Genomic DNA, 56,452 nt, shown 5'->3' with positions numbered 1-56,452 from the left:
GGCAGAGCACCACTGGTTCCGCCGACCTCGATCTCTGGACACCGAAAACTTCACGCACCTCCCGGTGCGCAGGCTGCGGTTACTTCTTTTGCAAAGAGAATCCACGACCGCCGCCGACCTGATCTCGGGAGGCGCAGCACATGGTGGGTGTCCGGTGCGCAGGCAGCGGTTACTTCGGGACACGGTATGTTGCGGGTTCGAATCCCGTCATCGACCCCAGGTTCGATGTGGCGGAACTGGAAGACGCGCCGGGTTATGTACCGTCGCCGATCCTGACCTCGGCCACCTTCCTTTTGCTGCGCCTCCCTCCGAAAGAGCAACGAATTCGGGGGAATTCACCATGGCGCGATTCAACACGCGTGCCGCCAAGGCTCAGCTGAAGTCGGCGGTCACGTCGACCGGCCGGGTGCTGCGGACCCACGAGGGCGGCCGGGGCCAGGAGCGCGATCCGCGCTCCGAGCTGTTCCTGCTCGCCGTCGCCAACTTCGTCTCGCAGCACACCTTCTACGAGAAGGCCCAGGACCGAGACGACCGCTTCACCCGCCTCGTCCGCGACCTCGCGGTCAGCGACCCGGAGTGGACGGCCGGACTGCTCGGCTGGTTGCGCGGCGAGGGCAACATGCGCACGGCCTCGATCGTCGGCGCCGCCGAGTACGTGCACGCGCGGCTGGCAGCCGGGGCGACCGACGGCCCGTCGAACCGGCAGGTCGTGGCCTCCGTGCTGCGGCGCCCGGACGAGCCCGGCGAACTGCTCGCGTACTGGACGTCCACGTACGGCCGCGCCCTGCCCAAGCCCGTCAAGCGCGGTGTCGCCGACGCCGTGCGCCGGCTCTACCACGTCCGGTCGCTGCTCAAGTACGACACCGCCTCCAAGGGCTATCGCTTCGGCGACATCCTCAACCTGGTGCACGCCTCGCCGGACCCGGACAAGCCGTGGCAGGGCGACCTGTTCCGGTACGCGCTCGACCGGCGCCACCACCCGGACGCCGCGGTACCGCCCACGTCGCTTCCGGAGCTCGCCCTGCACCGTGAGCTGATGGCGCTGCCCGTCGAGCAGCGGCGGGCGGTCGTCACCTCCGCCGACGGCGCCGAGCGGCTGGCGGCGGCCGGCATCACCTGGGAGGCGCTGGCCGGCTGGCTCCAGGGGCCGATGGACAAGGCGGCCTGGGAGGCCGTGATCCCGTCCATGGGCGCGATGGCACTGGTCCGCAACCTGCGGAACTTCGACGAGGCCGGGGTCTCGGACGAGGTCGCCGCCCGGGTCGCGGCGAAGATCAGCGCCCCGGAGGAGGTGCGCCGCTCGCGGCAGTTCCCCTTCCGCTACCTGGCCGCGTACCAGCACGCGCCCTCGCTGCGCTGGTCCTATCCGCTGGAGCAGGCGCTCGGCCACTCGCTGGCCAACGTGCCCGCGCTGCCGGGCCGCACGCTCGTGCTGGTGGACCGTTCGGGCTCCATGTTCTGGTCGCAGGTGTCCGAGCGCTCGCAGCTCAACCGGGCCGACGCGGCGGCGGTCTTCGGCACCGCCCTCGCGCTGCGGGCGGCGAAGGCCGATCTCGTGCAGTTCGGCTCGACCAGCGACAAGGTCCCGTTCCGCAGGGGCGAGTCGGTGCTGAAGATCCTGGAGCGCTTCGGCGACCTGGGCGGCACCGACACCACCGAGGCGGTGCGCCGGCACTACAAGGGGCACGACCGGGTGCTGATCGTCACCGACGAGCAGTACACCCCGCACCGGCACGGCGACCCGACCGCCCAGATCCCCGACCGGGTCCCGGTCTACACCTGGAACCTGGAGGGCTACCGGGCGGGTCACGGCCCGTCGGGCACGGGCAACCGCCACACCTTCGGCGGCCTCTCCGACGCGGCCTTCCGGATGGTCTCGCTGCTGGAGAGCGGCGGGGAGGGCCGCTGGCCCTGGCTCGCCTGAGCACCCGCGCCCGTCCGGGCGGCAGCCCGGCCGGCCGACGCCGAGCGGCACCGGCCGGCCCGCGCTAGGCGGCTTCGCGCCTGCCGGTCAGGACCGTCGCCGCCACCAGCAGGCCGGCCAGGGTGAGCAGGGCGCCGGCGGCGAAGGCGTGGGCGGCGCCGTGGGTGAGGACGGCGTCCGGGGACCCGGTGGTGTGCCGGGTCGCCGTGCCGTACACCGTCACCAGGACGGACAGGCCGACCGTGCCGCCCAGCCACTGCAGGGTCTGCAGCAGTCCGGAGGCCGCGCCCGCCTCCTTCGGGGTGACGGCGGCCAGGATCGTCGCGTTGAGCGGCATGAAGCTCATGCCCAGGCCGAGGCCCACCAGGACCAGCGGTCCGAGGAGCCCGGCCGCGTAGCCGTCCCCGGGCTCCAGCCGGGCCAGCAGGCCGGTGCCGAGCGCGGCGAGGGCCATGCCGGTCAGCAGCACCGGCTTGGTGCCGAACCGGGCCAGCAGCCGGGGCACCAGCCGTACGGTCGTGAACATCACCAGGGTCATCGGCAGGAAGGCGAAGCCCGCGCGCAACGGGCTGTAGCGCAGCACCTGCTGGCCGAACAGGGTGAGGAAGTAGAAGGCGCCGAACATGCCAGCGGGCAGCAGCAGGATGCTCACGTATCCGCCGGCCCGGTTCCGGTCCGCGAACAGGCGCAGCGGCAGCACCGGTTGGTCCGCCCGCGACTCGACCAGCAGGAAGCCGGCGAGCAGGACGGCCGCCGCGGCGAAGCCGAGCAGGGCCCGGGTGTCGCTCCAGCCGCCCTCCGAGACCCGGATGAAGGCGTACACCAGCGAGGTCGTGCCGGCCGTCCCGGTCAGCGCGCCCGGCAGGTCGAAGCGGCCCGTGTGGCGCGGGGTCTCGGCGACGAAGCGGGGCAGGGCGAGGACCAGCGCCAGGCCGATGGGGACGTTGACGAGCAGGGCCCAGCGCCAGGACGCCCAGGAGGTGAGCATGCCGCCGAGGACCAGGCCGACGGAGCCGCCGATGCCGGCCATGGAGGAGTAGACGCTCAGCGCGCGGTGCCGGGGCGGGCCGTCGGGGAAGCTGGTGGTGATCAGGGCGAGGGTGCTCGGGGCGATCAGGGCCCCGCCGAGACCCTGGAGCGCGCGGGCGGCGAGCAGCCAGCCCCCGTCGGTGGCGAGCCCGCCGAGCAGCGAGGACACGGCGAACAGCAGGACGCCGCCGGTCAGGGCGCGGCGGCGGCCCAGGATGTCGCCGACCCGGCCGCCGAGCAGCAGCAGACCGCCGAAGGCGAGGGTGTAGGCGTTGAGGACCCAGGACAGGCCGGTGCGGCTGAAGTGCAGACCCCGCTGGATGTCCGGCAGCGCTACGTTGACGACGGTGGAGTCGACGCCGACCATCAGGTAGGCGGTGACGATGACGAGGAGGGTGGTGCCGAGCCGCGCGGGTGGCGCGGGTGTAGCTGCGGACGCGGATGCGGTGGCGGACGGTGCGGACGGGGTGGACAAGGCGGTCTCCCGGTCTGTGTGTCCCCGGGCGCACGGCGTCCGCGGGCAGGGGCGAGCTGCCCACGGAGCACTGCGGCGGTAAGCGGGGACTGTCTCCGTTTAGTGCTCGATAAGATACGGAGAGAGTCCCCGGTTTGCAAGGAGTGAGTGGATGACGCAGGGCAGGCCCATGCGCGCGGACGCTCGGCGCAACTACGAGCGATTGCTGAAGGTGGCGGTGGAGGCCTTCGCCGAGCATGGGGAGAACGCGTCACTCGACGACATCGCCAAGCGGGCGGGCGTCGGCTCGGGCACGCTCTACCGGCACTTCCCGAGCCGGCAGGCCCTCCTGGAGGCGGCGTACTTGGACCGGATCGAGGCGCTGGGGGTGCGCGCCGACGAGCTGGCGAAGGAGCTGCCGCCGGGCGAGGCGCTCACGGAGTGGCTGTACGAGCTGGCTGTCGGCACCCTTCAGGTGCGGGGCATGAAGGCCCTGCTCAGCTCGGCGGTGACGGACGGCGCCGCGGCGACACTGACGGCCTGCGGGACCGTGGTGAAGGGCGCGATGGCCCGGCTGGCGCAGGCGGCGCAGGCGGACGGCGCGCTGCGGAGGGACGTGGAGCCGATCGAGGTGCTGCGGCTGGCGCACGGAGTGGCGATGGCCACGGAGCTGGCGCACGGGGAGCCGAAGGAGATCCGCCGGTATCTGTCCCTGCTCACGGAGGGACTGCGGCCGGGCGGGGAGCACGGACAACCGGGCGCCCCCTGACCGACGGGGGCGCCGATGGCTGTCGTACGACCGCTTACAGGGCCCGCGCCCCCGGATCCACCATGTTCCGCACCGTGCGGGCCTTCACGAAGTCGCCCATGGCCGTCATGTCCCACTCGCCGGAGAACTGGCGGATGAGCTTGGCCATCATGACGCCCGTCTGGGGCTCGGCACCGGTGAGGTCGAAGCGGACCAGCTCCTCGCCCGTGGCCGCGTCGACCAGGCGGCAGTACGCCTTGGCGACCTCCGTGAACTTCTGGCCGGAGAAGGAGTTGACCGTGAAGACCAGGCCGGTGACCTCCTGGGGGAGGCGGCCGAGGTCGACCATGATGACCTCGTCGTCACCACCGCCCTCACCGGTGAGGTTGTCGCCGGAATGCTTCACTGCGCCGTTCAGGATCGTGAGCTTGCCGAAGTAGCAGCTGTCGATGTGGTTGCGCTGCGGGCCGTAGGCGATGACCGAGGCGTCCAGGTCGATGTCCTTGCCGCGGAACGCCGGCTCCCAGCCGAGGCCCATCTGCACCTGGGAGAGCAGTGGCCGGCCGCCCTTGACCAGGGACACGGTCTGGTTCTTCTGGAGGCTGACGCGGCCCTTGTCGAGGTTGATCTTCCCGGCGCCCGGCGCCGGAGCGGGCGGCGGGGCCACCGGCTGCGGCGGGGCGGCGGGAGCGGCCGGGACGGTGGGCGCGGCGGCCGGCTGCGGCGGGGCCGCTGGGGCCGCGGCCGGTTCCTCCACCGTCACGCCGAAGTCCGTCGCGATGCCGGCCAGTCCGTTGGCGTACCCCTGGCCGACGGCGCGGGCCTTCCACTGGCCGTTGCGCCGGTAGATCTCCACGATCACCAGCGCCGTCTCCGTGCCGAGCTGCGGCGGTGTGAACGTGGCCAGGGCCGAGCCGCCGTCCGCGTCCCGGATCGTGGCCGTCGGCTCGATGCCCTGGAAGGTCTGGCCGGCCGCGTCCGGGCTGGCCGTGACCACGATCTTCTCGATGTCCGGCGGCACCGCGGCGGTGTCGACCGTGATCGCGTCGGGCGCCGCACCGCCGCCGGACGTGTACGTCACGCCCGGTCCGGCGGGCTGGTTGTAGAAGATGAAGTCGTCGTCGGAGCGCACCTTGCCGTCGGCGGTGAGCAGCAGGCCCGACACGTCGAGCCGCACCGGAGCGGAGACGTCCACCGTCACGCGCGCGGCCGGAAGAGGGATGTTCGAGCCAGGGGTCATAGCTGTCATGCCGGGTGAACGAACGACACCGCTTTACCGTTCCCTTACCGACGGCGAGCGGACCCCCGATCGGCTCAGGGCACCACGACGATCTTGCGGCCGACCCCCGCCGCGAACTGCTCCAGCGCCTCGGGGTACCGGTCCAGCGGGATCCGGTCGCTGATGAAGACGTCGGGATCCAGGACGCCGTTCGCGAACAGCTCCGCCGCCCGTTCGAAGCTGTGCAGCACCGCCATGGAGCCGGTGATGGTGATCTCCTGGTTGTAGATGCGGTACGGGTCGATCGTCACCCGGGTCGCGTAGTCGGCCACGCCGAACTGCAGGAACGTGCCTGCCTTGGCCACCCGCTCCAGGCCGTCCTGGATCGCCTTGGCGTTGCCGGTGGCGTCCACCACCACGTCCCAGCCCTGCGGCCGGTCCAGCTCGTCCGCGCTGCCGGCCGCGCCCGAGACCCCGAGCCCGCGGGCCGTCTCCAGGCGGGCCGGGTTGATGTCCACCACGTCCACGCGGGCCGCGCCGGTCCGCTTGGCCAGCTCCAGCATCATCAGGCCCATGGTTCCGGAGCCGTAGATCAGCACGTGGGCGCCCAGGCGGGACCGGAGCACGTCGTAGCCGCGCACCGCGCAGGACAGGGGTTCGATCAGGGCCGCGTCCTCGGTGCGCACATGCTCGGGCAGCTTCACGCAGTTCGCCACGGGGGCCACGGCGTACCGGGCCGCCCCGCCCGCCGTCGTCACGCCGATCGCGCCCCACCGCTCGCACATGTTGTTGTGGCCGTCGCGGCAGTACCGGCACTCGTAGCAGTACAGCGAGGGGTCCACGGCCACCCGGTCGCCGACCGCGACCTCGGTGACCCGGGTGCCGACGCCGACGACCTCGCCGGCGAACTCGTGCCCCGGCACGATCGGCAGCTCGGGCGCGAACTCGCCCTGGAGGATGTGCAGGTCGGTGCCGCACAGGCCGCAGGCGGCGACCTCGACGACGACCTCGCGGGGTCCCGGCGTCGGGTCGGGGACCTCGGTGACGACGGCCCGGCCCACGGACTCGATGACGGCGGCCTTCATTTCACGGCTCCAAGCGACAGGCCCTGGACCAGCTTGTCCTGGGCGGCGAACCCCGCGGCGAGCACCGGCAGGGAGACGACGAGCGACGCGGCGCACACCTTGGCCAGGAACAGGCCCTGGCTGGTGATGAAGCCGGTCAGGAAGACGGGGGCGGTCTGGGCGACCACGCCCGTCAGGACCCGGGCGAACAGCAGCTCGTTCCAGCTGAAGATGAAGCAGATCAGGCCGGTGGCGGCGATGCCGGGCAGGGCGATGGGGGCCACCACGCGGGCGAGGATCGTCGGCAGCCGGGCGCCGTCGATCTGCGCCGCCTCGATCACCGCGACCGGTACCTCGGCGAGGAACGACTGCATCATCCACACCGCGATCGGCAGGTTCATGGAGGTGTAGAGGATGACCAGGAACCAGATGTTGTCGAGCATCCCGGTGTTCTTCGCGAACAGGTAGACCGGCAGCAGTCCGGCCACGACCGGCAGCATCTTCGTGGACAGGAAGAAGAACAGGACGTCCGTCCACTTCCTCACCCGGCGGATCGACAGCGCGTACGCCGCCGGCAGGGCGAGGAGCAGCACGCAGACCGTGGAGACCACCGACGCGACCGTCGAGTTGACCAGCGCCGGCCAGGGACTGGCCCCGCCGCCCGCGCCGAAGAACTCGCGGTAGCCGTCCAGGGTGAGGGCGGCGCCGAAGGAGGGCGGGTTGGTCGCCGCGTCCGCCTCGGAGTGGAGGGACGTCAGCGCCATCCAGGCGATGGGCAGGAAGAACACGATGCCGGCCAGCCAGGCCACCAGGCCGAGGCCCAGACCCCGGTGCTTCCTGATGCTCACGGCGATGTCGCTCATGCGCGGGACACCTCCTCGCGGAACAGGGACGACACCACGCGCAGGGCGAAGGTCGCGATGACGATCGAGCCGATGACCACCAGGACACCGGCGGCCGAGGCCAGGCCGTTCTCGTGGGCCTGGTAGAAGCTCTGGTAGACGGTGTAGGGGAGGTTGGCGGTGCCCAGGCCGCCGGACGTGATCGTGAAGACCGCGTCGAAGTTCTGGACGATGTAGATCGAGCCCAGCAGGGCGCCGAGTTCGAGGTAGCGGCGCAGGTGCGGGAGCGTGATGTGCCGGAAGACCTGCCAGTCGTTCGCGCCGTCCACCCGCGCGGCCTCGATCTGCTCGGGGTCACGGCTCTGCAGTCCGGCGAGCAGGATCAGCATCATGAACGGCGTCCACTGCCACACCAGGGAGGCCTCGACCGCCAGCAGCGGGGTGCCCGAGATCCAGTCGGGCTGTGGCCCGCCGACGTAGTGCAACAGGCCGTTGAGCAGGCCGTACTCGGGGTTGTAGAGAACGTGCTTCCAGAGCAGGGCCGCGGCCACCGGGACCACCAGGAACGGGGCGATCAGCAGGGTGCGGACGAGGCCCCGGCCGCGGAACCTGTGGTTCAGGAGCAGGGCGAGGACCAGGCCGAGGACCAGGCTGACCAGGACCACCGCCACCGTGAGCAGCACGGTCGTCCATACCGAGTGGCGCAGGTCCGCGTCGGTGAGGACCTGGCGGTAGTTGTCGAGGCCGGCGAAGTGACGGGCCTGCGGATAGAGGGAGTTCCAGTCGAAGAAGGAGATCACCAGCGTGGCCACGAACGGCAGCTGGGTCACGACGATCATGAAGACGAGGGCGGGCAGGAGGGGGGCCCGGGTGGCCCAGGCGCGCAGCCGGGCGGAGGGCTGCCGGGTGGCGCGTACCGGTGTCGCTGCGTACGGGGCTGTCGTCGCGGTCATCGTCCCTCGTACTCCTTGGAGATCTTCTCGGCGAGCGCTTGCGACTTCTTCAGGGCCGAGTCGACGGACTGGCGCCCGGCGATGGCCGAACTGATCTCCTGGGAGACCTTGGTGCCGAGATCGGTGAACTCGGGGATGCCGACGAACTGGATGCCGGGCGCGGGGCGCGGCTGTACGCCGGGGTCGTTCGGGCGGCTGTTCTCGATGGCCTCCTTGGTCATCTCCTGGAAGGAGGCGGCCGACCTGCGGTAGTCGGCGTTCGTGTAGGTCGAGGCCCGCTTGCCCGCCGGGACGTTCGACCAGCCGCTGGTCTCGCCGACCAGCTGCTCGTAGCCCTTGCCGGACGCCCAGGACACGAACTTCCAGGCCTTGTCCGGGTTGCGGGAGGCCTTCTGGATGCCCCAGGCCCAGGTGTAGAGCCAGCCGGAGGACTTCGTGCGCTCCACGGGCGCGGGGGCGTAGCCGAGCTTGCCCTTGACCGGGGAGTCGTTCGCCTCCAGCAGGCCGGCCGCGGAGGTGGCGTCGTACCACATGGCGACCTTGCCCTGGGTCATGTTGTTGAGGCACTCGGCGAAGCCGGACTGGGCGGCGCCGGACTCGCCGTGCTCGCGTACGAGGCCGACATAGAACTTCGTCGCCTTCTCGAAGGCCGGGGAGTCGAGTTCCGCCTTCCAGTCCTTGTCGAACCAGGTGCCGCCGAAGGTGTTCACGACCGTCGTGAGCGGTGCCATCAGCTCGCCCCAGCCGGGCAGGCCGCGCAGGCAGATGCCGCGCATGCCGGAGCGGGCGCCGTCCGCCTCGGCGGCGAGCCGGGCGACCTGCTGCCAGGTCGGGTGGGCCGGCATGGTCAGGCCCTTCGCCGCGAACACGTCCTTGCGGTACATGAGGAAGGACGACTCGCCGTAGAAGGGCTGGCCGTAGAGCTTGCCGTCGTTGCCGGTCAGGGACTCGCGCATCGGCTTGAGGACGTCCTGCTCGTCGTACGACGGGTCCTTCGCGACGTACGGGTCCATCTCGTGCAGCCAGCCGTTGCGGGCGTAGATCGGTATCTCGTAGTTGGACAGCGTGGCCACGTCGTACTGGCCGGCCTGGTTGGCGAAGTCCTGGCTGATCTTGTCGCGGACGTCGTTCTCGGGCAGGACCGTGAAGTTGACCTTGATGCCCGTCTCCCTGGTGAAGTGGGCGGCGGTCAGCTTCTGCAACTCGGTCATCTGCGGGTTGTTGACCATCAGTACGTTGATGGAGTCGCCGCCTGAACCGGACCCGCCCGCACCGACCCAGCAGCCGGAGAGCAGCGGGGCGAGCAGCGTCCCTGCGGCGGCCATGGCGAGCGTGGCTCGCGGCCTCCGTCGGCTCTGGGTTCGCATGGATCGCTCCTGGATATATCGGGATATATAGGGCGGTGATCGATACACGTGCGCCCCATGGGTGGGTGAGTGTCTTGTCAGACCCGGATGACCTGGGGTCCCAGCAGGGCGTACCGGTGGGCCTCCGCCGTCGGGAGCTGCGTGCTCGTCACGATCGCCTCCAGCTCGGCGACCTCGGCGAACCGGCAGAAGCTGACCGCCCCGAACTTGGTGTGCACGCCCGCGAAGACCGTCCTCCGCGCCGCCCGCACGGCCTGGGCCTTGACCTCGCTGACCGCGGGATCGGGGGTGGTCAGGCCGTGCTCGCGGGAGATGCCGTTGGAACCGATGTAGGCGAGGTCGATCACGAAGCCGGCCAGCATCTTCGTCGTCCAGTGGTCGACGGTGGCCAGCGTGCCGGCCCGGACCCGTCCGCCGAGCAGCAGGACCGAGATGCTCCCGGCCTCCGCGAGGGCGCCCGCGACCGGCAGGGACGCGGTGACCACGGTCAGCGGCCGGTCCCTGGGCAGCGCCTCGGCGATGAGCTGGGGGGTGAAGCCCTCGTCGACGAAGACCGACTCGGCGTCCCCGAGCAACTCGGCCGCCGCGGTGGCGATCCGGCGCTTCTCGGGCACATGGCTGGTGGCGCGGAAGGCGAGCGTGGTCTCGAAGCCGGCGCTCTCCACCGGGTAGGCGCCGCCATGGGTGCGGCGGACCAGGCCGTGGTCCTCCAGCGCGCGCAGGTCGCGCCGGATGGTCTCCTTGGCCACGCCCAGCTCGGCGGCGAGGGCGGTGACGTCCACGGAGCCCGTGGCGCGAGCGGCCCGCACGATCTCGCGCCGGCGCTCGTCCGTGGTCCACATGCTCATGTCGTCACCCACTTCCCTGTGGAACTGCCCGTTCGGGCTCCTGGGGGAAGTTCTACCCTCGGTGCGCGCGGCTGACCAGGTCTGTTGCGGGCCCGTTCCTGCCCGCTTGGGCCCGCTTCGCACCGGCCGTGACCGCCTCGGACCTGCGCGGCTGTCCGGGGCGCGGGGGAAACGGGCGCGCCGGATGCCCGGACACGGCGACGGGCGGGCCCGTTCGGTGCCCGCCCGCGCGTGTGGACGATCGTTTCCGGCCGTTCCGGGCCGCGGAATGGCTCAGTACGGCCAGATCGGCGGGTCGTTCACGAAGTGCCCGCCCAGGTGGCTGTGGGCCGGGTTCTCCGGGTCCAGCTCGCCCTGCTCGGCGATCAGCTTCCCGGCGTACGGCTCGGAGTCGTCCCGCGGCTCGTAGCCGAGCGCCCGCGCGGTGGTCAGGTCCCACCACAGGCGGGTGTTGGCGGAGGAGCCGTAGACGACCGTGTGGCCGACCTCCTCGGCGGTCAGGGCCGCGTGGAAGAGTCGGGCGCCGTCGGCCGGGCTCATCCACACCGAGAGCATGCGGACGCTGGTGGGCTCCGGGAAGCAGGAGCCGATGCGCACGGACACGGTCTCCAGGCCGTGCTTGTCCCAGTACAGCTGGGCGAGGTCCTCGCCGAAGGACTTCGACAGGCCGTAGAAGGTGTCCGGGCGGCGCGGGGTGTCGACGGGGATCAGCGGCTCGCCCGCGCGCGGGGCCGGCGTGAAGCCGACGGCGTGGTTGGAGGAGGCGAAGACGATCCGCGGCACACCCTCCTGGCGGGCGGCCTCGTACAGGTTGTAGGTGCCCTCGATGTTCGACCGCAGGATCTTCTCGAAGGGCGCCTCCAGGGAGATGCCCGCGAGGTGCAGGACCGCGTCCACGCCCCGCACCGCCTCGCGCAGCGCGCCGGTGTCGGTGAGGTCGGCGGTGATGGCGTCCGGCTCGCCGTCGACGGGGCGCACATCGAACAGCCGCAGCGCGTAGCCGTACTCCGGCAGCAGGGACCGCATCAGGGTGCCGAGCCCGCCGGCGGCGCCGGTGAGCAGGATCGTACGGGGAGCGGGCATCCTTCGGTCTCCTTGACGTCAATGGCCGCATGCGTGGACAAGGTTCATATTCATGGACACGCTAAGGAGCGGTGATCCGCCCCGTCAAGTGTGCCGCGACAGGGGAGAATCCGCTTGTGGATTGCCCGTTCGCGCGCTTGACCCGCTCCAATGCGGACTCGTAGCGTGAGCGTGTTCAGAAATATAGACGCTGATCAGAAACATGCACCGACAGGGAGCGCCTGTGACGCCAGCCCCTCTCGCTGACCGGCTCCGCGATCCGAGCGGGCCGCTCTTCTTCCCCGTCACGGCCTACGGCCCCGGCGGCTCACTCGACCTGGACGTCTACCGCACCCATGTGCGCCGGGGTGTCGCGGCCGGTGCCGCCGCCGTCTTCGCCTGCTGCGGCACCGGGGAGTTCCACGCGCTGCTGCCGGAGGAGTTCGAGGCCTGCGTCCGCGCGGCCGTCGAGGCGGCCGACGGGCGCGTCCCCGTCGTCGCGGGCGCCGGCTACGGTACGGCCCTCGCCGTCCGCTACGCCCGGCTCGCCGCGGACGCGGGCGCCGACGGCCTCCTCGCCATGCCGCCCTACCTCGTGCTCGCCGGCCAGGAGGGCCTGCTGCGGCACTACCGGGAGATCGCCGCGGCCACCGCCCTGCCGGTCGTCGTCTACCAGCGCGACAACGCCGTGTTCACCCCGCGGACCGTGGTCGAACTGGCCCGCACGGACGGTGTCATCGGCCTCAAGGACGGCCTCGGCGACCTCGACCTGATGCAGCGCGTCGTCAGCGCCGTCCGCACCGAGGCCCCCGGCGACTTCCTGTACTTCAACGGCCTGCCCACCGCCGAGCAGACCCAGCTCGCCTACCGCGCGCTCGGCATCACCCTGTACTCCTCCGCCGTGTTCTGCTTCGCGCCGGAGATCGCCCTCGCCTTCCACCGCGCCCTGGAGACGGGCGACCTGCCCACCGCGCACCGCCTGCTGGACGGCTTCTACCGCCCGTTCGTCGAGCTGCGCGCCCAGGGCCGCGGATACGCCGTCTCCCTCGTCAAGGCCGGGGTGCGGCTGCGCGGCCTGGACGTCGGCGAGGTCCGGCCCCCGCTGCACGAGCCGGCCGAGGACCATGTCAAACAGCTCGCCCAGCTGATCGAACGCGGCTACGCCCTGCTGGAGGAGGACGCGTGAGCGACAACGGCCCCGCACGGGAGGAGGACGCGTGAAGGCATCGGCGTTCGTCTACCCCTGGGACGTCAACGGGGACCCCGAGGCCCCCGCACGCATCGCCGGACTCGGCGTCGAGCAGGTCACCCTCGCCGCGGCCTACCACTCCACCCGCGCGCTGACCCCGCGCCACCCCCGCCACCGCATCGTCACCGCCGAGTACGCGGCCGTCCTCTACCCGCCGGGCGACCGCTGGGCGGGCCGCGGTCTGCGCCCCTACCCCGCCGGCCGCTGGGCCCCCGGCAACGCCTACGGCGAGGCCGCCGAGGCCCTCGACGCGGCCGGACTGGAGGTGCACACCTGGGTCGTCCTCGCCCACAACTCCCGGCTGGGCGCCGAACACCCCGACACCGCGGTCGTCAACGCCTACGGCGACCGCTACCCGTGGGCGCCCTGCATCGCCCAGCCCGCCACGCGCGCCTACCTGGCCGACCTGGCCGCCGAGGCCGCCGTACGCCCCGGCGCGCACGGCACCGAACTGGAGTCCCTCGGCTGGTACGGGCTGCAGCACCTGCACGCCCACGACAAGACCGCCGGCGTCGGCCTCGGGGACGCCGGGCAGTACCTGATGTCCCTGTGCTTCTGCCCGTCCTGCCGGGCCGGCTACGGCGAGCGGGGCCTGGCCGCCGACGCGCTCGCCGCGGCCGTACGCGAGGCGCTCGAACCGCTGTGGCGGGGCGCGGCCGACGACGAGGGCTGGCCCTCGGTGGAGAAGCTGCTCGGTGAGGACACGGCAGCCGCCACGCGCGCGTGGCGCGACACCACCGCCCGCACCCTCCAGGAGGAAGCGGTCACCGCCGTACGCGCCGCCGCGCCCCGGGGCTTCCAGGTCCTGCTGCACGCCGACCCGGTCCCCTACCACTGCGGCGCCAACGCGGGCGTCGACCCCGCCCACATCCTCTCCGTGGCCGACGGCGTGGTGGTGCCCTGCACGGGCGGTACGGGCCTGCTCGCGCCCTTCGCCGGGCAGGCGCGGGAGGGGACGGTGCTGGCCGCCAACCTCACCGTCGTCTCCGGGATGGGCGGCAGCCCCGGCACGCTCGCGGCGGACGCGGCACGCGCGCGCGGCGACGGCGCGACGGAGCTGCGGCTGTATCACGCCGGGTTGGCGTCGGACGGGGACCTGGCCTCGGTCCGGGAGGCGCTCTCGGCGCGCTGAGCCAGGGGCACCGCCGTCAGGAGCAGCGCCAGGCCGAGGGCCGGCAGCAGCAGCCCGGGGCCGGCCAGTTCCACCAGGCCGGCGCCGACGGCGAGTCCGAGCACGTTGGGGGTGAACAACAGCGTGTTGGCGGTCGCCGTCGCCCGGCCGAGCAGCGGGCCGGGAGTCTCCCGCTGGACCGCGGTGAGCGCGGCGATCAGCACACAGGGCAGTCCCAGGCCGCTCGCCACGCCGGCCGCCAGCGCCACCGGGTCCCACGGCACGGCCCGGGCCACCACCCCCACCCCCGTCAGCGCGATGCCCGCCGCCGCGAACCGCCGCGCGCCCAGCCGCCGCAGCGCCGGCCCGGCGAGCAGCCCGGCGGCCACCGAGCCGGCGCCCTGGAAGGCGTACAGCACGCCCGTGTAGGCAGGGGAGTGGCCGAGGCGGTCGACCACCGCGTACACCGTCGTACTGCACACCGCGGTCAGCAGCATCGTCGTACCGCCCGCCGTGACCAGCGGGCGCAGCCCGGGGTGCCCCCACAGGTGCCGGACGCCCTCGGCGGTCTCCCGCCACCAGCCGGCGCCGGATGCCACGGGCCGCTCCTCGCGCACGCGCAGCAGGCCGCACACCCCGGCGGCGAGCACGAAGCTGACCGCGTCCAGGCAGGCCACGGCCGGGCCGCCGCAGGCCGCGTAGAGGCCCGCGCCGGTCAGCGGGGCGACGAGCTTCATGCCCTCGCTGACCGTCATCCGCAGCCCGTTGAAGTCGCCCAGGAGGTCCGGGCCGACCGCGGCGGTCACCAGCGCCGACTCGGCGGCGTCGTGGACGACACCGGCGGCGCCGTACACCAGCAGGACGGCGAACAGCAGCCACAGCCGGTCGGGGGAGTCGACGGCGAAGAGGGTGAGGAGCAGGGCGGCGAGGCCCAGGTTCAGGGTGATGAGCAGGGGCACCCGCCGGACCCGGTCGGCGAGCGTGCCGAGCGCCGGCCCGGCCAGGGTGGGCGCCCACATGGCGAGCATGCACAGGGCGGCCAGACCGTCGGAGCCGGTCAGGTCCTTCACCCATACGCCCGAGGCCAGCCACAGCGAGGAGGTGCCGAAGCCGGACACCACCACCGCCGTCAGGTACAGCCCCGCGGTGCGGTCCCGCAGCACGCGGAACACGGTCAGGGAAGTCGTCATGCCTGGTCATCGTGCGGCTAAGGCGGGGGTGCGGGGATCGGGAAGATGCCCAGGTTCGCGGGCCGGCCGGGGCGGCGGCGCTGAGGAGGTGCCGCGGCGAGGCCCACGGGCGGGCGGGTGCTTCGCGGGCGGGCGCCGCCGTGGGCGACGGTGCGGCGCGGCACCGATGAGTTCCGGGAAGCCGGGCGGTCTGCCCTTCGTACCGGAAGCACCCCCTGAAGGAGTAGCCATGACCGTCGTGGACCTCGGCCCGCAGACCAGGATCGTGGCCCGGCTCGCCGGGGCCGTGACCGACGCGCAGCTGACGGCCCCCACACCGTGCCAGGACTGTGCCGTGCGCCGGCTGCTGGGCCACCTGCTGATGCTGTCCGTGGCCTTCCGGGACGCCGCCCGCAAGGACCTCGGCCCGACGACCGACACCGACCCGGACGCCGCCGTCCCGGACATCGGCCCCCTCTGGCGCGAGGAGCTGCCCGCCGCGCTGGACGAGCTGGCCGCCGCCTGGCGCGACCCGGCCGCCTGGACCGGTGACACCCGCGCCGGCGGGGTGGACCTGCCGGGCGCGGTGGCCGGTGCGGTCGTCGCCGACGAGCTGGTGATCCACGGCTGGGACCTGGCCCGCGCCACCGGGCAGGACTACAGCCCCGACCCGGCCGCCCTGGAGTGCGCCCATGGCTTCCTGCTGGCCGCGGCCGACGACCCCGACCGGGGCAACGGCCTCTTCGGCCCGGTCGTCCCGGTGCCGGCCGAGGCGCCGCTGCTGGACCGGGCGGTGGGCCTGAGCGGCCGGGACCCGGGGTGGCGGCCGTAGCGGGCCCGCCGGCACCGGCATGTAACCGCGGTCACTGCGGTCACCGCGGTCTCTGAACGAGCGCCCTCGCGGATTCGCGGGCATGATCGGATCACCGGATCCTCGTCATCCCCGACGCGTCCGCCAAGCGCACAGCCACGGAGGAAGCCGCCATGGACGAGCACTACGTGTGGGTAACGACGCGCCGCCTGCAGCCGGGCACGCTGGACGACTTCGAGCGGAGCTGGCGCCCGGAGCCCTCTCCGCAGGGCCTGCGCCGCGCCTTCGCGTACTGGTCCGAGGACGGACAGGAGATCACCGGGGTGTCGTTCTGGGACTCCCGGGACGCCTGCGACGCCTGGCGGACCTCCGAACCGGAGGCGCAGCGCCGGGCGGCCATGGCCCCGTACGTCGTCGACGAACGCGAGGGCTTCTACCGCGGCCGTGAACTCGGCCTCCCGGGCACCGGCCACGGGTGAGCACGGCTGCCATGAGCGAGATCGTCGTCGTGTACGAGCTGGAGCATCCGGCGGCCGACGCGGAACGGCACCCCCGCCGGGTGCACGCGGCCCCCGCCGCCCCCGGCCGGCCCGACGCCGCGGGCCCCCGGACACTCTGCGGCAAGGACACCTTCGCCATGGAGAAGGCCCACTCGGCACCCCCCGGCTCCCCGCCCACATCCTGGTACCCCGCGGAGTACGCCTCCCTGGTCTGCCCCGACTGCGACGCCGTGATGGAGGTCTGACTCGGCCGAGTGAGCCGGAGCGGGGCGCCCGGCGTCGTACGCTCCCTGCTATGCCGCTCACGCTCACCGTCCTCGGAACCGCCTCCCCGCACCCCGGCCCCGACCGGCCCTGCTCGGGGTATCTGGTGTCCGGCGGCGGTGCCGAGGTGTGGGTGGACGCGGGGCCCGGTACGTTCGCCGCGTTGCAGCGGCACACGGATCCGTCCCGGCTCACCGCGATCTGGATCTCGCATCTGCACGCCGACCACAGCGCCGACCTGCTCTCCGCCGCGTACGCCTTCGCCTTCGGCGGCATGACGCCGCACGCGCCGATCCCGGTGTACGCGCCGAAGGACTGCGCCCGCCGGCTGGCCGGCTTCTTCGGGCGGCCGGACGTCGGCTTCCTCAAGGGCGTCCTCGACTTCCGCGACCTGTACGACGGCCACGACGTCCGGCACTGGAACCTCCGCCTGACCGCCCGTGCCGTCGCCCACGACACCGAGGCGTACGGGCTGCGGGCGGAGTGCCAGGGCAGTGTGCTCGCGTACTCGGGGGACACCGGCCCCTGCCCCGCGCTCGCCGAACTCGCCGCCCACGCCGATCTGTTCCTGTGCGAGGCCGACATCAGCGAGCATCGCGATGGCGAACAGGTCCATATGACACCGGAGGACGCGGGCCGGGTCGCCCGTGCGGCGCGCGTACGAGAGCTGCTCGTCACCCATGCCGGCCCCACGCTCACCCGCGAGGCGGCCACCGCCCGGGCCGCCTCCGCCTCCGGCCGGCCCACCTTCGCGGCCGTCGAGGGACACATCCACAGCGCCTGAACCCTCCTCAACTTCCTTTGTCACAGGCATTGACGAAGCCCGGGCTCCCTCCTACCTTCAACGCGTCGTACTTCGTACGTCATATATGAGACGCGATATGTGAGATCCGAGAGGGCCGCATGACCTCTGTGCCCACCCCGATCCCGTCCCGCACGCAGTACGTGCTCGACGCGATCAAGCACCGCATCCTCACCGGGCAGCTCACCCCCGGCCGGCCCCTGGTCGAGACCGAGCTGGCCGCGCAGTTCGGGGTGTCCAAGACGCCGGTGCGGGAGGCGCTGAAGACCCTCGCCGGGACCGGGCTGGTCGTGATGAGCCAGTACAAGGGCGTCACGGTGCGCATGGTGGACGCGGACATGGCGCGCGAGGTCTACGACGTGCGGCTGCTGCTGGAGCCGGAAGCGCTGCGCCGGGCCGTCGGGCGGGGCGCCTCCCTCGACGCCGCCCGCGACGCCCTGACCCGCGCCGACGACGCCACCGACACCGCCGAACGCTCCCTGGCCAACCGGGAGTTCCACCGCGCCCTCTACCTGCCGTGCGGCAACCCGCTGCTCGGCCGGATGCTGGACGAGGTCCGCGACCAGGCCGCCCTCGTCTCCGCCGTCGCCTGGGCCGCCGACCCCTCCTGGGAGCGGGAGGCCGCCGAGCACCGGGAGATCCTGCGGCTCGCCCTGGACGGCGACGCGGACGGCGCCGCGAGCGCCCTGCACGCCCACATCGCGTCCTTCGTGCGCCGTGCGTTCCCCGAGCCCCTCCCAGAGGAAGGTCAGCAATGAGCAGCGTGACGTTCGAGGCCCAACGGGCGGCCCTGGCCGACGTGGTGGCGATCCCGGTGACTCCCTTCGCCGCGGACGGCTCCGTCGACACCGGCACCCACCGGGCCCTGCTGCGTCGCCTGCTCGACGGCGGGATCAGGACCCTCACCCCGAACGGCAACACCGGCGAGTTCTACGCCCTCACCCCCGAGGAGCGCCGTCTGGTCGCCGAGGTGACCGTCGAGGAGGCCGGGGAGCGGGCCGCCGTCCTCGTCGGGGTCGGGCACGACGTGCCCACCGCTGTCGCCTCGGCCCGGCACGCCCGCGACCTCGGCGCCGCCATGGTCATGGTCCACCAGCCGGTCCACCCGTACGTCTCGATGGCCGGCTGGGTCGACTACCACCGCGCCATCGCCGAGGCCGTCCCCGGGCTGGGCGTGGTGCCGTACATCCGCAACGACCGGCTGCCCGGCGCCCGGCTCGCCGAACTCGCCGACCACTGCCCGAACGTCATCGGCGTCAAGTACGCCGTCCCGGACGCGGCCCGGTTCGCGGCCTTCGCCCGGGACGCGGGCCTGGACCGCTTCGTCTGGGTCGCCGGCCTCGCCGAACCGTACGCCCCCTCCTACTTCTCCGCGGGCGCCACCGGCTTCACCTCCGGACTCGTGAACGTCGCCCCGGCCGTCTCGCTGAACATGATCGAAGCGCTTCGATCCGGCGACTACCCGGCCGCCATGAAGATCTGGGAACAGATCCGCCGCTTCGAGGAACTGCGCGCCGCGCAGGGCAGCGCCAACAACGTCACCGTGGTCAAGGAGGCCCTCGCCGCGCTCGGCCTGTGCCGCCGGGACGTCCGCCCGCCGAGCAGGCCGCTGCCCGAGGACGAGCGCGCCGAGGTCGCCGCCATCGCCGCCGGGTGGTCCCTGTGAAGAGCCCGGAGCAGCTCCGCAGCCATCAGTGGTACGGCACCGACGGGCTGCGCTCCTTCAGCCACCGCGCCCGCACCCGCCAGCTCGGCTACCTCCCCGAGGAGCACCTCGGCAAGCCGGTCATCGCCGTCCTCAACACCTGGTCCGACATCAACCCCTGCCACGTCCACCTCCGCGACCGCGCCCAGGCGGTCAAGCGCGGGGTGTGGCAGGCGGGCGGCTTCCCGCTCGAGTTCCCGGTCTCCACCCTCAGCGAGACCTTCCAGAAGCCGACCCCCATGCTCTACCGCAACCTGCTCGCCCTGGAGACCGAGGAACTGCTGCGCTCCTACCCGGTGGACGGCGCGGTGCTCATGGGCGGCTGCGACAAGTCCACGCCCGCGCTGCTGATGGGCGCCGCCTCCGTCGACCTGCCCGCCGTCTTCGTCCCCGCCGGCCCCATGCTGCCCGGCCACTGGCGCGGCGAGGTCCTCGGCTCCGGCACCGACATGTGGAAGTACTGGGACGACAAGCGGGCCGGCCTCATCGGCGACTGCGAGATGACCGAGCTGGAGAGCGGCCTGGCCCGCTCGCCCGGCCACTGCATGACCATGGGCACGGCGTCCACGCTCACCGCCGCCGCCGAGGCGCTCGGCGTGACCGTGCCGGGCGCGTCCAGCATCCCGGCGGTGGACTCCGGGCACGACCGGATGGCCGCGAAGGCGGGCCTGACCGTCGTCGAACTGGTCCACCGGGACCGGAAGCTGTCCGACATCCTCACCCGCGAGGCGTTCGAGGACGCCGTCACCACCGTGCTCGGCCTCGGCGGCTCCACCAACGCCGTGATCCATCTGATCGCCATGGCCGGCCGGGCGGGCGTACGGCTCACCCTGGACGACTTCGACCGCATCGCCCGCACGGTCCCGGTCCTCGCCGACGTCCGCCCCGGCGGCCAGAAGTACCTGATGGAGGACTTCCACTTCGCGGGCGGCCTGCCCGGCTTCCTCTCCCGGATCACCGACCTGCTGCACCTGGACCGGCCGACGGTCGCGCACGACACCCTGCGCGAGCAGATCGCCGGCGCCCAGGTCCACCACGACGGCGTCATCCGGCCCCGCGACAACCCGGTGGCGAGCGAGGGCGGGGTCGCCGTGCTGCGCGGCAACCTCTGCCCGGACGGCGCGGTCATCAAGCACATCGCCGCCGAACCCCACCTGCTCAAGCACACCGGCCCGGCCGTCGTCTTCGACGACTACCGGACCATGCAGCGCACCATCGACGACCCGGCGCTCGGCATCACCGCCGACAGCGTGCTGGTGCTGCGGGGCGCCGGCCCCAAGGGCGGCCCGGGCATGCCCGAGTACGGCATGCTGCCCCTCCCCGACCACCTGCTGAAGCAGGGCGTGCGGGACATGGTCCGGATCTCCGACGCCCGGATGAGCGGTACGAGCTACGGCACGTGCGTGCTGCACGTGGCGCCCGAGTCGTACGTCGGGGGTCCGCTGGCCCTCGTGCGCACCGGCGACCTCATCACCCTGGACGTCGAGGCCCGCACGCTCCGTCTCCACGTGGACGACGCCGAGCTGGCGGACCGCAGGGCGAAGTGGACGCCGCCGCCCGCCCGTTACGAGCGCGGCTACGGCGCCCTCTACAGCGAGCAGATCACCCAGGCCGACACCGGCTGCGACTTCGAGTTCCTGGCCCGGCCGGGCACCGTGCCGGACCCGTACGCCGGCTGAACCCCGCACACCCCTCGTCGAAGCGCTTCAATCATGTGCATGTAGCAAGCGCTTCCTATGCCCGCACCGCACGCCCCACTGCGAACGGAGAACAGTCATGGCCCAAGCCGCAGCCGTGGCGAAACCGCCCGCGCCACCCCGGCGGCGCCGTGCCTCCGCGACCCCGCGCCGGCTGCCGTACCTGCTGATCGCCCCCGCCGCCCTGCTGATGCTGGGCTTCATCGCCTACCCGGTGCTCAGCGTCTTCTACTACAGCCTGCGGAACCACAACCCCACCAAGCCCTGGCGGAACGGCTTCGCCGGCCTCGACAACTTCACCCATGCCTTCGCCCACGACCCCCAGTTCTGGGACACGCTGACCTTCAGCGCCAAGTGGGTCGTGGTCGAGGTCGGGCTGCAACTGCTGTTCGGGCTGGCACTGGCGCTCCTCGTCAACCAGACCTTCGTCGGGCGGGCGCTCGGCCGCGCGCTCGTCTTCTCGCCCTGGGCCGTCTCCGGCGTACTGACCTCCGCCATCTGGGTGCTGCTCTACAACTCCCAGACCGGCATCACCCGGTACCTCGCCGACGCGGGCATCGGGTCGTACGGCACCAGCTGGCTCTCGGACACCTCGACGGTCTTCCCGGCGGCGGTCGTCGCCGACCTCTGGCGAGGCGTCCCCTTCTTCGCGATCCTCATCCTCGCCGACCTCCAGTCCGTCTCCAAGGACCTGTACGAGGCCGCCGAGGTCGACGGGGCGAGCCGGCTCAAGCAGTTCTGGCACATCACCCTGCCGCACCTCAAGGACGCGATCGTGCTGTCCACGCTGCTGCGCGCGGTGTGGGAGTTCAACAACGTCGACCTGCTCTACACGCTGACGAACGGCGGCCCGGCGGGGGAGACGACGACCCTTCCCCTCTACATCGCCAACACCAGCGTCGACGCCCACAACTTCGGCTACGCCTCCGCCCTGACCACGGTGGCGTTCGTGATCCTGCTCTTCTGCTCGATCGCCTATCTGCGGCTGAGCAAGTTCGGAGGTGAGTCCAGGTGATCACCGAGATCGCTCCCGCACCCGAGAAGGCGGCGGCCGAGCCCGCCCGGCCCGGCCAGAAGCGCCGCGCCTGGGACGAGGTGCCGCGCTGGCAGATCTATGTCCCCTTGTCGATCTATCTCCTCTTCACCCTGATCCCCTTCTACTGGATCCTCCTCTTCGCGCTCCGCCCGGCCGGCTCCACCTCCCTGGTCCCCTGGCCGATGACCTTCGAGCACTTCGAGAAGGTGTGGACCGAGCGCAGCTTCGGCACCTACTTCGCCAACAGCGTCTACGTCGGCCTCGCCACACTCGCCCTGACCACCGTGGTCGCCCTGGCCGGCGGCTACGCGCTCGCCCGCTTCGACTTCCGGCTCAAGCGCGGCTTCATGCTGGCGCTGCTCTGCTCCCAGTTCGTGCCGGGCGCGCTGCTGCTGGTGCCGCTGTTCCAGATCTTCGCCAAGCTGTCGATGATCAACTCCCTCGGCAGCGTCGTCCTCGCCGAGACCGTCTTCCAGCTGCCGCTGTCGATGATCCTGATCAGCGGGTTCATCCGGAACGTGCCGTACTCGCTGGAGGAGGCCGCCTGGGTCGACGGCTGCAACCGGCTCACCGCCTTCCGGATCGTCGTCCTGCCGCTGCTGCGGCCCGGGCTGATCGCCGTCGGCTCCTTCGCCTTCGTGCACGCCTGGAACCACTTCCTGTTCGCCCTGATGTTCCTCTCCGACCAGAGCAAGCAGACCATCCCGGTCGGTCTCAACACCCTGATGAGCGCGGACAGCGTCGACCTGGGCGCGCTGGCGGCGGGCGGCATCATCGCGGCCGTACCGGTGGTGATCGTGTTCGCCTTCATCCAGAAGTGGCTGATCACCGGGTTCAGCGCGGGGGCGGTGAAGGGATGAGCGTCGACATCGTCCTGGCGGGCGCGCGCGGCCACGGCCGCTGGCACCTGGACAACATCCGCCGGCTGCAGGCCAGGGGCGTCGTCCGGCTGGCCGGGATCTGCGAGCTGACCCCGCTGACCGGCCCGGAGATCCCGGACGGACTCGGCACGCCCGAGCAGTCCGCCGACCTCGGCGCGCTGCTGGACAGCACCGGCGCCCGGATCGCCGTGATCTGCACACCGATCCCGACCCACACCGACCTGGCCCTCACCGCCGCCGAGCGGGGCGTGCACCTGCTGCTGGAGAAGCCGCCCGCGCCCTCGTACGCCGCGTTCCGCCGCATGGCCGACGGGGTCGCGAAGGCCCGGGTGGCCTGCCAGATCGGCTTCCAGTCGCTGGGCTCCCACGCCCTGCCCGCCATCCGCCGGCTGCTCGCCGAGGGCGCGATCGGCGAGGTCGTCGGGGTGGGCGGCGCCGGGGCCTGGGTCCGCGACGAGGCCTACTACCGGCGGGCGCCCTGGGCGGGCCGGCGGCGCCTGAACGGCACCGACGTGGTGGACGGGGTCCTCACCAACCCCCTCGCGCACGCCGTCGCCACCGGCCTCGCCCTGCTCGGCACCACCCGCGCCGACGACGTCACCGGCATCGAGACCGAGCTGTGGCGCGCCAACGCCATCGAGTCCGACGACACCTCCTGCGTCCGCGTCCGCACCCCGCGCGGACCGGTCACCATCGCCGCGACCCTGTGCGCCGAGCGGCCCGGCGAGCCGTACCTGCTGGTGCACGGGACCAGAGGCCGGATCACCTTCTGGTACAAGCAGGACCGGGTGCTGCTCCAGCGGACCGGCCACGGCCCGCAGGAGACCGAGTACGGCCGCAGCGACCTGCTGGAGAACCTGGCCGGGCACGTGACGAGCGGTACCGCGCTGCTGGTGCCGCCGGACGACACCGGCGCGTTCATGCGGGTGGTCGAGGCCGTGAGGACCGCCCCCGACCCGGAGCCCCTCCCGGACCACGCCTGGCGGCTGCTGCCCGCCGAGCACCGCCGGATCGTGCCCGGCGTCGACGGCCTGGTCGCGGCGGCCGCGGACACCCTCGCCCTCTACTCCGAACTGGGCGCCTCCTGGGCCCCGCCGAACGAGGTGAGCACCCGATGACGTCCTCCGACAACCTGGTCCTGCGGGTCGCGGGCCGCCCGGTCGGCCGCTACGTCACCCGGCCCGAGCTGCCCGCCCGGCTCGCCCCGCGCCCCTTCCTGCACCCCGTCACCACCCTGGCCGGCACGGCGGTCACCGAGGTGAGCCCCGCCGACCACGCACACCACCTCGGCGTCGGTGTCGCCGTTCCCGACGTCGAGGGGCACAACTTCTGGGGCGGCCGGACCTTCGTCCGGGACCGGGGGCCGGCCGAGCTGGACAACCACGGCGCCCAGCGGCACACCGGCTTCCAGCTGCGCGACCCCGACGGCTTCGTGGAGGAGCTGCGCTGGGTCGCCGCCGGGACCGAGCTGCTGCGCGAGCGCCGCACGGTCGCGGCCACCGGACTCACCGCCACCGCCTGGGCGCTGGACTTCACCTTCTCCCTCACCAACACCACCCCGAACGCCCTGTCGATCGGCAGCCCCGCCACCAACGGCCGGCCCGGCGCGGCCTACGGCGGCTTCTTCTGGCGGGCCCGCAAGGAATCCCGCGCACCCGAGGTCTTCACCGCCGACCGCGAGGGCGAGGCGGAGACGCACGGCACCCGCGCCGACTGGCTCGCGCTGGCCGGATGGGGGTCCCCCCGAGCGAGCGAAGCCGAGCGTGGGGGAGGGTGGACGCTGGTGTTCGCCGGGGCCACCGAGGGCACCCGCCGGGACCCGTGGTTCGTCCGGGCCGCCGAGTACCCCGGCGTGGGCTCCTCCCTGGCGCACTCCGAGCGGCTGACCGTCGCGCCCGGCGAGACCGTCGTCCGCCGGATCGTCACCGTCGTCGCCGACGGCCGGCCGGCGCGGGACGAGGCGGCGGCGCTGGTCCGCAAGGCGGTGGCCCAGTGAACACCTACCGGAACCCGGTGCTGAACGCCGACTGGTCCGACCCGGACGTCGTCCGCGTCGGCGACGACTTCTGTCTCACCGCCTCCAGCTTCGGCCGCGCCCCCGGCCTGCCCCTGCTGCACTCACGGAACCTGGTCGACTGGACGCTCGTCGGCCACGCCCTCGAACGCCTGGAACCGGAGGAGGAGTTCGCCCGGCCCCGGCACGACTGCGGGGTCCGGGCGCCGGCCGTCCGGCACCACGACGACCGCTTCTGGATCTTCTGGGGCGACCCGGACCAGGGCGTCTTCCAGGTCAACGCCCCCGAGATCAGGGGCCCCTGGACCCGACCGCACCTGGTCAAGGCGGGCAAGGGCCTGATCGACCCGTGCCCGCTGTGGGACGACGAGACCGGCGAGGCCTACCTCGTGCACGCCTGGGCCGGATCCCGCTCCGGCGTCAAGAACCGCCTCACCGGCCACCACATGCACCCCGACGGCACCTCGCTGCTCGACGAGGGCAAGGTGATCGTCGACGGCGACCACATCCCCGGCTGGTTCACGCTGGAGGGGCCCAAGCTCTACCGGCACGACGGCTGGTTCTGGATCCTCGCCCCGGCCGGGGGAGTGGAGACGGGCTGGCAGGGCGCGTTCCGCTCGCGCGGGTTCTTCGGCCCGTACGAGGAGCGGATCGTCCTGGAGCAGCGGGACACCGACGTCAACGGACCGCACCAGGGCGGCTGGGTGCGCACGCCGGCCGGCGAGGACTGGTTCCTGCACTTCCAGCAGCGCGGCGCCTACGGCAGGGTCGTCCACCTCCAGCCCATGCGCTGGGGAGCCGACGGCTGGCCGGTCCTCGGCGACGCCGGCGCCCCCGTGGCCGTACACCGCCGGCCGGACCTCCCGCAGCAGCCGCCCGCCGCCCCGGCGACCGACGACGACTTCCCCGGCGGACGGTACGGCCGCCAGTGGCAGTGGACCGCCAACCCCGGCGACGGCTGGGCCACCCACCACTTCGGGGACGGCCTCCGGCTGACCTGCGTCCGCTCCGCCGACGTCGACGACCTGCGGAAACTGCCGAACGTCCTGACCCAGCGGCTGCCCGGCCGGCCGAGCGTGGCCGAGGTCGAGCTGCGGCTGGACGGCACCGAGCCGGGCGCGCGGGCGGGGCTCGCGGTGCTCGGGGACGCCTTCGCCTGGATCGGGCTGGAGCGCGGGATCGACGGGACGGTCCGGCTCGTGCACCGGTTCGCCGAGGCGGTCGCCGACGAAGAGCGCGACGCCGGGGTGCCGTGCGTGGCCCCCGAGGGGCGGGCCCGGCTGCGGATCGAGGCCGGGGCGGGGGCACGCTGCCGGTTCTGGTACGACCTCGGGGACGGCCACCGCCCGTCCGGACCGGTCTTCGCGGCCACCCCCTGGCGCTGGGTCGGCGCCCTGCTCGGCCTGTTCGCCGCCGCCCCCGAGGGACCGGGGCCCGCCGGGGCGGCGAGCTTCACCCGGTTCCGCGTCACCGCTCGGTAGACCCTGCCCGCTTCACCCACGCCACAGAAGAGAGCCGACGAATGAAGAGCAGCATGCGCAGAGACAGCATCCGCGGCAGAGGCCGCCGCGCCGCCCTGGCCGTCGCCCTGGGCTCCGTCCTCGCCCTGACCGCCACCGCCTGCGGCGACGACGGCAGCGGCAGCGCCGGGGACAAGGGGAACGAGGGATCCGGCAAGGGCACGATCACCTTCTGGGACAACAACGGCGGTGTCCGCACCGACATCTGGAAGCAGATCATCGCCGACTTCGAGAACAAGTACCCGGACATCAAGGTCAAGTACGTCGGCATCCCGGCGGCCGGCGCCCAGTCCAAGTACGACACCGCCATCCAGGGCGGCGGTCTGCCGGACGTCGGCGGCGTGGGCACCGCGATGCTCGCCGAGGTCGGGGCACAGGGCGCGCTGGAGCCGCTGGACAGCCGGCTGCGGAAGAGCTCGCTGAACGGAAAGCTGAGCCAGAACCTGATCGACGTCAGCAAGGCGGCGGGCGGCGGGGACACGCTGTACCAGGTGCCGACCTCCGCGAACAACGGCACGCTGTGGTACCGGACCGACCTGTTCAAGAAGGCCGGCCTGGACGCGCCGACCACCTGGTCGAAGTTCTACGAGGCCGCCGGCAAGCTCACGGACAAGGGAAAGAACCAGTTCGGCTTCACCATCCGCGGCGGCGAGGGCGCCATCGCGCCGGCCCTCGACGCGGTGTACGGCCAGACCGGGATCACGTCGTTCTGGAACGGCGACAAGACCACCGTCAACGATCCCAAGAACGTGGCCGCTCTGGAGAAGTACGTCGCGCTCTACAAGAAGGACACCCCGTCCGCCGACGTGAACAACGACTTCACCAAGATGGTCGCCCAGTGGGACAGCGGCACGATCGGCATGCTGAGCCACAACCTGGGCTCGTACCAGGACCACCTGAAGGCGCTGGGCAAGGACAGGTTCCGGGGCATTCCGAACCCCACGCTGGACGACGGCACCCGGGTGCAGGTCTCCAACCCGGTGGACGGGCTGAGCCTGTTCAAGTCGAGCAGGAACAAGGCGGCCGCCTGGAAGTTCATCGAGTTCGCCGTCTCCGCCGAGGAGAACTCCAAGTTCAACCGGGCGGCGGGGCAGGTCCCGGCGAACACCGACGCGGCCGAGGACGCGTGGATCCAGCAGGCCGAGCCGACGAAGCTGGCGGCCGAGGCGCTGAACGGGGGCGACACGAAGATCGTGCAGCTGCCCTACTACCTGCCCGACTGGAACACGATCTCCAAGGCGGACAACGAGCCGAACTTCCAGAAGGTGCTGCTCGGGAAGATGAGCGCGAAGGAGTTCCTGGACCTGCTGGCCGACCAGCTCAATGCTGCGCAGGCGGACTGGAAGAAGAACCACTGAGAGATCTGAAAGGCACAGGTTGTGTCCCTCACGCGCAGACAAGTCGCGTCCGCCGCGATTGCCGCCGTTCCCCTGGCCGGCCGCTCCCGCCGGGAGCCGCGCACCCTCTACATCGCCGGTGATTCGACGGCCGCCCAGAAATACGCCGACGCCGCTCCCGAGACCGGGTGGGGAACGGCGATTCCCTTCTTCCTCCGGAAGGAGACGAGAGTCGCCAACCACGCCGTGAACGGGCGGAGTTCGAAGAGCTTCGTCGAGGAAGGGCGGCTCGACGCGATCCTCGCCGAGATCCGGCCCGGCGACTTCCTGGTCATCCAGTTCGCGCACAACGACGAGAAGAGCACCGACCCGGCCCGCTACACCGAGCCCTGGACGACGTACCAGCGGTATCTGCGGCTGTACATCGACGGGGCCCGCGCGCGTGGCGCCCGGCCCGTCCTCGCCACGCCCGTCGAGCGCCGCAGGTTCGACGCCGGCGGCAACGCCCTGCCGACCCACGGCGACTACCCGGCAGCCATGCGCGCGCTCGCCGAGGCGGAGCGTGTCGCGCTGCTCGACATCGAGGCGCTGTCGCTCGCGGTGTGGCAGCGGCTCGGGGTGGAGGAGACGAAGACGTACTTCAACTGGACGGACACCGAGCAGGACAACACCCATTTCAATCCGCCGGGGGCCATCGCCGTGGCCCGGCTCGTGGCGCGGGAGCTGCTGCGCACCCGGGTGCTGGCCCGGCACGACGTCATCCGGCTGCACGAGGACATACCCGCCTCCTGGATCACCTGGCCACCCGCATAGCTGAGGAGACCCGCACAATGCGTACACGGAAATGTCATGGACGCGTCGTGACTGCCCTGGTGGGCGGCACGGCCCTCGCCCTCGCCGTCACCGGCACCGCTTCCGCCCGGCCCGCCCACCGCCCCGCGCTCGACCGGCAGGTACTGCCCGCCCAGGACGGCTGGGCGGCGTACGGCACCGGGACGACCGGCGGGGCCGCCGCCGACGCCGCGCACGTGTACACCGTCACCACCTGGGAGCAGTTCAAGGCCGCCCTCGCGGACGGCGGCAGCGCGCCGAAGATCGTCCGGGTGCAGGGCACGATCGACGCCGACGGGCCGGGCTGCGACTCGTTCGCCGTGCCCGGATACGACTTCGCCACCTATCTGAAGACCTACGACCCGGCGGTGTGGGGCCGTGCCAGGAACCTCGACGGCGAGCCCGACGACAGCCCCGAGGGCCTGCGCCGCGCGTCCGCCGCGCACCAGGACGCCTTCGTCAAGGCCACCGTCCCCGCCGACACCACGATCGTCGGCGTCGGCAGGGACGCAGGCTTCAAGGGCGCCAGCCTCCAGATCAAGGGCGTCGACAACGTCATCGTCCGCAACCTGACCTTCGAGAGCCCCCTCGACTGCTTCCCGCAGTGGGACCCGACCGACACCGCCGACGGCAACTGGAACTCCGAGTACGACAGCGCCGTCGTCCACGGGTCGACCCATGTGTGGATGGACCACGACACGTTCACGGACGGGGAGCACCCGGACAGCACCCTGCCGTCGTACTACGGCCGGATCTACGAACAGCACGACGGCGAGCTGGACATCGTCAAGGGCGCCGACTACGTCACCGCCTCCTGGAACGTCTTCGAGGACCACGACAAGACGATCCTCATCGGCAACAGCGACGGCGCGTCCACGGCCGCCGTCGACCGCGGGCATCTGAAGGTCACCTTCCACCACAACCTGTTCCGGAACCTGGTCGAGCGCGCCCCCCGCGTCCGCTTCGGGCAGGTGGACTCGTACAACAACCACTTCGTCGCGGGCACCGGCTACTCCTACAGCTACGGCGTCGGCATGGAGTCCCAGCTGGTCGCCGAGCACAACGCGTTCACCCTGCCGGCGGGCGTGAAGGCCGGTTCGGTCCTGAAGAAGTGGAAGGAGGCGCCGGTCACCGTCGGCGACAACTACGTCAACGGCGCGCCGACCGACCTCATCGCCGTGCACAACGCGGAAGTGCCCGGCGAGATCCTCCAGTCCGGGGCCGGCTGGACGCCGGTCCTGCGGACCGGGGTGGACCGGCCGCAGTCCGTCCCCGGCATCGTCGACCACTGCGCGGGCGCCGGCCGGCTGCGCTGACACGAGGGGGCCGAGCCCCCGGCCCCCTCCTCACCCGAAGGAGTACAGCCGTGCCCCTCTCCAGACGGGGTTTCCTCACCGCGAGCACCGCCGCCGCGCTCGCCCTGACGTCCGCCCCCGCACACGCCCTCGCACGCCCGTTCGGCCGCTACGGCTCCCCGGCCCGCCGCCTCACCCCCGGCACCCTCTACGTCGACCCGCACGGCCGCGGCGACTTCACCACCGTCCAGGCCGCGGTGACCGCCGCCACCGGCACCGGCCGGACCCTGGTCATCGCCCCCGGCACCTACCGGGAGACGGTCGCGGTCGACGTCAGCCGTACGGAGGCGACCTGGATCGGCGCCTCCGAGAACCCCCGGGACGTCGTGATCGTCCACGACAACGCGGCCGGCACCCCCAAGCCCGGCGGCGGCACCTACGGCACCACCGGATCGGCCACCACGACCGTACAGGCCGACGGGTTCACCGCCTGCTGGATCACCTTCGCCAACGACTGGCTGCGCGCCGACCACCCGGACATCACCGGCACCCAGGCCGTCGCCGTCAAGGTTCAGGGCGACCGCAGCGCCTTCCTGCACTGCCGCTTCCTCGGCCACCAGGACACCCTGTACGCCGACTCCATGGCCCTCGGCGCCTTCGCCCGCCAGTACTACGCCCACTGCTACGCCGAGGGCGACGTCGACTTCGTCTTCGGCCGGGCCACCGCCGTCTACGAGCACTGCCACTTCCGCACCCTGGACCGGACGGACCTGGCCGCGGCGCCCTACGGGTTCGTCTTCGCGCCCTCCACGGCCGTCGCCAACCCGCGCGGCTACCTCGTCACCCGCAGCCGTGTCACCAGCGAGGCCCCGGACGCCTTCTACAAGCTGGCCCGCCCCTGGGTGCCCGGCTCCGACCCCACCGCCCGCCCGATGCTCACCGTCCGCGACACCTGGCTCGGCCCCGGCATCGACGCGGCCGCCCCCTACACCGACATGTCGGCGACCCACCCCTGGCAGAACCAGCGCTTCGCCGAGTACCGCGACACCGGTCCCGGCGCGGTCGTCACCGTCCCGGAGAACCGCCCCCAGCTGACCGACGCCCAGGCCGTGTCGGCGACCAGGGCGGCCTGGCTCGGGGACTGGACGCCGTGGGAGGAGTGCTGATGCTCCGCAGACGCACACTCCTCGGAGGACTCGTCGGCGGCGCCCTGGCGCTCGGCACCCCGGACGCCTTCGCCCGCGACCACCGCCGGGTCCTGCACATCCGCCCCGGCGACTCCGTCCAGGCCGCCGTGGACGCCGTCACCGGCCCCGGCTGGACGCTCCTGCTGCACCCGGGGACGTACCGCGAAGTGGTCAACGTGCCGGTGGACAAGCGCGAGTTGACCCTGAGGGGGGTCACGGGCGACCCCCGTGACGTGGTCATCGTGTACGACAATGCCAACGGCACGTGGAAGCCGGACGGTTCGGGCACGTACGGCACCGCCGGCTCGGCCACCTTCAGCTCGGCCGCCCCCGGACTGAGCCTCCGCGACCTCACCCTCGCCAACGACTGGCTGCGCGCCGACCACCCCGACATCACCGGCACCCAGGCCGTCGCCGCCTGCCTCACCGGCGACCGCACCCGCGCCGAGAACGTCCGGTTCCTCGCCCACCAGGACACCCTGTTCACGGACACCACGGCCCTGGACGCCTTCGACCGGCAGTACTTCCAGCACTGCCACATCGAGGGGGACGTGGACTTCGTCTTCGGCCGGGCGACGGCGGTGTTCGACCGCTGCCGCTTCCACACGCTTCCGAGGGACGTGGACTTCACCCCGAAGGGCATGGTGTTCGCGCCGTCCACCGCCCGGGCCAACCCGCACGGCATGCTCGCCGTGCGCTGCCGGTTCACCTCCGGCGCCCAGGACGGGGCGTACAAGCTGGCCCGGCCGTGGGTGCCGTCGTACGAGACCACCGCCTGGCCCGCCCTGGTCGTCCGGGACAGCGTGATCGGCCCCGGCATCGACGCCGTGGCCCCCTACACCAACATGCGCGACGCCTACCCCTGGCAGTCCATGCGCTTCGGGGAGTACCGCAACACCGGCCCGGGCGCGGTGATCACCGTCCCCGCGAACCGCCCCCAGCTCACCCCGGCCGAGGCCGCGCAGCACACCCCGGCGGCCTACCTCGGCGGCTGGAACCCCCGCTGATCCGCTCATCCCGATCCGACGAAAGGACCCGCACGTACCGGACTCGGCCTGCCGACCACTGGAACGTCTCCCGCCTCACCTTCCAGAACTTCCCGGACAGCGCGGTCGTCTGCCAGTCCTGCACCGGCACCAAGAGTTCGGCTCGGGCACCGGCAACCTGATCACCGGAGCGTGCCTGTTCAACAACTCCGCCGCCTGGGACAACGCCCGCAACGGCTTCACCGAGAACTCCAACACCGGCGCGATCGTCATCAACCGCACGACCGCCTACGCCAACGCCAAGTGGGGCCACTACTTCGCCACCAGCGCGTCCCGCCTCGGCAAGAGCCTGGCCGCCGGCAACGGCAGCGGGCCGGTCACCAAGGAGACTGACGGCCGGACGACGACACCCGCCCGGTGCCTCACTGCACCGACACGGTGACACGGTCCGGATCCGGGAGTGCTGTCGGAGCGGTGTCGCCGTACCAGGCGAACTCAAGGGCGGAAAGCCTTCCGCCGCTCACCCAGACGAGCAGTTCGCCGAAGAGTTCCCCGGCGTCGTCCGTGACCGTGCCGGTGGCCGGGACGACGCCGTCCTCGACCGGGGCGCTCGGGGTCCCGGACGGCACCTCCAGGTCGACACTCGGCGACTCGTCCGCCCAGTGATGCGTGACGCGAACCTCCGCGACCTGGCTTCTGAGCTCCCGGGCGCCGGGGAATTCCGCCGAGAGAAGTTTGCTCAGGACACGCTGTTCGCCGGAGACCGCCGACGTCACTCCGCGCTGCCCCACATCGCTTCCATATCCTCGCAGCGGACCGTGATGCTTGCGTCGGTGAGTGCGATCTCGTGGACGCAGCCGCCGTCCTCGTCCGGGAGGATTTCGTCGAGCAGCACGGTGTCGACCCGCATCCAGTCGATCGCATGGTGGTACTCGATCGAAAAGCGCCGCACCCCCGTGTAGCTGATACGCAACCCCGACTCGTGCTTGAACGGGTTCGGCGCGAAGTCCAGCACCAGCCGCCCGCTCTTGTCGGTCGCCGGATGGATCCCGGCCAGCTCCAGGTCCTTGACGCACCGGTCGGCGCGGGGGATGTCGTAGTGCCCCGGCTCGGAGACGAAGGCCCAGGCGCCCGGCGGGAGTACGTCGCGCAGCCGAGGAAGCTCGGCCAGGTAGTCGGAGGGGTCGAGGAAGAATCCGGAGCCGTCCCAGTGGGTTTGGACGAATTCCATGGCCGCTGTCCTCCTCACTCAGAGCGGTCTGCCGGCAGGGCGGTCCCGCGCTTCCCCTGCAGCCGTGAACGGGGATTTGCCCCGTGCCGCCCGGTGCGAGGGGAGCGGAACGCCGTGATTGCCGCGGTGATTCGGCTGTTCACCATCGTGCAAAGGGTTCCTGTGCGGCAATGTCCGGGCAGGCACGGTCAAGTGCGCGCCGGAAGTCGTGGGCCAGTGCCGCCAGCATGTCCTCGACGTCCGGCAGAGAGGCTGTCTCGGTCGCCGGTGCGGGGATCCAGTCGGTCCGGGTCGTGCAGGTCATGGTGACCTGTTCGCCGACCGGGTCGAAGCTGATGACACGTTCGATGCCCTGGCCGTAGAAGTCGATCTGTGCCCGGTCCTTCCGGCCGAGGGCCGCCCTTGCCTGCGGGAGTTGCTCGATGACCGAGGAGAGGTCATAGGAGACGTCCACGGGCCATGCGTCCTGGCCGAACCCCGACACATGGAAGCGGCAGTCCGTCTCGGCCAGAAGCTCACAGGCATCCATGACCAGCGATTCATAGTCCTCGGCAAGATCGAGTTCGTGTGTCACCGGGGTGTCGGAGGTGGGCGGAGACACGGTCATGCGGAATGGCACGGAGCTGCTCACTTCTTCAGGATCGGAAAAGCCGTTTTGTAGGAACCATCGGGTTTGGGGACCAGTCTGGCGTAGTTGGCCTCGACTATCGTTCCGTCCGGCATGATGACCTGTCCCATCCCCGGCGGCAGTTCCACCTCGCGTACCCCTCCGTTGGGGTCGTGGTGTGTCTTCAGGAATTCCAGGGCCTTGTCGTTGTCAAGCCATTGCCCCTGCTGATTTCCCGTGCTGCGTGCCCGGTCGGTAAGGCTTTTCGTGTTCTTCGCGCCGGCTCCGTGCTCGCTGAAGGTGTGGCCGAAGGTCGGCCGGCTGCGCGTGTTCCAGTTGAGGTCATCGGCGGGGATCTTCTTGCACGCCAGCCCGAGCGGGTCGAGCCAAGTGAACGGGTTCGGACCGTATGCGTACGGGTTCGGGTACGGATCGAGACCGAGTGGATCCGCCGAGATGAAGCCTCCGGTCTCCGGGTCGAAATACCGGAAGACGTTGTAGTGGAGGCCGGTTTCGGGGTCCGCGTACTGGCCGGGAAAACGCAGCGGGCAATCCACGGACGCCTCGTCGTCCGGCGGTGCGGGGAACGGCGCCCCCCACACCGTGGTCCGGCGCTGCCATGCCAGGCGACCGTCCGGTGTGACCAGTTCGGTGGGCGTCCCCACGACGTCGGTCACGACGGTGTGGAACCGAGTCCGCTGTCCGGCCGTGGTCTCCTCGGCCAGCCGGGCGAGGAACGAACTCTCCGCCTCGTGCTCTGTCGGTTCGTGGTCGATCTGAGCCACAGGACGGTCGGTGTCCGGAGCGAACTCCCAGGTGGTCACCGTGCCGGCGGGTGTGGTCTGTTCCGCCAGCCGGGTGTCGTCCCAGCAGAAGTCGGTCCGGTCGCACACGGACCCGTCCTCGGCCACACGATGCTTGGAGACCCGGCGTCCGAACGGGTCATAGGCGTAGCACCATCGGTCGCCGTCGGGACCGACCGCCTCGGTCAGCCGGTCCTCCGCGTTCCACGTGTAGGACCAGACGCGCTGCTGACCGTTGAGCAGATTCCGCTTCTTGCAGACAAGGCGGCCCTGGGCGTCGTGCTCGTAGACGGTGTGGCCGGCACGGCGGATCAGGGTGCCGTCGAACTCACGCTCACCGCGGACACCGAGTCCCGGTGAGTCCGCCCGGACCGGATTGCCCGCCGCGTCGTACGCGTAGGTTTCGGCCCAGCCATGGGCACAGACGCCCGTGACCCGGCCCACGGCGTCGAGATCGAAGCGGCGGGTGCCCGACGTCAACTCGCGGATCTCCGTGATGTGGCCGTCGGCGCGGTAGGCATAGCCACGGTGCTGGAGCAGACGGTTCGCCCCCACGGCGCCGGCGAGCACGGTCAGCGACTGCTCGGTCAGCCGGCCGGCCGCACTCCACCGCTGGAGGAGGGTGACGTCGTCCCCGAGCCGTCGCTCGGTCTCGCGACCCGCCGTGTCGTACGAGAAGGTGAGGGTGTGGTCCGCCGTGCGGAGCGCGGTGGCTCGTCCCGTGGCGTCGTACGTCCACTCGGACACCAGCCCGGACGGGGCCGTACGCCGGGTACGACGTCCGAGGGCGTCGTACGCGTAGCTGATCCTGCGGCCGTTGACGGTCTCCGCCACGACCCGGCCCAGCGGGTCCCGTTCCAACGACACCTCGGTGCCGACGTTGGCAGCGTGCGCCAGCCTGCGGTCGGGCCCATAGCTGTACGTGGTGATGCCACCGCCGGCCTCGTCGCGCTGTTCCACCACGCGGCCCGCCGCGTCTCGGGTGAAACAAAGCCTTTCCCCGGCCCCGTTCGTCCGGGAGGTGAGCCGGCCCGTCGCGTCGTGGGTGTACGTGAGCGTGCGGCCGTTGAAGTCCGACTCGGCCGTCAGACGGCCCGCCTCGTCGTAGGTGTAGGTCCAGGTACGGCCCTGCGGGTTGGTGACTCCGGTCAGACGCAGTTCCGTGTCATAGGTGAACGCGTAGTGTGCGCCGTCCGGATCCGTTCGTGTGGCGGGTACGTCGAAATGCGTCACCGTGTGGTGGGTCGTGTTCCCGGCGGGGTCCGTGTGGGTGAGCAGATTGCCCTCTGCGTCCCAGGTCCACGACTCCCGTGTGCCGTCGGCTGATTCACGCCAGGCGGGTCTGCCGTCCGTCGTCCAGCCCAGGCGGGTGGTGTGACCGAGTGGATCGGTCACCTCGGTCACGCGACCGAAGGCGTTCCGGCGGATCGTCGTCGTGTGGCCCAGTTCGTCCGTGAGGGCGACGGGCAGGCCTGCGTCGTCGTGGACGACCGTGCGGGTGTGGCCGAGGGCGTCGGTGATCGTGGTCGGGCGGCCCGCCTCGTCGTGCGTGTACCGGGTCTCGGCCCCCGTGGGATCGACGGTCGAAAGGAGGTTGCCCCGCTCGTCGTAGGCGTGCCGCCAAACCGCGCCGCCCGGCTCGATCACCTCGGTCGGCAGTCCGAGCGCGTTGTACGCGGCCCGGGCCTCCGAGCCGTCCGGCAGGGTGAGTCCGACCAGGTTGCCGGCGTCGTCGTAGGCGCATCGGGTGGTGTGACCCAGGGGGTCGGTGACCGTCAGTGGCTTGTCGCCGTAGTCGTCCCACTCCGTACGGGTGACGTGCCCCAGCGGGTCCGTCTCCTCCACGACCAGGCCTTCGGCGTTGTACCGGTGGACCGAGGTGTGGCCCTGGGAGTCCGTGTACGTCGTGGTGCGGGTGGTGTCGTCGTACGTCAGCGTCCCGGACAGGATGCCGTCGACGCCCTCGGTGCGGGTCACGCGGCCTCGGTCGTCGTAGACGTACGAGAACCAGGTGCCGTTGCGGTCGGTCCAGCGGGTGACGCGGCCCTCGGTGTCGTAGGTGAAGCGGAGGGGTTCGCCGCTGGAGTTGATGACCTCGGTGAGGTTGCCGGAGGTGTCGTAGCCGTAGCGCATGACGACCGTGCCCTCGTCGGGCGCGGCGGACGGGCGGTAGCGGGAGGGCGGCTCGTCCAGCAGGCGCAGGGCCGTGATGCGTGGGCCCTGGGTGTCGACGGCGACGTAGTAGCCGCCGGAGTGGCGGATGGCGAAGGGGATGCCGTCGTCGTCGCGTTCGACGTCGATGCGGTTGCCGTTGCGGTCGCTCCAGGAGTCGAGAGCGAGGTGGAAGACGCCGAAGGTCGTGGAGGGGACGGGGGCGGCGAAGGTCCGCATCACGCCGGTCGCCGGGTCGGTGACCGTCATCGCGCCGTCCGGTTTGCCGTCCCACTCCAGGGGCCAGCGCGGGCCCTTCGCCGGCATGGTCGGCACGCCCGGTTCCGGTACCGGGTAGACCAGGCGCATGCCGTCGGCCGCGGCGAAGACGACGCCCTCGCCGTCGATCTGGAGGCACTCGTCCAGGGTGGAGATCCAGGTCGGGCCGAAGCAGACGCCTCCCCGGTAGGAGGAGAGGTGGGTGCGGGTGAACTCCAGCGGCAGGCTGCCCGGCAGGGTCAGGTCCGTCTGGGGCATCAGCATGGCGCCGGTCGCCACGTCGATCGGCTCGCCGACACAGGGGGTGCGTTCGGCGTTGCGGGCGGCCGGGCCCAGCTCCACCAGGTCGGGGCGGAGGGAGGGCGGGCGCAGCAGCAGCGGGGTGGTGCTGCTGAACCCGCCTTCCATGCTCGCCTTCAGCAAGCCGCCGCCCGCTCCCATCGCGCCGCCGAAGATCATGCCGTCCTTGGCGGCCTGGTTGACCTCGTCCAGGCTGAAGCCCTGCTGCAGCCCGGTCGCGATCTTCAGCGGCTGGGCCACGGCGAGGTCCACCGTGACCGACTCCACGCCGCCGAACGCGGCGGCGACCAGCGTGCCCGCGGCGATCTCGGCGACGGTCGTGGTGACCGCGACGCCCATCGTGGCGCCGAACTCGATAAGCGCCTCGGCCGCCACGGCGGCGGCCCCGGAGGCCAGGCCCGCGGTGAAGAAGGCCAGCGCCACACCGCCCGCGATCACGGCCGCGTCGATGCCGATCTGCGTCCAGAGCTTGTTGATCGCGTCGTCGATGGCGTGGGCGAACTTCTCCAGCGCCTTGGCCATCTCCCGCGAGGACTTGGCCAGGTCGCTCAGCCAGCCGCCGTCCTGGTCCTTGGCGTAGCGACCCCAGAACTTCTCGAACGCCTCGATCGACTCACCGGTGTTGTTGTGGATGATCGAGGACGCGCTGCGGTGCACGGGAGCGCGGACGTCGTCCACCGAATCGGCGAAGGCACGCCAGGCCTTCGCCGCGTCCCGCAGCTTGTCGGAGTCGGCCTCGGGCCACCACAGACCCATCTTGAGAAGGATGTGGCGGGCTGTGTCCTCAACGCTCACCGGCACCGTCGCTCTGCTGGGGGGTCTTCACTTCCGTGAACATGCCGGCGATGAGCTGGTCGTTGTCCACGTGCCCGTCGGAGAGGTCCACCATGGCCTCGTGAATGCTCGTCAGACCGAGCACCAGCACACCCGCCGCGCTCTCGATCTTCTTCTGCTGCGGCTTGTAGGCGTTGCCGAACTTGTCACCCTGTTCGTCGTGGCCCCAGGGCTCGCCGAGGCCGTCCAGGGTGTTGATGAGCGTGGTCAGTGCCTTGCTCAGATCGATGGCCCCCTGATGGAAGGCCGGTGCCGCCGCCTTGATGTCGGCGGTCTTGATGTCCAGGACCTTGCCGGGCACCTTGCCGTCGCCCACCGATGAACCCCCGTTCGCAGTCGCGGTCTCCGACCATAGGGCCACCGGGTCAAGGGAACCCCAGAACAAGGCAATCGGAAGGTAATGCTCCAGATGGGGGGCGCAACAGCGGTCGCGTATCGATCGGGTAACGGGGCTCGCTCTGCCTGCTTGATGCGCGTAGACAATCTCTGACCTGCTACATCACTCCCATTCACCAGATCCGGAGAATTCATGAGGAAGTCCCTCAAGGCGGTCGCGGCCGGTGCCGCCTGTGTCGTCGCCGGGGCGGCGCTGTACGGCGCGGGCGCGGCCACCGCCGACCAGTCGACGGCGAACTCCACCCACGAGCCGTACAACATCGGGCAGTTGGTGAAGGACATCGACACCTACTACGGCACCACCGCCGACGCCAACGGCGTCTACCAGGCGTCCCCGGACAGCCCGTACGCCCAGGACCTGGCGCGTATCGACCGCGACGCCAAGCGCTACATAGACAAGGCCGCCCGCAAGGCGGACCACCGGGGCGAGAAGCCGGCCGTCGTCTTCGACATCGACGACACGCTGCTGCTGAGCCTCGACTACGAGAAGCGCACCAACTACACGTACAACTCCACCACGTGGAGCGACTACGTGAACAAGGCGGACCGCCCGGCCGTCTTCGGCAGCCCGGAGCTGGTGCGGTACGCCGAGTCCAAGGGCGTCGAGGTCTTCTACAACTCCGGTCTGAGCGAGGCCCAGCGGGCCGCCGCGGTCGAGAACCTGAAGAAGGTCGGCGCCGATGTGAACCTCGACGCCGACCACATGTTCCTCAAGGACAAGGCCAACCCGCCGGCCTACCTGAAGGACTGCGCCACCGCGGGCGCCTGGAACTGCACGACGGTGCAGTACAAGTCCGGGACGCGCAAGCACATCGAGGACGACTTGGGCTACGAGATCATCGCCAACTTCGGCGACCAGTACTCGGACCTGGACGGCGGCTACGCGAACCGCACGTACAAGCTGCCGAACCCGACGTACTTCGTCAGCTGAGCCCTACCCGTACGTCCTGAGCAGCCGCTCGTACTCGGCCCCCGTCACCGGCAGCACCGTGCCGTGGCGGGGGCTCGCCGGCAGCGCGTGGTCCGTGGACGGAGTCCACCTGCCCGAGGCCAGGTCCGTGGTCTCGAAGGGGACGTAGCCGCGCAGGCCGTATTCGTCGATGAACAGGTACCACTTCTTCTCGGTGTTGGACCTGAAGACGGTCGGGCCCTCGCCCCGGGCGAGGGCGTTGCTGCCGACGCAGTCGGCGACGAAGTCGTACGACGTGTCGGTCAGGTCCCGCGACTTCTCCGCGGTGATGAACTTCGAGCAGGGCGAGCTGGACGACGGATCCCGCTCGTCCTTGGTGAAGCGGTAGTACGTCCCCTTGTCCTTGATGACCGTCGAGTCGATGACCGAGTAGCCGGGGTCGTCCCAGACCTTGGGCTCGCTGAAGGTGCGGAAGTCCTCGGTCGTGGCGTAGAGCATGCGGTTGTACGTCGATCCGGTGTGGTCCGGGTCGTCGGCCGCGTACAGCTTCGACGCCCAGAAGACGACGTACGCGTGCCGCCTGCTGTCCCAGTAGGCCTCCGGCGCCCAGGTGTTGCCCGCGTTGTCGGGCGCCACCTTCACCAGCCGCTGGTCGGTCCAGTGGACCAGGTCGGTGGACTGCCACACCATGACGGACTTGCTGCCGTGCCGCTGGACGTAGTCCCAGCTTCCGCTGCTGTTCCGGTACATCCGCAGGTCGGTGGCGATGAGGTAGAACCTGTCACCCTTGGGGGAGCGGATCACGAACGGGTCGCGCAGGCCCTTCTCGCCGATGGTCGAGGTCAGCACCGGCTGTCCGGCGTTCAACTCGCGCCAGTGCAGCGGGTCGTTGCCCTGGCTGAGTGCGTAGCGGATCTGTTCGCCGTCGGCCGTGCCCTCGCCGGTGAAGTAGGCGAACAGATAGCCCGCGTACTTCGACCGCGCGGTGTCCGCGGAGCCGGGCGGGGCGGCCGCCAAAGTGAGGAGGAGGGCGAGGAGGGGGACCAGCAGAGTTCTGAGACGCATGACAGTCCTGTGTGAGCGTGAGGGTTTCTGTGGGGTGCTGTGCGTTCTCGGAGTGTCACCAGTGGGGCGCACGACGTCAATCGGTGTGCGCGGGAGCGGGGCGGCCGAAAGTTTCGGTTGTTTTCGCGCGGGGGCGGCAACCCGTTCCGGCCACGGCGGCGACCGCAACGCGTCACACCCCCGACGAAAGGAACGCCCAGTGCGGCAGAGCACCGGACGCCACCGCAGGACGCGCACCCTCTCGATCGCCGCCACGGTGGCCGTCGCCGCGGGGGCCGGCGGCGTCTACCTCGGCCTGTCCGACGGCGGCGCCCAGGCCGCCACGGCCACGGTCACCGTGTCCAGCACCGCCCAGCTGGAATCCGCGGTCAGGAACGCCACCGCCGGCACCGTGATCCAGGTGCGGGGCGGCACCTACTACCCGACCGCCACCCTCAAGTCCACGGCGAGCGGGACCGGTTCGAACCGGATCACGCTGAAGGCCTACGGCAGCGAGAAGGTGAGGATCGACGGCTCCAAGCTGCCCGCCGGCTCCTGGCTCGCCGGCATCTACGGCAGCTACTGGACCGTGCAGAACCTCACCTTCCAGAAGTCCCCGGCCCAGGGGTTCGTCGTCACCTCCTCCACCGGCGGCATCTTCAAGAACCTCGTCACCGCGGACAACGGCGACTCCGGGTTCACCCTGCGCGGCGACAACACGGTCGGCAACCTCGTGCAGAACCTGGACAGCTACGGCAACTACGACGCCTCGGGCCACGGCCAGAACGCCGACGGCATCGCCGTCAAGTTCGGCTCGGGCACCGGCAACAAGGTCACCGGCGCCCGGCTCTTCAACAACTCGGACGACGGGCTCGACCTCTGGCAGTTCTCCTCACCCGTCACCATCGAGCACTCCTGGGCCTTCGGCAACGGCAGGAACCGCTGGAACGACTCCGCCTTCGAGGGCAACGGCAACGGGTTCAAGCTGGGCGGCGGCGGGGCCTCGGTCGCGCACGTCGTCAACGACGACGCGGCCTGGGACAACACGCTGAACGGGTTCACCGAGAACTCCAACACCGGCGCGATCGTGCTGAACCGCAACACCGCCTACGCCAACGCGCAGGCGGGCTTCTTCTTCGAGACGGGCAAGGCCCGCCTGGCCCGCAACCTGGCCGTCGGCAACAAGGGCGGCCTGGCCGAGCTGGGTTCCCGTACCGTGTCCGCCGCCAACAACTGGGACAGCGGGGTGAGCACGCCGGCTTTCAAGTCCACGGACGCGGCGAGTGCGTACGGGGCGCGGAGGGCCGACGGTTCGCTGCCGGCGACGTCATTCCTGACGACGGGGTCGACTGTCATCGGGGCAACGATGGACTGAGTCCGCGGTGGTCCCGCGCCCCGTCAGGGGCGCGGGGAACTGCGCGAGCAACCCACCACCGGCCCGCAGTCGCCGTCCTACGAGTCACCACCCGAACCGTCCCGCGCATGCGCGGCAAAGTCCCCGGTCACCGCATAGGCACGTCCCGCGGCCAGACCGGTCATGACATAGCGGTCGCGCCCCGCGTCCCGCCCCCCACGCGTATGGTCGTACTGCCCGGCGAACACCCACTCACCCGCCGGCACCGTACGCCCCTGCTTCAGCGTCCATGTGTAGACGACGAACCCGTCCTTCTCCGTGACGCTCTGGCTGAAGTCCCCCTCCGGCAGCGAACGCCACGCACCCGTCGACGTGACCCCGCCGGTCTGGGCGACCTTCAACTCGACGGTGAGGGACGTCAGTTCCTTGGACGTCTTCAGGGTCAGGTTGCTCTGCGCCCAGAAATCGTTGCCGTGCGGGTCCACCGAGCCGTCCGACCACAGGGGACCGTCCCGCTCGGCGCGCGCCGCCGGCGGCTCGGCCGTGGCGGTGGCCTTCGGGGTGCGCGAGGGGGAGGGGGAGGAGTCCGGGGTGCGGGACGGCTGCCCGGCGCCCTCGGTGGGGGCCGGGTCCGCCGAGTGGACCGGCGGCCGGGTGGTCGTCGCCTCCGGTGACCCGGAGGGCGTCGGCGACACCGCCACCGTCTCCCGGGCCGGCGGGTCGTCCTTCACCGCGGACGCCACCGCGTAGCCCCCGACCGCGAGCACACCGGCCACCGCGGCCGTCGCGGTGACCACCCGGACCCAGCCGAACACCGGCGGGCGTACGGACCGGTGGCCGGGGCGGGACCGCTCGGCCATGCCGCGTTCCACGCGGGCCAGGATGCGCGCGCGGTCGGGTTCGTGGGCCTCGGCCGCCTCCTGCAGCCGGGCGCGCAGCTCGTCGTGCACGTCCTGCCGCCTCATCGGTTCCTTCCTCCGCTCTCGCCGCCCCGGGCCGCCATCGCCGCGTGCACCCGCCGCGGGTCGCCCTGCGGGCCGAGCAGCCGCTGCAGTTCGGCCATGCCCTTGGACGTCTGGCTCTTCACCGTACCGACCGAGATCCCGAGCGCGAGCGCGGTGTCCTTCTCCGACAGGTCGAACGCGTGCCGGAGCACCACGCACGCCCGTTTCCGGAACGGCAGCCTGCGCAGCGCCCCCTGGACGTCCACCACGCCGGCGACGTCCGGGTTCTCGGTCCTCTCCTCGCCGCGCGGCCAGAACAGCGCGATCCGGCGCCGCTCGCGCACCGCGCTGCGGATCCGGGTACGGGCCAGGTTGGCGACCACGCCCCGGGCGTACGCCACCGGATGGTCGGCCGCGCGCACCCGGTCCCAGCGGTGCCACAGCGCCAGCAACGCGTCCGCCGCCAGGTCGTCGGCGGCGTCCGCCTCACCCGTCAACAGATGGGCCAGACGGGAGAGTTCGGCGTAGTGCCGTTCGAAGAAGGCATGGAACTCCACGGAGGCGGCGTCGTCGACGACTGTGCCCACGGGTGACCTCTTCTCGATGCGGCGCTGTGGGTGTCATGTGAATGACATGCGAGGGCCCGGGGGAGGGCCCGGACGGAGATCCGGAAGCGTAGCAGTGATCGTTTCGTGTCCTCGTACGGGGAGTCGGACGTCGTATGGCAGGCCGAACTCGATTACGTAACACGGAGAAAACCTGAAACGGGTTCGACGCGGGAACAATCCAGCCAGCATCCGCACGCTGATCATCAGGTGACGAGGAGTGGAACCATGTCCGTGGACCGGTACTTCAGGATCTCCGAGCGGGGATCCACGCTCGGGCGCGAGATACGCGGCGGCTTCGCCACGTTCTTCACCATGGCCTACATCCTTGTCCTGAATCCGATCATCCTGGGCAGCGCCAAGGACAAGTTCGGTCACAGCCTGGATACCGGCCAACTCGTCACCGCGACGGCGCTGGTGGCCTGTGTGATGACGGTCGTCATGGGCGTCGGCGGCAATCTGCCGCTCGCCATCGCCGCCGGCCTCGGTCTCAACGCCGTCGTCGCCTTCCAGCTCGCCCCGCTGATGAGCTGGGCCGACGCGATGGGCCTGGTCGTCCTCGAAGGCATCGTCATCTGCGTGCTGGTGCTCACCGGCCTCCGGGAAGCGATCATGAACGCGATCCCGCAACAGCTGAAGCAGGCCATCGGCGTCGGCATCGGCCTGTTCATCGCCTTCATCGGCTTCGTGGACGCCGGGTTCGTCAGCCGCATACCGGACGCCGCGCACACCACCGTGCCGGTCCAGCTCGGCGCCGTCGGGCGGCTCACCGGCTGGCCGGTGCTGGTCTTCTGTCTCGGTGTGCTGCTCACCCTCGCGCTGCTCGCGCGGAAGGTGAAGGGCGCGATCCTCATCAGCATCGTGACGATGACCGTCGTCGCGATCGTCATCGACGCCGTTGCCGACATCAAGAGCTGGGGCCTGACCACGCCCGAGGTCCCGGACGAGGTCGTCGCCGCACCGGACTTCGGGCTGTTCGGTCACTTCAGCCTGTTCGGCGGCTTCGCCGAGGCCGGTGTCCTCACCGCCGTCCTGCTGGTCTTCACCCTGATCCTGTCGGACTTCTTCGACGCCATGGGGACCATCGTCGGCATCACCGCCGAGGCCGGCCTGCTCGATGAGAAGGGGCAGGTGCCCGGCATCGGCCGCGTGCTGTTCATCGACGGCGCCGCGGCCGTGGCCGGCGGTGTCGGCTCCGCCTCCTCCAACACCGCCTACATCGAGTCCGCGGCCGGTGTCGGCGAGGGCGCCCGCACCGGCTTCGCCAACCTGGTCACCGGCGGCCTCTTCGGCCTCGCCCTCTTCCTCACCCCGCTGCTCACCATCGTCCCGCTCCAGGCGGCGGCGCCCGCGCTGATCGCCGTCGGCTTCCTGATGATGACCCACGTCAAGCACATCGACTGGGACCGGTACGAGATCGCCGTCCCGGCGTTCCTCACCATCGCGGCGATGCCGTTCACCTACTCGATCACCGACGGCATCGGCGCGGGCTTCCTGTCCTACGTCGTCATCAAGACGGTGCTGGGGAAGGCGCGGGAGGTCAACTGGCTGTTGTGGGGGGTCTCGGCGCTGTTCCTCGTGTACTTCGCGATCGACCCCGTGGAGCAGGTTCTCGGGGTGAAGTGAGCGGGTGGGCGGTTCCGCGGAACCGCCCACCCGCTGGCGCCTACTTCAGCGCCGCCTGCATCATCGCCCGGGCCACCGGAGCCGCCAGGCCGTTGCCGCTGACCTCCGACCGCGCCGCGTCCGACTGCTCCACCATCACCGCGACGGCGACCTCCTTGCCGCTGCTGTCGGACTTGCCGTAGGACGTGAACCAGGCGTACGGCGTCTTGCTGTTGTTCTCGCCGTGCTGGGCGGTACCGGTCTTGCCGCCGACGGTCACCCCGTCGATCAGCGCGTTCGTACCCGTGCCGTCCTTCACCACCGTCTCCATCGCCGACTGGAGCTGCTCGGCGGTGGTGGAGCTGATGATCTCCTCGGTGCCGGCGGCGTCGTCGTAGTCCTTCAGCACGTCACCGCCGCTGTCGGTGATCTGCGACACCATGTGCGGCGCGACCTGCTTGCCGCCGTTGGCGATGGTCGCGGACACCATGGCCATCTGGAGCGGCGTCGCGGTGACGTCGAACTGGCCGATGCCGGACAGGGCCGTCTGGGCCTGGTCCATGCCGGACGGGTACACGCTGGTGTAGGCGCGCACCGGCACGTCCTGCTCCTCGTCGTTGAAGCCGAACTTCTCGGCCATGGCCTTGACCTTGTCCTGGCCGAGCTGGACGGCCATATGACCGAAGACGTTGTTGCAGGAGTACTGCAGGGCGACGCGGATCGAGGCGTTCTTGCACGGAGCCGACTTGCTCTCGTTCTCCAGCGGGCGCGTCGTGCCCGGCATGATGTACGGGTCGGGGCTGTCGGTGTGCTGGTCCACGTCCTTGTACAGCCCGTCCTCCAGCGCGGCGGCCGCCACGACCAGCTTGAACGTCGAGCCCGGCGGCAGCGGCTGGCGCAGCGCGCGGTTGGTGAGCGGCTTGTCCTTGTCCGCGTTCAGCGACTTCCACGCCTTGCCGGCCGTGTTGGCGTCGGTGAGCGAGGACGGGTCGTACGACGGCGTCGACACCGCCGCGAGGATCCTGCCCGTCTTGGGGTCGATCGCGACGGCGCCGCCCTTCGTGTCTCCCAGCGCGCGGTAGGCCGCCTTCTGCACGTCCGGGTCGATCGTGGTGAGCACGTTGCCCGGAGCGGCGCGCTCCCCGGTGACGGTGTCCATCACGGTCTTCAGCTGGTTGTCCGTGCCGTTGAGCAGGTCCGTGTAGATGCCCTCCAGCTGGGTGGGGGCGTAGGCCTGCGAGGCGTACCCCGTCACCGCCGCGTACAGCCTGCCGTCCTTGTACGTCCGCTTGTACGCGAGATCGCTCCCCTTCGTCCGCTTCGAGCCGGTGACCGCGTCTCCGGCCACGATGATGTTCCCGAGGGGCCGCGAGTACGTCGTGATCGCGTTCCGCCGGTTGTCGTTGTCGTCCGCGAGGGCCTGACCGTCGTAGAACTGCAGCCATGTCGCCCTGACCAGCAGGGCGAGCACGAGCAGCAGCGCGAAGACGGACGCCCGCCTGATCGTCTTGTTCATCCCGCTCGGAAGACGATCGAGACGGGGGCAATCGTTCCCGTACGACCGCTTTTCTCATCGGGCGTTCAGGAAGCCGGCCCGGACCGGCCGTCCAGGACCAGCACGACCTCCTCGATCTCCCGGCCCCGCGCGTTCGCGAACCCCCGCGCCCGGGCCGTCTCGCGGAACCCGCACTTCTCCAGCACGCGCAGCGAACCGGCGTTGTCGGCCGCCGCCCGTGCGTACAGCGGCCGTTCGGGAACCTCGGCGAGCAGGGCCCGCAGCGCGCCCGTCGCCACGCCCCGGCCCCAGTACGCGCGGTCGATCCAGTACGTCACCTCCCGCTCGCCGGCCACGCCGTACACCGCCGCGTTGCCGGCCACGGCCCCGTCGGCCAGGACCGTGCGCAGCACGTCGGCGCCGTCCCGCCGGCGCTGCCAGTAGGCCGCGAAGGCATCCTGGTCGTACGGGTCCGCCGGGCCGAACGCGGCCATCCGGAGGGCCTCCGGGTCGGTCATCTGCCGGTAGAACACCGGCAGGTCACTGTCCTGGACGGCCCGCAGCGCGATCTCCATGGACCCGAGACTACGGGCTCAGAGCCGACGCGTCGCCAGTGTCAGCCGATCCCGCGCGTCGAACAGCGCGTCCTTGATCATCTGCTCGTGGGCGGGAGTCAGCCGGGCGACCGGGACCGAGCAGCTGATGGCGTCCCGGGCGGGCGTGCGGTACGGGATCGCCACACCGAAACAGCGCAGGCCCAGCGTGTTCTCCTCGCGGTCGACCGCGAAGCCCTGCTCCCGGACCTGGTGCAGCTCCTCGATGAGCTTCTCCCGGTCGGTGAGGGTGTGCTCGGTGAGCGCGGGCAGGGTCTCCGGCAGCAGCTTGCGGACCTGCTCGTCGGTGTAGGTGGCGAGGATCGCCTTGCCGAGGGAGGTGGAGTGGGCCGGGAGCCGGCGGCCGACGCGGGTGAAGGGGCGCAGGTAGTGCTGGGACTGGCGGGTGGCCAGGTAGACCACGTTGGTGCCGTCGAGCCGGGCCAGGTGGATGGTCTCCGTGGTGTCGTCGGAGAGCCGGTCCAGGGTCGGGCGGGCGGCGGCCACCACCTCGTCGCCGTCGATGTACGACGTGCCGACCAACAGCGCCCGCACCCCGATGCCGTACCGCGTGCCGGTCGCGTCCGTCTCCACCCAGCCCAGCTCCACGAGCGTGCGCAGCAGCATGTACAGGCTGGACTTGGGATATCCCATGGCCTCCTGGACGGCCGCGAGGGAGTGCATCCCGGGCCGGCCGGCGAAGTATTCGAGCAGCTCAACGGTCCGTACCGCGGACTTGACCTGCGCCCCGCCCCCTGTGTCGCCTGCCGTCATCGCCCTTGACCCCTTCGTTCGACGAGGACCTGAGTTATATAGTCTCCGAGCAGCGTATTCATCATCAGAGACAGTGTTCAGTATATCGAACGCGACTGATGGGTGAGCCTGGATAGTCCTAGATAGTGCGGCCTTTACTGGGAGGGACCCGCGGTGGCAGCAGCACCAGTCTGGAGTGTCGACCCGCGCACCGGGAAGCAGCGTGAACAGGTTGCGGTGGAGGCCACAGCCCAGGAGGTGGACACGGCCGCCCGGGCGGCCCACGCCGCGCGCGGCGCCCTCGCCGACCGCGCGGTCCGCGCCGCCTTCCTGCGCTCGGCCGCCGCGGGCCTGGACGCGGCCCGGGACGGCCTGGTGGAGACCGCCGACGCGGAGACCGCGCTCGGCCCGGCCCGGCTGACCGGCGAACTCGCCCGTACGACGTACCAGTTGCGGGCCTTCGCCGGCATCGTCGAGGAGGGCGCCTTCCTCGACGTCGTCATCGACCACCGCGACGACACCGCCACCCCGCCCGTCCCGGACCTGCGCCGCTACAAGGTGCCGCTCGGCGTCGTCGCCGTCTACTCCGCCTCCAACTTCCCCTTCGCGTTCTCCGTCGCCGGCGGCGACACCGCGAGCGCGCTGGCCGCGGGCTGCCCGGTCGTCGTCAAGTCCCACCCCGACCACCCGGCCCTGTCCGAGCTGGTCGCCGAGGTGCTGCGCCGGGCCGCCGCCGAACACGGCATCCCCGAGGGCGTGATCGGCCTCGTCCACGGCTTCGAGGCGGGCGTCGAGCTGATCAGGCACCCACTGGTCGCCGCCGCCGGCTTCACCGGTTCGGTACGGGGCGGCCGGGCGCTCTTCGACGCCGCCGCCGCGCGCCCCGTGCCGATCCCGTTCCACGGCGAGCTGGGTTCGCTGAACCCGGTCCTGGTCACCGAGGCCGCCGCGGCCGAGCGGGCCGAGGAGATCGGCGGCGGGCTCGCCGGGTCGATGACCCTCGGCGTCGGCCAGTTCTGCGTCAAGCCCGGCCTGGTGCTCGTGCCCTCCGGCGCGGGCGGCGACCGGCTGGTGAAGTCCCTGACCGACGCCGTCAGCGACACCGGCGCGGGTGTCCTGCTCGACCACCGCATGCGGGACAACTTCATCGCGGGTGTGGCCGAGCGCGCGCAGCTCCCGGACGTGGACTCGCCGGTCACCCCGGGCGCGGGCGGCGAACACGCGGTCAGCGCCGGGTTCCTCACGGTGCCGGCACAGAAGCTGGCCGCGGAGGGGGCGTACGACCTGCTCCTGGAGGAGTGCTTCGGACCGGTGACCGTGGTCGCCCGCTACGACGGCGAGGACGAGGCCAAGGCCGTCCTGTCGCGGCTTCCGGGCAACCTCACGGCGACGGTGCAGCTCTCCTCGGAGGAGGCCGCGGGCAACGGCCGGGGCCCGGAGCTGCTCGCCGAGCTGACGCCGCTGGCCGGCCGGGTGCTGGTGAACGGCTGGCCGACCGGGGTCGCCGTGGCGCCGGCCCAGCATCACGGGGGGCCGTACCCGGCGACCACGTCCACGTCCACCTCCGTGGGCGGCACCGCCATCGAGCGGTGGCTGCGGCCGGTGGTCTACCAGAACGCGCCGCAGGCGCTGCTGCCCGAGGAGCTTCGCGACGACAATCCGCTCGGGCTGCCTCGGCGGTTCAACGGGGTTCTGGAGCGGTAGCGTCCGCGCGCCCTGGGCAGAAACCGGTCACCTCGCGAGAAACGGTCGATGGAGTTGGAGCTTCCCGAACTGCCCTTTCCCCTGCGGACCTACGGCCCGGACGGCCACTGGTCCTACGAGGACGGCGTGCTCACCGGATGGGCCGGGCCCCGGCAGGACCGGTTCGTTCCGCCCACCGGCGAAGGACTCGACCCCGCCTCCGACGCGCCCCGGTTGCTCGGGGCGCCCGAAGGGGACTTCCAGCTGATCGCGCGGGTCACCGTGGGGTTCCGTGCCGCCTTCGACGCCGGGGTGCTCTACCTCCACGTCGGCGAGCGGGCCTGGGCCAAGCTGTGCCTGGAGTACTCCCCGGACGTGCCCACCGTCTGCACGGTGGTCACCCGGGGGCACTCCGACGACGCCAACTCCTTCCCGGTGGACGGGGACTCCGTGTGGCTGCGGGTCAGCCGGACGGGGCGGGCCTTCGCCTTCCACGCCTCCCGGGACGGCGCCCGCTGGACCTTCGTCCGGCTCTTCACCCTGGGCGAGGAGAAGGAGACCGGTGCCGCCCTGGTCGGGTTCATGACCCAGTCGCCGCTGGGGGAGGGATGTGTCGTGACGTACGACCACATCGAGTTCCGGGCCGAGTGGCCGAGCGAGCTGCGGGACGGCAGCTGAGGGCGGCGAGGGCCGGCACGAACAGGGCCGCGCCCAGTGCCGGGCTCGCCCGCATCCCGGCGTCGCGGGGCCTGGCACGCACATCGCCGCGTCCGGCACCCCGGCCGCTGCCGGGGCCTGGACGACCGGCATCGGCGCGCGCGGACCGTAGCGGCCGGACGGCTTTCCGGACACCGCGTCGGTCACCGCGATCAGCCCGGACCTCGGCAGGAACACCACGGCCCGCTGCCGCCCGAGCGTGGCTGCGTCCGCGCCGACGCCCGCGGCCGGCCCAGGGGCGACGCAACCGGAGCCGCGGCCGGCACGTCCTCCGTTGCATGATCAGTGAACGCGTGAACGGCGCCCTGGTGATCCGCACCGCCCTGCCCGCCGAAACCGAGGCCATCGCCGATCTGCACCTCCGGGCCCGCTCGACGTACTACCCCGACGGCGTCCCGCAGGCCGACTTCGACTGGACGGAGGCCTGGCGGGGATCCATCGAGCGCCCCGACGGCCAGGTGCTGTGCGCCGTCGTGCAGGGCCGGATCGTCGGCATCGCCTCCTTCCGCACCCCGGACGGCGCCCCCGCCGACACCGTCAAGCTGTTCCAGTTCCACGTCGACCCCGGCCACTGGCGCGCCGGCATCGGTACGTCCCTGCACGCGGCCTGTGCGGAGCAGTGGCGGGCCGACCGCCGGCGCGCCGCCGTGCTCGACGTGCACGTGGACAACCGGCGCGCCCAGGCCTTCTACGCCCGCCAGGGCTGGGTCCCGGACCCGGAGAACCCGCCCGCCGAGGGCGACCACCACCTCTTCCTGCGCTTCTCCGTGCCGCCGCGGGAATGAAGCGGTCTGTTTGAACGTTCACGTACCGGCAGGGGAGAGCCCCCGCGCCCGTACGACCTGGAGAGAGCCGAAGACATGCGCGTCGAGATCTGGAGCGACATCGCCTGCCCCTGGTGCTATGTGGGCAAGGCCCGCTTCGAGAAGGCGCTCGCTGCCTTCCCGCACCGCGACGACGTCGAGGTGGTGCACCGCTCCTTCGAGCTGGACCCGGGCCGCGCCAAGGGCGACGTACAGCCGGTGATCACCATGCTGACCAGGAAGTACGGCATGAGCGAGGCCCAGGCCCAGGCCGGCGAGGACAACCTGGGCGCCCAGGCCGCCGCCGAGGGCCTGGACTACCGCACCCGGGACCGCGACCACGGCAACACCTTCGACATGCACCGCCTGCTGCACTTCGCCAAGGAGCAGGGCAGGCAGGACCAGCTGATCCAGATCTTCTACCGGGCCAACTTCGCCGAGGAGCGGTCCGTCTTCACCGAGGGCGACGAGCGGCTGGTGGAGCTGGCCGTCGAGGCCGGACTGGACGCCGAGGCCGTCCGCACGGTGCTCGCCGACCCGGACGCGTACGCCGACGCGGTCCGCGCCGACGAGCGCGAGGCCGCCCAGCTCGGCGCGAACGGCGTGCCCTTCTTCGTCCTGGACCGCACGTACGGCGTCTCCGGGGCCCAGCCCGCCGAGGTCTTCACCCAGGCGCTGACCCAGGCGTGGGGCGAGCGATCGCCGCTGAAGCTGGTCGACCAGGGTGACGCCGAGGCGTGCGGCCCGGACGGGTGCGCGGTTCCACAGCACTGAGAAACCGCAGGTCGGCGCGGACCTATAAGCGTTCCTAAGCGGATCCACGTAAAAATCCGCAATGGACTACTACTTCATCGGGCCGCAGAGTGGACCCATGGAGACCACGGAGACGTTCGAGAGCCTCGTCCGCGCCGAGTTCACCCCGAAGACCACCTACCTCAACACCGCCAGCAACGGCCTGCTGCCGGCCCGTACCGTCGCCGCCCTGCACGAGGCCGCGCTGCTGCGGGCCGCGGGCCGGCCGCTGACCTCGCTGTACGAGGACGTGGAGAGCTGTCGCGCCGCGTTCGCCCGGCTCGCCGGGGTCCCGGCCGGCCGGGTCGCCGCCGGTGCCTCGGTCGCCGCGCACTCCGGCGTGATCGCGGCCTCGCTGCCCGCGGGGGCCGAAGTCCTCACCGCCGAGGACGACTTCACCTCCGTGCTCAACCCGTTCCACGTCCGCGGCGACCTCAAGGTCCGCGCGGTCCCGCTGGAGCGGATCGCCGAGTCCGTCCGGCCCGGCACCGCGCTCGTCGCGGTCAGCGCGGCCCAGTCCGCCGACGGCCGGATCGCCGACCTGCCCGCCCTGCGCGAGGCCGCCCGCGCCCACGGCGCCCGCACCTACGTCGACTTCTCCCAGGCCGCCGGCTGGCTGCCGATGGACGCGGACGCCTACGACTTCACCGCCGCCGTCAGCTTCAAGTGGCTGCTCGGCCCGCACGGCGCGGCCTTCCTCACGGTCCCCGAGGACTTCGGCGGGCTCACCCCGCTGCTCGCGGGCTGGGTCGCGGCCGAACAGCCGTGGGACAGCTGCTACGGCCCGGTCGCCGAACTCGCCCACTCCGCCCGGCGGTTCGACCTCACCCACGCCCTGTTCACCTTCGCGGGCCTGCGCCGGTCCCTCGAACTCGTCGAGGAACTCGGAGTGGCGGCGATCCACGCCCACGACATCGCCCTCGCCGACCGGTTCCGCGCGGGACTCGCCGACCTCGGCCACGAGCCGGTGCCCGCCCCCGGCTCGGCGATCGTCTCCGTCCCCGGACTCGGCGACCGCCAGCACGGGCTGAGCGCGGCGGGTATCGAGGTCTCCGACCGTGCGGGCAATCTGCGTGCGGCCTTCCACCTTCACAACACGGCCGCGGAGGTGGACCGGTTGCTGGCCGCGCTGTCCGGCTGACCTGTCAGGTCTCCCGGGCGGCCGGTCCGCACAGATTGGCCTCGACCCGGCCGAGCAGCGCCAGCAACTGCTCCCGCTCGACCGGGTCGAGGCCGGCGAGGGTCTCGTCCTCCAGCCTGCTCCACGCCCGCGCCACCTCGTCGAGCAGCCGCGCCCCGGAGTCCGTCGCCTCCACCAGCACCGCCCGCCGGTCCGCCGGGTCCGGCAGCCGCCGCACCTGCCCGGCCTGCTCCAGCCGCTGCAGCATCTTGGTCACCGTGGACGGGTCCAGGTCGAGCAGCCGGACCAGCTCGGCCTGCCGGGCCGGGCCCCGCTCCCACAGGTGCATCATCACCAGCTCCTGGCCCGGGTAGAGCCCGAGCCCGCGCAGCACTCCCGCGGCGGCCGTCCGGTGCAGTCGTGCCACGCGGCTCAGGGCGTGGCTGACCGGCCCGCCCCGGGCGGCGGCGGGCAGCTCCGCGCAGACATGCCCGGCCGCGTTCGCCGCCGGTTCCCTGGGGGCCTCCATCGTCGCTCCCGCACCTCTCTGCCTTCCGATGGCCGTCCGTCGAAGCGTACTCACCCGATTTACTTGGCCGACCAAGGAATGGGTTAGGGTGGCGCTCGGTCGAATTACTTGGCCGACCAATCAAACCTCTCCTGGAGGCTCCCGTGACCACCGCCTTCGACGCCATCGACCTCGCCGGACTGCGGCTGACCAACCGCATCGCCATGGCCCCGATGACCCGCAGCCGCGCCGCCGCCGGCGGCCTGCCCACCGGCCTCACCGCCGAGTACTACGCCCAGCGCGCCTCCGCCGGCCTGATCGTCACCGAGGGCATCCAGCCCTCGGCGGTCGGCCAGGGCTACCCCGACACCCCCGGCCTGCACACCGCCGAGCAGGTCGCCGCCTGGCGGACCGTGACCGACGCCGTGCACGCCGCCGGCGGCCGGATCTTCGCCCAGCTCATGCACACCGGCCGCATCGGACACCCCGACCTGCTGCCGGACGGGCTGGTCAACGTGGCTCCCTCGGCGGTGGCCGCCCGTGGCCAGGTCTACACCCACCAGGGCCCCAAGGACTTCGTCACGCCCCGCGAACTGACCGGTGACGAGATCCGCGCCACCATCGCCGACTTCGAGGCCGCGGCCCGGCACGCGATCGAGGCCGGCTTCGACGGGGTCGAACTCCACGGTGCCAACGGCTACCTGATCCACCAGTTCCTGGCGCCCGGCAGCAACCGCCGCACCGACGAGTGGGGCGGCTCCGTGGCCGGCCGCATCCGCTTCGCCGTGGAGACCGCCCGGGCCGTCGCCGAGGCGATCGGACCCGAGCGCACCGCCCTGCGGCTCTCCCCGGGCAACCCCCTCAACGACATCGAGGAGCCCGAGCCGGAGCCGGTGTACACCGCGCTGGTCGACGCCCTGGAACCGCTGGGCCTCGCCTACCTGCACGTCCTGGAGACCGGGGACTTCCGCGACCTGACCCCCCTGCTGCGCAAGCGCTTCAGCGGGAGCCTCGTCCTCAACCCGGCGACCGAGGGCCCCACCGGCCCGGACGCGCTCGCCCTCGTCGAGGACGGCTCGGCGGACCTGATCGCCTACGGGCAGCTGTTCCTCGCCAACCCTGACCTCCCGGCCCGGCTGCGCTCCGGCGGACCCTTCAACACGGCGGACCCGGCGACCTTCTACGGCGGCGGAGCCGCGGGGTACACGGACTACCCGGCGCTGTGACCGCGCCAGGGGCCTCCGGCCGGCGCTCGGAGGCCCCTGGAACGGCGCGGTTCAGCTCACCGCACGGCTCACCGCACGGGCGTGAAGTCCCGTGCGCCGATGAACTCGGGCCGCCGCACCGGTGCCGCGAACGGATCCACCGCCGCGTTCTCCACGCTGTTGAACACGATGAACACGTTGCTGCGCGGGAACGGCGTGATGTTGTCGCCCGAGCCGTGCATGCAGTTGCAGTCGAACCAGGTCGCCGAGCCGGCCCTGCCGGTGAACAGCCGGATGCCGTACTCGCTCGCCAGCGCGGTCAGCGCCTCGTCCGACGGCGTGCCCGCGTCCTGCATCTGCAGGGACTTCTTGTAGTTGTCCTCCGGCGTGGCGCCGGCGCAGCCCAGGAACGTCCGGTGCGAGCCCGGCATGATCATCAGCCCGCCGTTGGTGTCGTGGTTCTCGGTCAGCGCGATCGAGACGGACACCGTGCGCATGTTCGGCAGGCCGTCCTCGGCGTGCCAGGTCTCGAAGTCGGAGTGCCAGTAGAAGCCGCTGGCCCCGAAGCCCGGCTTGACGTTGATCCGGGACTGGTGGACGTACACGTTGGAGCCGAGGATCTGCCGGGCCCGGCCGACGACCCGCGGATCGCGCACCAGCCGCGCGAACACCTCGCTGATCCGGTGCACCTCGAAGACCGAGCGGATCTCCTTCGACTTCGGCTCCACGATCGAGCGCTCGTCGGCGCGGACCGCCGGGTCGGACACCAGCCGGTCCAGCTCGGCCTTGTAGACCTCGACCTCGTCCGGGGTGATCAGCTGGTCGACGGCGAGGAAGCCGTCCCGCTCGTACGCCTGGAGGTCGGCCGTCGTGATCGGGCCGGGCGTGTCCGGGGAGCCCCAGACGACCGGGTCCTGGCGGGGGACGGTCACCTCGGTGGTGCCGCGGGTGGGGTACAGGTCGGTGACGGTGGTCATGGGTGTCACACCTCCTCGGGTTCGGTGAGCAGGGGGTAGACGCCGTTCTCGTCGTGGTCCTCCCGCCCGGTGACCGGCGGGTTGAACACGCAGATGCAGCGGAAGTCCTCCTTGACGCGCAGGGTGTGCCGCTCGTGCCCGTCGAGGAGGTACATGGTGCCGGGCGTGATCGTGTGCGTCCGCCCGGTCTCGTGGTCGGTCAGTTCGGCCTCGCCCTCGGTGCAGACGACGGCCTCGATGTGGTTGGCGTACCACATCGACGTCTCGGTCCCGGCGTACAGGACGGTCTCGTGCAGGGAGAAGCCGACGCGCTCCTTGGCGAGGACGATCCGCTTGCTCTCCCAGGTGCCGGACTTCGCCCGGACGTGCCGGTCGGTGCCTTCGATGTCCTTGAACGATCGGACGATCACGGTGCTGTACTTCCTCCTAGCTGATCAGGCGGTTTCCCGGACGGCGCGGGCGAGGACGCTGAGGCCCTCGTCCAGCTCGTCCGGCGTGATGGTCAGGGCCGGCAGCAGCTTGACGACCTCGCCCTCGGGGCCGGACGTCTCGATGAGCAGTCCGAGTTCGAAGGCGCGCCGGGCGACCCGCGAGGCCCGGTCCTTGTCGTGGAACTCCAGGCCCCACACGAGTCCGCGTCCGCGGTACTCCTTCACGTCGGCGAGGTTCTCCTCGGTGACGGAGATCAGGGCCTGCTCGATCTGCTCGCCGCGGGCGCGGGTCTGCTTCTCCATGGCCGAGCCGTCGGTCCAGTAGGTCTCCAGGGCGGCGGTGGCGGTGACGAAGGCGGGGTTGTTGCCGCGGAAGGTGCCGTTGTGCTCGCCCGGCTCCCACACGT

53 protein-coding genes and 2 pseudogenes are annotated in these 56,452 nt (G+C 71.5%); 31 read left to right on the top strand and 24 right to left on the bottom strand.

Going from position 1 to position 56,452, the window contains the following annotated elements; genetic code table 11:
• The first annotated feature begins 340 nt into the window (after positions 1–340).
• Positions 341–1,924 (top strand): TROVE domain-containing protein, encoded by a 1,584-nt coding sequence (locus ABZ937_RS14765; protein WP_361691077.1) that lies wholly within the window; start codon positions 341–343, stop codon positions 1,922–1,924.
• A gap of 64 nt (positions 1,925–1,988) precedes the next feature.
• Here the strand turns inward: ABZ937_RS14765 and ABZ937_RS14760 are convergent, their stop codons facing one another.
• Entirely contained in the window at positions 1,989–3,428 is a 1,440-nt protein-coding gene (locus tag ABZ937_RS14760; protein ID WP_361691074.1) for an MFS transporter, read from the bottom strand.
• Positions 3,429–3,579: 151 nt separating this feature from the next.
• Between ABZ937_RS14760 and ABZ937_RS14755 the strand changes: the two genes are divergently transcribed.
• Complete coding sequence (locus ABZ937_RS14755; protein ID WP_361691071.1) at positions 3,580–4,176, top strand: helix-turn-helix domain-containing protein; 597 nt, start codon at positions 3,580–3,582, stop codon at positions 4,174–4,176.
• A gap of 34 nt (positions 4,177–4,210) precedes the next feature.
• On the opposite strand, the gene ABZ937_RS14750 is transcribed toward ABZ937_RS14755, so the two are convergent.
• The 7 genes from ABZ937_RS14750 to ABZ937_RS14720 all read right to left on the bottom strand — a co-directional run bounded on the left by ABZ937_RS14750 (position 4,211) and on the right by ABZ937_RS14720 (position 11,531).
• A complete protein-coding gene (locus ABZ937_RS14750; protein ID WP_361691619.1) occupies positions 4,211–5,395 on the bottom strand; it encodes a TerD family protein in 1,185 nt (394 codons plus the stop codon).
• 74 nt (positions 5,396–5,469) lie between these two features.
• Positions 5,470–6,459: a zinc-dependent alcohol dehydrogenase family protein gene (locus ABZ937_RS14745; RefSeq protein ID WP_361691068.1), complete on the bottom strand. Its 990-nt coding sequence runs from the start codon at positions 6,457–6,459 to the stop codon at positions 5,470–5,472.
• Positions 6,456–7,301, bottom strand: a complete 846-nt coding sequence (locus ABZ937_RS14740) for a carbohydrate ABC transporter permease (protein WP_361691065.1) — start codon at positions 7,299–7,301, stop codon at positions 6,456–6,458. The genes ABZ937_RS14745 and ABZ937_RS14740 overlap by 4 nt, the downstream gene beginning before the upstream one ends.
• Positions 7,298–8,233 (bottom strand): sugar ABC transporter permease, encoded by a 936-nt coding sequence (locus tag ABZ937_RS14735; protein WP_361691062.1) that lies wholly within the window; start codon positions 8,231–8,233, stop codon positions 7,298–7,300. The genes ABZ937_RS14740 and ABZ937_RS14735 overlap by 4 nt, the downstream gene beginning before the upstream one ends.
• Positions 8,230–9,600, bottom strand: coding sequence for a sugar ABC transporter substrate-binding protein (locus tag ABZ937_RS14730; RefSeq protein WP_361691059.1), 1,371 nt, complete (start codon positions 9,598–9,600; stop codon positions 8,230–8,232). Before ABZ937_RS14730 ends, ABZ937_RS14735 begins: the two co-directional genes overlap by 4 nt.
• A 77-nt stretch (positions 9,601–9,677) precedes the next feature.
• On the bottom strand, positions 9,678–10,448 hold the full coding sequence (locus ABZ937_RS14725) for a DeoR/GlpR family DNA-binding transcription regulator (RefSeq protein WP_361691056.1): 771 nt from the start codon (positions 10,446–10,448) through the stop codon (positions 9,678–9,680).
• Positions 10,449–10,721: 273 nt separating this feature from the next.
• Entirely contained in the window at positions 10,722–11,531 is an 810-nt protein-coding gene (locus tag ABZ937_RS14720) for an NAD(P)-dependent oxidoreductase (protein ID WP_361691053.1), read from the bottom strand.
• Between the two features lie 223 nt (positions 11,532–11,754).
• Between ABZ937_RS14720 and ABZ937_RS14715 the strand changes: the two genes are divergently transcribed.
• Entirely contained in the window at positions 11,755–12,696 is a 942-nt protein-coding gene (locus tag ABZ937_RS14715; RefSeq protein ID WP_361691050.1) for a 5-dehydro-4-deoxyglucarate dehydratase, read from the top strand.
• A gap of 31 nt (positions 12,697–12,727) precedes the next feature.
• Positions 12,728–13,891: a hypothetical protein gene (locus ABZ937_RS14710; RefSeq protein ID WP_361691047.1), complete on the top strand. Its 1,164-nt coding sequence runs from the start codon at positions 12,728–12,730 to the stop codon at positions 13,889–13,891.
• Here ABZ937_RS14710 and ABZ937_RS14705 read toward each other — a convergent pair.
• The gene (locus ABZ937_RS14705; RefSeq protein ID WP_361691044.1) at positions 13,828–15,060 is read right to left on the bottom strand and encodes an MFS transporter; all 1,233 of its coding nucleotides are present in this window, start codon (positions 15,058–15,060) and stop codon (positions 13,828–13,830) included. The genes ABZ937_RS14710 and ABZ937_RS14705 overlap by 64 nt on opposite strands.
• A 229-nt stretch (positions 15,061–15,289) precedes the next feature.
• Here ABZ937_RS14705 and ABZ937_RS14700 point away from each other — a divergent pair, with 229 nt between their 5' ends.
• The 18 genes and pseudogenes from ABZ937_RS14700 to ABZ937_RS14615 form a co-directional block, all read left to right on the top strand.
• Complete coding sequence (locus ABZ937_RS14700; RefSeq protein WP_361691041.1) at positions 15,290–15,871, top strand: TIGR03086 family metal-binding protein; 582 nt, start codon at positions 15,290–15,292, stop codon at positions 15,869–15,871.
• A 152-nt stretch (positions 15,872–16,023) separates the two neighbouring features.
• Positions 16,024–16,329, top strand: coding sequence for a hypothetical protein (locus ABZ937_RS14695; RefSeq protein ID WP_361691038.1), 306 nt, complete (start codon positions 16,024–16,026; stop codon positions 16,327–16,329).
• Positions 16,330–16,340: 11 nt separating this feature from the next.
• Positions 16,341–16,595 (top strand): hypothetical protein, encoded by a 255-nt coding sequence (locus ABZ937_RS14690; RefSeq protein ID WP_361691035.1) that lies wholly within the window; start codon positions 16,341–16,343, stop codon positions 16,593–16,595.
• Between the two features lie 50 nt (positions 16,596–16,645).
• Positions 16,646–17,398, top strand: coding sequence for an MBL fold metallo-hydrolase (locus ABZ937_RS14685; protein WP_361691032.1), 753 nt, complete (start codon positions 16,646–16,648; stop codon positions 17,396–17,398).
• Positions 17,399–17,517: 119 nt separating this feature from the next.
• Positions 17,518–18,174: a GntR family transcriptional regulator gene (locus ABZ937_RS14680; RefSeq protein ID WP_361691029.1), complete on the top strand. Its 657-nt coding sequence runs from the start codon at positions 17,518–17,520 to the stop codon at positions 18,172–18,174.
• Positions 18,171–19,082 carry a dihydrodipicolinate synthase family protein gene (locus tag ABZ937_RS14675; protein WP_361691026.1) on the top strand — a complete coding sequence of 304 codons (912 nt, stop codon included), beginning with the start codon at positions 18,171–18,173 and terminating at the stop codon, positions 19,080–19,082. The genes ABZ937_RS14680 and ABZ937_RS14675 overlap by 4 nt, the downstream gene beginning before the upstream one ends.
• Entirely contained in the window at positions 19,070–20,800 is a 1,731-nt protein-coding gene (gene araD, locus ABZ937_RS14670) for an L-arabinonate dehydratase (protein ID WP_361691023.1), read from the top strand. The genes ABZ937_RS14675 and araD overlap by 13 nt, the downstream gene beginning before the upstream one ends.
• A 97-nt stretch (positions 20,801–20,897) precedes the next feature.
• Positions 20,898–21,833: a sugar ABC transporter permease gene (locus ABZ937_RS14665; protein WP_361691020.1), complete on the top strand. Its 936-nt coding sequence runs from the start codon at positions 20,898–20,900 to the stop codon at positions 21,831–21,833.
• Positions 21,830–22,714: a carbohydrate ABC transporter permease gene (locus ABZ937_RS14660; protein WP_361691017.1), complete on the top strand. Its 885-nt coding sequence runs from the start codon at positions 21,830–21,832 to the stop codon at positions 22,712–22,714. Before ABZ937_RS14665 ends, ABZ937_RS14660 begins: the two co-directional genes overlap by 4 nt.
• The gene (locus ABZ937_RS14655; RefSeq protein WP_361691014.1) at positions 22,711–23,853 is read left to right on the top strand and encodes a Gfo/Idh/MocA family oxidoreductase; all 1,143 of its coding nucleotides are present in this window, start codon (positions 22,711–22,713) and stop codon (positions 23,851–23,853) included. The genes ABZ937_RS14660 and ABZ937_RS14655 overlap by 4 nt, the downstream gene beginning before the upstream one ends.
• Entirely contained in the window at positions 23,850–24,731 is an 882-nt protein-coding gene (locus ABZ937_RS14650; protein ID WP_361691011.1) for a PmoA family protein, read from the top strand. The genes ABZ937_RS14655 and ABZ937_RS14650 overlap by 4 nt, the downstream gene beginning before the upstream one ends.
• Positions 24,728–26,230 (top strand): family 43 glycosylhydrolase, encoded by a 1,503-nt coding sequence (locus ABZ937_RS14645; RefSeq protein WP_361691008.1) that lies wholly within the window; start codon positions 24,728–24,730, stop codon positions 26,228–26,230. Before ABZ937_RS14650 ends, ABZ937_RS14645 begins: the two co-directional genes overlap by 4 nt.
• 41 nt (positions 26,231–26,271) lie before the next feature.
• Complete coding sequence (locus tag ABZ937_RS14640; protein WP_361691005.1) at positions 26,272–27,627, top strand: sugar ABC transporter substrate-binding protein; 1,356 nt, start codon at positions 26,272–26,274, stop codon at positions 27,625–27,627.
• 21 nt (positions 27,628–27,648) lie between these two features.
• Positions 27,649–28,419, top strand: a complete 771-nt coding sequence (locus ABZ937_RS14635; protein WP_361691002.1) for a rhamnogalacturonan acetylesterase — start codon at positions 27,649–27,651, stop codon at positions 28,417–28,419.
• Positions 28,420–28,436: 17 nt separating this feature from the next.
• Positions 28,437–29,753, top strand: coding sequence for a polysaccharide lyase family 1 protein (locus ABZ937_RS14630; protein ID WP_361690999.1), 1,317 nt, complete (start codon positions 28,437–28,439; stop codon positions 29,751–29,753).
• 50 nt (positions 29,754–29,803) lie between these two features.
• Positions 29,804–30,898: a pectinesterase family protein gene (locus ABZ937_RS14625; RefSeq protein ID WP_361690996.1), complete on the top strand. Its 1,095-nt coding sequence runs from the start codon at positions 29,804–29,806 to the stop codon at positions 30,896–30,898.
• Positions 30,898–31,926: a pectinesterase family protein gene (locus ABZ937_RS14620; RefSeq protein WP_361690993.1), complete on the top strand. Its 1,029-nt coding sequence runs from the start codon at positions 30,898–30,900 to the stop codon at positions 31,924–31,926. The genes ABZ937_RS14625 and ABZ937_RS14620 overlap by 1 nt, the downstream gene beginning before the upstream one ends.
• Positions 31,927–31,976: 50 nt before the next feature.
• A pseudogene (locus tag ABZ937_RS14615) lies at positions 31,977–32,290 on the top strand (hypothetical protein); the annotation flags it as partial.
• A gap of 37 nt (positions 32,291–32,327) precedes the next feature.
• Here ABZ937_RS14615 and ABZ937_RS14610 read toward each other — a convergent pair.
• The 5 genes from ABZ937_RS14610 to ABZ937_RS14590 form a co-directional block, all read right to left on the bottom strand.
• Positions 32,328–32,696 (bottom strand): hypothetical protein, encoded by a 369-nt coding sequence (locus ABZ937_RS14610; protein WP_361690989.1) that lies wholly within the window; start codon positions 32,694–32,696, stop codon positions 32,328–32,330.
• On the bottom strand, positions 32,678–33,136 hold the full coding sequence (locus ABZ937_RS14605; protein ID WP_361690986.1) for a hypothetical protein: 459 nt from the start codon (positions 33,134–33,136) through the stop codon (positions 32,678–32,680). The genes ABZ937_RS14610 and ABZ937_RS14605 overlap by 19 nt, the downstream gene beginning before the upstream one ends.
• A 139-nt stretch (positions 33,137–33,275) precedes the next feature.
• On the bottom strand, positions 33,276–33,767 hold the full coding sequence (locus ABZ937_RS14600; protein ID WP_361690983.1) for a hypothetical protein: 492 nt from the start codon (positions 33,765–33,767) through the stop codon (positions 33,276–33,278).
• Positions 33,764–38,032: a DUF6531 domain-containing protein gene (locus ABZ937_RS14595; RefSeq protein WP_361690980.1), complete on the bottom strand. Its 4,269-nt coding sequence runs from the start codon at positions 38,030–38,032 to the stop codon at positions 33,764–33,766. Before ABZ937_RS14595 ends, ABZ937_RS14600 begins: the two co-directional genes overlap by 4 nt.
• Before the next feature lie 28 nt (positions 38,033–38,060).
• A complete protein-coding gene (locus ABZ937_RS14590) occupies positions 38,061–38,426 on the bottom strand; it encodes a hypothetical protein (RefSeq protein ID WP_361690977.1) in 366 nt (121 codons plus the stop codon).
• 213 nt (positions 38,427–38,639) lie between these two features.
• Here ABZ937_RS14590 and ABZ937_RS14585 point away from each other — a divergent pair, with 213 nt between their 5' ends.
• Positions 38,640–39,437, top strand: coding sequence for an HAD family acid phosphatase (locus ABZ937_RS14585; RefSeq protein ID WP_361690974.1), 798 nt, complete (start codon positions 38,640–38,642; stop codon positions 39,435–39,437).
• 18 nt (positions 39,438–39,455) lie between these two features.
• Here ABZ937_RS14585 and ABZ937_RS14580 read toward each other — a convergent pair.
• Positions 39,456–40,481, bottom strand: a pseudogene (locus ABZ937_RS14580) (glycoside hydrolase family 43 protein); the annotation flags it as partial.
• Between the two features lie 199 nt (positions 40,482–40,680).
• On the opposite strand from ABZ937_RS14580, the gene ABZ937_RS14575 reads away from it, so the two are divergent.
• On the top strand, positions 40,681–41,835 hold the full coding sequence (locus tag ABZ937_RS14575) for a right-handed parallel beta-helix repeat-containing protein (RefSeq protein ID WP_361690970.1): 1,155 nt from the start codon (positions 40,681–40,683) through the stop codon (positions 41,833–41,835).
• A gap of 77 nt (positions 41,836–41,912) precedes the next feature.
• On the opposite strand, the gene ABZ937_RS14570 is transcribed toward ABZ937_RS14575, so the two are convergent.
• Positions 41,913–42,779, bottom strand: a complete 867-nt coding sequence (locus ABZ937_RS14570) for a hypothetical protein (protein WP_361690967.1) — start codon at positions 42,777–42,779, stop codon at positions 41,913–41,915.
• The gene (locus ABZ937_RS14565; RefSeq protein ID WP_361690964.1) at positions 42,776–43,345 is read right to left on the bottom strand and encodes a SigE family RNA polymerase sigma factor; all 570 of its coding nucleotides are present in this window, start codon (positions 43,343–43,345) and stop codon (positions 42,776–42,778) included. The genes ABZ937_RS14570 and ABZ937_RS14565 overlap by 4 nt, the downstream gene beginning before the upstream one ends.
• Before the next feature lie 246 nt (positions 43,346–43,591).
• Between ABZ937_RS14565 and ABZ937_RS14560 the strand changes: the two genes are divergently transcribed.
• Entirely contained in the window at positions 43,592–44,989 is a 1,398-nt protein-coding gene (locus ABZ937_RS14560) for an NCS2 family permease (protein ID WP_361690961.1), read from the top strand.
• A 40-nt stretch (positions 44,990–45,029) separates the two neighbouring features.
• Here the strand turns inward: ABZ937_RS14560 and ABZ937_RS14555 are convergent, their stop codons facing one another.
• The 3 genes from ABZ937_RS14555 to ABZ937_RS14545 form a co-directional block, all read right to left on the bottom strand.
• A complete protein-coding gene (locus tag ABZ937_RS14555) occupies positions 45,030–46,484 on the bottom strand; it encodes a penicillin-binding transpeptidase domain-containing protein (RefSeq protein WP_361690958.1) in 1,455 nt (484 codons plus the stop codon).
• A 65-nt stretch (positions 46,485–46,549) separates the two neighbouring features.
• Entirely contained in the window at positions 46,550–47,038 is a 489-nt protein-coding gene (locus ABZ937_RS14550) for a GNAT family N-acetyltransferase (RefSeq protein ID WP_361690955.1), read from the bottom strand.
• 18 nt (positions 47,039–47,056) lie between these two features.
• Complete coding sequence (locus tag ABZ937_RS14545) at positions 47,057–47,830, bottom strand: IclR family transcriptional regulator (protein ID WP_361690952.1); 774 nt, start codon at positions 47,828–47,830, stop codon at positions 47,057–47,059.
• 153 nt (positions 47,831–47,983) lie between these two features.
• Between ABZ937_RS14545 and ABZ937_RS14540 the strand changes: the two genes are divergently transcribed.
• The 5 genes from ABZ937_RS14540 (at position 47,984) to ABZ937_RS14520 (ending at position 52,945) form a co-directional block, all read left to right on the top strand.
• Positions 47,984–49,513 (top strand): aldehyde dehydrogenase (NADP(+)), encoded by a 1,530-nt coding sequence (locus ABZ937_RS14540; protein ID WP_361690949.1) that lies wholly within the window; start codon positions 47,984–47,986, stop codon positions 49,511–49,513.
• 48 nt (positions 49,514–49,561) lie between these two features.
• A complete protein-coding gene (locus ABZ937_RS14535) occupies positions 49,562–50,170 on the top strand; it encodes a DUF1349 domain-containing protein (protein WP_361690946.1) in 609 nt (202 codons plus the stop codon).
• A 317-nt stretch (positions 50,171–50,487) separates the two neighbouring features.
• Entirely contained in the window at positions 50,488–50,994 is a 507-nt protein-coding gene (locus tag ABZ937_RS14530) for a GNAT family N-acetyltransferase (RefSeq protein ID WP_361690943.1), read from the top strand.
• A gap of 75 nt (positions 50,995–51,069) precedes the next feature.
• A complete protein-coding gene (locus tag ABZ937_RS14525) occupies positions 51,070–51,786 on the top strand; it encodes a DsbA family oxidoreductase (protein ID WP_361690940.1) in 717 nt (238 codons plus the stop codon).
• Between the two features lie 97 nt (positions 51,787–51,883).
• The gene (locus tag ABZ937_RS14520) at positions 51,884–52,945 is read left to right on the top strand and encodes an aminotransferase class V-fold PLP-dependent enzyme (RefSeq protein ID WP_361690937.1); all 1,062 of its coding nucleotides are present in this window, start codon (positions 51,884–51,886) and stop codon (positions 52,943–52,945) included.
• Between the two features lie 4 nt (positions 52,946–52,949).
• Here the strand turns inward: ABZ937_RS14520 and ABZ937_RS14515 are convergent, their stop codons facing one another.
• Entirely contained in the window at positions 52,950–53,453 is a 504-nt protein-coding gene (locus tag ABZ937_RS14515) for a MarR family transcriptional regulator (protein ID WP_361690934.1), read from the bottom strand.
• A gap of 143 nt (positions 53,454–53,596) precedes the next feature.
• Here ABZ937_RS14515 and ABZ937_RS14510 point away from each other — a divergent pair, with 143 nt between their 5' ends.
• On the top strand, positions 53,597–54,658 hold the full coding sequence (locus ABZ937_RS14510) for an alkene reductase (RefSeq protein WP_361690931.1): 1,062 nt from the start codon (positions 53,597–53,599) through the stop codon (positions 54,656–54,658).
• Positions 54,659–54,726: 68 nt separating this feature from the next.
• Here ABZ937_RS14510 and thpD read toward each other — a convergent pair whose 3' ends face one another.
• From thpD to ABZ937_RS14495, 3 genes are all read right to left on the bottom strand, one after another.
• Positions 54,727–55,614 carry an ectoine hydroxylase gene (gene thpD, locus ABZ937_RS14505; protein WP_361690928.1) on the bottom strand — a complete coding sequence of 296 codons (888 nt, stop codon included), beginning with the start codon at positions 55,612–55,614 and terminating at the stop codon, positions 54,727–54,729.
• A 5-nt stretch (positions 55,615–55,619) separates the two neighbouring features.
• Positions 55,620–56,024 (bottom strand): ectoine synthase, encoded by a 405-nt coding sequence (locus ABZ937_RS14500; protein WP_361690925.1) that lies wholly within the window; start codon positions 56,022–56,024, stop codon positions 55,620–55,622.
• Between the two features lie 24 nt (positions 56,025–56,048).
• Positions 56,049–56,452: aminotransferase class III-fold pyridoxal phosphate-dependent enzyme (locus tag ABZ937_RS14495; RefSeq protein WP_361690922.1), on the bottom strand; the 404-nt coding region annotated here is incomplete at its 5' end.

Origin of the sequence: Streptomyces sp. NPDC046727 (genome assembly GCF_040645635.1) — a bacterium.
Lineage (GTDB): Bacteria > Actinomycetota > Actinomycetes > Streptomycetales > Streptomycetaceae > Streptomyces.
The sequence above is the reverse complement of the archived record's forward strand: the minus strand, read 5'-3'. Positions and strand labels throughout refer to the sequence as shown.

Excerpts from the sequence above, each read along its gene's own strand:
- ABZ937_RS14765 (WP_361691077.1), top strand. The coding sequence starts at position 341 with ATGGCGCGATTCAACACGCGTGCCGCCAAGGCTCAGCTGAAGTCGGCG.
- ABZ937_RS14755 (WP_361691071.1), top strand. The coding sequence starts at position 3,580 with ATGACGCAGGGCAGGCCCATGCGCGCGGACGCTCGGCGCAACTACGAG.
- ABZ937_RS14750 (WP_361691619.1), bottom strand. The coding sequence starts at position 5,395 with ATGACCCCTGGCTCGAACATCCCTCTTCCGGCCGCGCGCGTGACGGTG.
- ABZ937_RS14745 (WP_361691068.1), bottom strand. The coding sequence starts at position 6,459 with ATGAAGGCCGCCGTCATCGAGTCCGTGGGCCGGGCCGTCGTCACCGAG.
- ABZ937_RS14740 (WP_361691065.1), bottom strand. The coding sequence starts at position 7,301 with ATGAGCGACATCGCCGTGAGCATCAGGAAGCACCGGGGTCTGGGCCTC.
- ABZ937_RS14735 (WP_361691062.1), bottom strand. The coding sequence starts at position 8,233 with ATGACCGCGACGACAGCCCCGTACGCAGCGACACCGGTACGCGCCACC.
- ABZ937_RS14730 (WP_361691059.1), bottom strand. The coding sequence starts at position 9,600 with ATGCGAACCCAGAGCCGACGGAGGCCGCGAGCCACGCTCGCCATGGCC.
- ABZ937_RS14725 (WP_361691056.1), bottom strand. The coding sequence starts at position 10,448 with ATGAGCATGTGGACCACGGACGAGCGCCGGCGCGAGATCGTGCGGGCC.
- ABZ937_RS14720 (WP_361691053.1), bottom strand. The coding sequence starts at position 11,531 with ATGCCCGCTCCCCGTACGATCCTGCTCACCGGCGCCGCCGGCGGGCTC.
- ABZ937_RS14705 (WP_361691044.1), bottom strand. The coding sequence starts at position 15,060 with ATGACGACTTCCCTGACCGTGTTCCGCGTGCTGCGGGACCGCACCGCG.
- ABZ937_RS14700 (WP_361691041.1), top strand. The coding sequence starts at position 15,290 with ATGACCGTCGTGGACCTCGGCCCGCAGACCAGGATCGTGGCCCGGCTC.
- ABZ937_RS14695 (WP_361691038.1), top strand. The coding sequence starts at position 16,024 with ATGGACGAGCACTACGTGTGGGTAACGACGCGCCGCCTGCAGCCGGGC.
- ABZ937_RS14690 (WP_361691035.1), top strand. The coding sequence starts at position 16,341 with ATGAGCGAGATCGTCGTCGTGTACGAGCTGGAGCATCCGGCGGCCGAC.
- ABZ937_RS14685 (WP_361691032.1), top strand. The coding sequence starts at position 16,646 with ATGCCGCTCACGCTCACCGTCCTCGGAACCGCCTCCCCGCACCCCGGC.
- ABZ937_RS14680 (WP_361691029.1), top strand. The coding sequence starts at position 17,518 with ATGACCTCTGTGCCCACCCCGATCCCGTCCCGCACGCAGTACGTGCTC.
- ABZ937_RS14675 (WP_361691026.1), top strand. The coding sequence starts at position 18,171 with ATGAGCAGCGTGACGTTCGAGGCCCAACGGGCGGCCCTGGCCGACGTG.
- ABZ937_RS14665 (WP_361691020.1), top strand. The coding sequence starts at position 20,898 with ATGGCCCAAGCCGCAGCCGTGGCGAAACCGCCCGCGCCACCCCGGCGG.
- ABZ937_RS14655 (WP_361691014.1), top strand. The coding sequence starts at position 22,711 with ATGAGCGTCGACATCGTCCTGGCGGGCGCGCGCGGCCACGGCCGCTGG.
- ABZ937_RS14650 (WP_361691011.1), top strand. The coding sequence starts at position 23,850 with ATGACGTCCTCCGACAACCTGGTCCTGCGGGTCGCGGGCCGCCCGGTC.
- ABZ937_RS14640 (WP_361691005.1), top strand. The coding sequence starts at position 26,272 with ATGAAGAGCAGCATGCGCAGAGACAGCATCCGCGGCAGAGGCCGCCGC.
- ABZ937_RS14630 (WP_361690999.1), top strand. The coding sequence starts at position 28,437 with ATGCGTACACGGAAATGTCATGGACGCGTCGTGACTGCCCTGGTGGGC.
- ABZ937_RS14620 (WP_361690993.1), top strand. The coding sequence starts at position 30,898 with ATGCTCCGCAGACGCACACTCCTCGGAGGACTCGTCGGCGGCGCCCTG.
- ABZ937_RS14605 (WP_361690986.1), bottom strand. The coding sequence starts at position 33,136 with ATGGAATTCGTCCAAACCCACTGGGACGGCTCCGGATTCTTCCTCGAC.
- ABZ937_RS14595 (WP_361690980.1), bottom strand. The coding sequence starts at position 38,032 with ATGGGTCTGTGGTGGCCCGAGGCCGACTCCGACAAGCTGCGGGACGCG.
- ABZ937_RS14585 (WP_361690974.1), top strand. The coding sequence starts at position 38,640 with ATGAGGAAGTCCCTCAAGGCGGTCGCGGCCGGTGCCGCCTGTGTCGTC.
- ABZ937_RS14570 (WP_361690967.1), bottom strand. The coding sequence starts at position 42,779 with ATGAGGCGGCAGGACGTGCACGACGAGCTGCGCGCCCGGCTGCAGGAG.
- ABZ937_RS14560 (WP_361690961.1), top strand. The coding sequence starts at position 43,592 with ATGTCCGTGGACCGGTACTTCAGGATCTCCGAGCGGGGATCCACGCTC.
- ABZ937_RS14555 (WP_361690958.1), bottom strand. The coding sequence starts at position 46,484 with ATGAACAAGACGATCAGGCGGGCGTCCGTCTTCGCGCTGCTGCTCGTG.
- ABZ937_RS14550 (WP_361690955.1), bottom strand. The coding sequence starts at position 47,038 with ATGGAGATCGCGCTGCGGGCCGTCCAGGACAGTGACCTGCCGGTGTTC.
- ABZ937_RS14545 (WP_361690952.1), bottom strand. The coding sequence starts at position 47,830 with ATGACGGCAGGCGACACAGGGGGCGGGGCGCAGGTCAAGTCCGCGGTA.
- ABZ937_RS14535 (WP_361690946.1), top strand. The coding sequence starts at position 49,562 with ATGGAGTTGGAGCTTCCCGAACTGCCCTTTCCCCTGCGGACCTACGGC.
- ABZ937_RS14530 (WP_361690943.1), top strand. The coding sequence starts at position 50,488 with ATGATCAGTGAACGCGTGAACGGCGCCCTGGTGATCCGCACCGCCCTG.
- ABZ937_RS14525 (WP_361690940.1), top strand. The coding sequence starts at position 51,070 with ATGCGCGTCGAGATCTGGAGCGACATCGCCTGCCCCTGGTGCTATGTG.
- ABZ937_RS14520 (WP_361690937.1), top strand. The coding sequence starts at position 51,884 with ATGGAGACCACGGAGACGTTCGAGAGCCTCGTCCGCGCCGAGTTCACC.
- ABZ937_RS14515 (WP_361690934.1), bottom strand. The coding sequence starts at position 53,453 with ATGGAGGCCCCCAGGGAACCGGCGGCGAACGCGGCCGGGCATGTCTGC.
- thpD (WP_361690928.1), bottom strand. The coding sequence starts at position 55,614 with ATGACCACCGTCACCGACCTGTACCCCACCCGCGGCACCACCGAGGTG.